Here is a 43,150-nt window from a genome sequence, read left to right on the forward strand (position 1 = left end):
TAGCGGTGTATCAGGCAGACCGCTATCGCGGGCAAGCCTCGCTCCTACAGATCACTCGGGTTTCTGGTAGGTGTCGATCACTTCCTGGGCGGCGCGGAACGCGTCGATCGCCGCCGGTACGCCGGCATACACCGCGCAATGCAGCAGCGCCTCGCGAATCTCTTCCACCGTGCAGCCGTTATTCAGGGCACCACGGACATGTCCCTTGAGTTCCTGCGGGCACTTGAGCGCGGTCAGGGCGGCGAGGGTGATCAGGCTGCGGGTTTTCAGCGGCAGGCCTTCGCGGTTCCAGACGCTGCCCCAGGCATGTTCGTTGACGAAGTCCTGCAGCGGCTGGCTGAACTCGGTGGCGTTGCCCAGGGCGCGATCGACGAAGGCATCGCCCATCACCTGGCGGCGCATCTCCACGCCCTGCTTTTTATTCTCGCTCATTGCGCTTCCCCTTTTTTATGTTGGCGGCGCCAGGCCCGCAGCGAACTGAACAGCAGGAACGCCACCAGCACTGGCAGGACGAAAAACAGCATCAAGTCTTCCAGCTTGCCGGCCAGCGGCATGCCGGTGGTGAAGGACACCACGTGCAGCCCATAGGCCAGGTACAGGCCGAGAAACAGCAGGCCTTCGGCGCGGGTGACCCGATAACCCGAATAGAACACCGGCAGGCACAACACGGCGACGCCGAGCATCACCGGCAGGTCGAAGTCCACGGCGTTGGGCGATACCGACAGGGGCGTGGGCGCCACCAGGGCGGTGAAACCCAGGACTCCCAGCAGGTTGAACAGGTTACTGCCGATGACGTTGCCCACGGCAATGTCGCGTTGGCCACGCAAGGCGGCGATCAGCGAGGTGGCCAGGGCCGGCAGGGAGGTGCCGACGGCAACTATGGTCAGGCCGATGATGCGCTCGGACAGCCCCAGGTCGGTGGCGACTTCCACCGCTGCTTCGACCAACAGGTGGCCGGCGAACACCAGCAGGAGCAGGCCGCCGATCATCCACGACAGGCTGCTCAGCCAGTGCGGGCGGGGCGCGTCGGGGGCTTGCTGGGACTGCGGGCGCGCCGAGTGCCGCGACTGGCGCAGCAACAACCCCAGGTAGAGGACCAGGGTGGCCAGCAGGATCAGGCCGTCGAGGGGTGTCAGTTCTTCGTTGTAGGCCAGGGCGAACACCAGCAGGCTGGCGAGGATCATCAACGGAATGTCCAGCCGCACCAGCTGGCGCGATACCCGCAGCGGGATGATCAGGGCGGACAGGCCGAGGGTTACCAGGATGTTGAAGATGCCGCTGCCGATCACGCTGCCGACGGCGATGTCGGTGTTTTCGGCCAGGGTGGCTTGCAGGCTGACGGCCATCTGCGGCGCGCTGCTGCCGAAGGCGACGATGCTCAGGCCGATGATCAGTGCCCGTACACGCAGGCGGGCGGCGAGGCGGACCGCGCCGCGTACCAGTAACTCGGCGCCGGCGACCAGCAGGACCAGGCCGCTGAACAATTGAAGGACGCTGAGCAGCGGTAAATCGGTTAATCCGAAAATGATCAGGGCTCCGTGGGTCAGTCGCTGATGGCTTGCACGCGCACCTTGGCGGTGCCGCTTCTGATCATACCCAACTGTTGCGCGGCGGCACGCGACAAATCGATCAGGCGGCCGCGGGTATGCGGGCCACGGTCGTTGATCCGGACCACGACGCTCTTGTCGTTATTGAGGTTGGTGACCTTGACGCGGGTGCCGAACGGCAGCTCGCGGTGCGCGGCGGTCATGCCGTGCTGGTTGAAGGGTTCGCCGCTGGCGGTGCGTTTGCCGTGGTGTTTGGCGCCGTAATAGGAGGCGACGCCGGTCTTGTCGTAACCCCGCGGGTCGATGACATGGCTGGCGCAGCCGGCCAGGAGAAAGAGCAGGGAGCAGGCAGCCAGTAGCGACTTCATAAAAGGGAGCCCTAAATGCAAATGCAGGAGCGGACTTGCTCGCGATAGCGTTGTGTTTGAGACAACGTATCGCCAGCAAGTTCGCTCCTGCACAGGGCGGCGCACTATCGAATGCCCGCCATCCACGCCGCTATCAGCCTTCGAGTTTGCTTTTCAGCAGTTCGTTGACCTGTTGCGGGTTGGCCTTGCCTTTGGAAGCCTTCATCGCCTGGCCGACGAAGAAGCCGAACATCTTGCCGCGCTTGGCTTCATCGGCGGCGCGATACTGTTCGACCTGCTCGGCGTTGGCCGCCAGCATTTCGTCCAGCACGGCGGAGATGGCGCCGGTGTCGGTAACCTGCTTGAGGCCGCGCTTGTCGATGATCTCGTCGGCCTGGCCTTCGCCATTGGCCATGGCTTCGAACACGGTCTTGGCGATCTTGCCGGAGATGGTGTTGTCCTTGATGCGCAGCAGCATGCCGCCCAGTTGTTCGGCCGAGACTGGCGCCTCGTCGATTTCCAGGCCCTGCTTGTTCAGCAGGCTGCCCAGCTCGACCATGACCCAGTTGGCCGCCAGCTTGGCGTCACCAGCGATCTTCACCACCTGCTCGAAGTAGTCCGCCTGCTCGCGGCTCGAAGCCAGCACGCTGGCGTCGTAGACCGACAGGCCGAACTGCTCCTGGAAGCGCTCGCGTTTCTGCGGTGGCAGTTCCGGCAGGGTGGCGCGTACCTGGTCGAGGAACGAGTCCTCGATGACCACTGGCAGCAGGTCCGGGTCGGGGAAGTAACGGTAGTCGTTGGCTTCTTCCTTGCTGCGCATCGGACGGGTCTCGTCCTTGTTCGGGTCGTACAGGCGAGTCTGCTGGATGACCTTGCCGCCGTCCTCGATCAGTTCGATCTGGCGCTGGACTTCCGAGTTGATGGCTTTCTCGATGAAGCGGAACGAGTTGACGTTCTTGATCTCGCAGCGAGTGCCGAACTCGGCCTGGCCTTTCGGGCGTACCGAGACGTTGCAGTCGCAACGCAGGGAGCCTTCGGCCATGTTGCCGTCGCAGATCCCCAGGTAACGCACCAGGGCGTGGATCGACTTGACGTAGGCCACGGCTTCCTTGGCGCTGCGCATGTCCGGCTCGGAAACGATTTCCAGCAGCGGGGTGCCGGCGCGGTTCAGGTCGATGCCGCTGGCGCCGCTGAACTCTTCGTGCAGGCTCTTGCCGGCGTCTTCTTCCAGGTGCGCGCGGGTGATGCCGACACGTTTGACCGTGCCGTCTTCCAGCGGGATGTCCAGGTGGCCCTTGCCAACGATCGGCAGTTCCATCTGGCTGATCTGGTAGCCCTTGGGCAGGTCGGGGTAGAAGTAGTTCTTGCGGGCGAACACGTTGTGCTGGCCGATCTCGGCGTCGATGGCCAGGCCGAACATGACTGCCATGCGCACTGCTTCCTGGTTCAGCACCGGCAGTACGCCGGGCATGCCCAGGTCTACCAGGCTGGCCTGGGTGTTGGGCTCGGCGCCGAAGGCGGTGGAGCTACCGGAGAAAATCTTCGATTTGGTGGTGAGCTGGGTGTGAATCTCCAGCCCGATCACGACTTCCCATTGCATGTGTTTCTCCTCAGAAGCCGGTTGGTGTGCGGGTGTGCCAGTCAGTGTGCAACTGATACTGGTGGGCAACGTTCAACAGACGGCCTTCCTGGAAATACGGGGCGAGCAGTTGCACGCCGACCGGCAAGCCGTCGACGAAGCCGGCGGGCATGGACAAGCCCGGCAGACCCGCGAGGTTGGCGGTGATGGTGTAAACGTCTTCCAGATACGCAGCGACCGGGTCGCTGCTCTTGTCGCCGATTTTCCAGGCCGGGTTCGGCGTGGTCGGGCCAAGGATGATGTCGACTTCATTAAAGGCAGCCATGAAGTCGTTCTTGATCAGGCGACGGATCTTCTGCGCCTTCAGGTAGTAGGCGTCGTAGTAACCGGCCGACAGGGCGTAGGCACCGACCATGATCCGGCGCTGCACCTCACTGCCGAAACCTTCGCCACGGGAACGCTTGTACAGGTCGGTGAGGTTCTTCGGATCTTCGCAGCGATAGCCGAACCGCACGCCGTCGAAGCGCGACAGGTTGGAGGAGGCTTCCGCCGGAGCGATCACGTAGTACGCCGGGATGGCGTGCTGCATGTTCGGCAGGCTGATTTCCTTGATCACCGCGCCGAGCTTTTCCAGCTCCTTGACGCTGTTGTGGATCAGCTCGGCGATGCGCGGGTCGAGGCCGGCGCTGAAGTATTCCTTGGGCACGCCGATGCGCAGGCCCTGCAGCGAGCCGTTGAGGCTGGCGCTGTAGTCCGGTACCGGTTCGTCGATGCTGGTGGAGTCCTGCGGGTCGAAGCCGGCCATGCCTTGCAGCAGGATCGCGCAGTCTTCGGCGGTGCGTGCCAGTGGGCCGCCCTGATCGAGACTGGAGGCGTAGGCGATCATGCCCCAGCGCGAAACGCGACCGTAGGTCGGCTTCAGGCCGGTGAGGTTGGTCAGCGCCGCCGGCTGGCGAATCGAGCCGCCGGTGTCGGTGCCGGTGGCGGCAGGCAGCAGGCGCGCGGCCACCGCGGCGGCCGAACCGCCGGACGAGCCGCCCGGAACGCGTTCCAGGTTCCACGGGTTTTTCGCCGCGCCGTAATAGCTGGTCTCGTTGCCCGAGCCCATGGCGAATTCGTCCATGTTGGTCTTGCCCAGGGTCACGGTCCCGGCAGCGGCCAGCTTGGCGACCACGGTGGCGTCGTAGGGCGCCTTGAAATTGTCGAGCATCTTCGAGCCGCAGCTGGTGCGGATGCCCTGGGTGCAGAACAGGTCCTTGTGGGCGATCGGCGCGCCGAGCAGGGCGCCGCTCTCACCGTTCGCGCGACGGGCGTCAGCGGCCTTGGCCTGCTGCAGCGCGAGATCTTCGGTGAGGCTGATGAAGCTGTTGAGCTGCGGGTCGAGCTGGGTGATACGCGCCAGCAGGGTCTTGGTCAGCTCTTCGGAGGAAAACTTCTTGTCGGCGAGTCCGCGGGCGATCTCAGCCAGAGTCATATGATGCATTGCAGGCTCTTTCCCTTTAGTCGATGACTTTCGGAACCAGGTACAGGCCGTTTTCGACCGCTGGTGCGATGGACTGATAGGCCTCGCGATGATTGGACTCGGTCACAACGTCTGCGCGCAGGCGCTGGCTGGCTTCCAGCGGGTGGGCCAGGGGCTCGATACCGTCGGTATCGACTGCCTGCATTGCATCCACCAGCCCGAGAATGCTGTTCAGGTCGGAGGTGATGTGTGGAAGATCGGCTTCATTGAGGCCAAGGCTGGCCAGATGAGCGATTTTTTCCACGTCGGAGCGTTCAAGCGCCATGGGATTCTCCAGTGGAAAACAGAACGGATCTCGTCCGTGTGTTAGATTGTCGGAACACTACCGCATTTCTACGGTCTTACGGCCGCGATTGTGGGGGTTGGTGCACAGAAAAGCAGTCAATTTAACATATTGGCGCCTTGCCCAAAATCCCTGTCGTTGTTAGAGTTTGCCGCACTTTTTTACCCACGCGTTGCCTAGGGTCCCTTTCCCATGTTCAAGAAACTGCGTGGCATGTTTTCCAGCGATCTTTCCATTGACCTGGGCACTGCCAACACCCTTATTTACGTGCGCGAGCGCGGTATTGTCCTGAATGAACCATCGGTTGTGGCCATTCGGACCCACGGTAATCAGAAAAGTGTTGTGGCTGTCGGTACCGAAGCCAAGCGCATGCTCGGTCGTACTCCGGGCAACATTGCTGCCATTCGTCCGATGAAGGACGGCGTGATCGCCGACTTCAGTGTCTGCGAAAAGATGCTGCAATACTTTATCAACAAGGTTCACGAAAACAGTTTTCTGCAGCCCAGCCCTCGTGTGCTGATCTGCGTTCCATGCAAGTCCACCCAGGTTGAACGTCGTGCCATCCGTGAATCGGCCCTCGGTGCCGGTGCCCGTGAAGTGTTCCTGATCGAGGAGCCGATGGCGGCCGCGATCGGTGCCGGCCTGCCGGTCGAAGAAGCCCGCGGTTCGATGGTCGTGGATATCGGTGGCGGTACCACCGAGATCGCCCTGATCTCCCTGAACGGTGTGGTGTACGCCGAATCCGTACGTGTCGGCGGCGACCGTTTCGACGAAGCGATCATCACCTACGTGCGTCGCAACTACGGCAGCCTGATCGGCGAGTCCACCGCCGAGCGCATCAAGCAGGAAATCGGTACTGCCTACCCGGGCGGCGAAGTCCGTGAAGTCGACGTTCGTGGCCGTAACCTGGCCGAAGGCGTGCCACGCGCATTCACCCTGAACTCCAATGAAGTGCTGGAAGCTCTGCAAGAGTCCCTGGCAACCATCGTTCAGGCCGTGAAAAGCGCGCTGGAGCAATCGCCTCCGGAACTGGCTTCGGACATCGCCGAGCGCGGTCTGGTGCTGACCGGTGGCGGCGCCCTGCTGCGTGACCTGGACAAGCTGCTGGCCCAGGAAACCGGTCTGCCGGTGATCGTCGCCGAAGACCCGCTGACCTGCGTAGCCCGCGGCGGTGGCCGTGCATTGGAAATGATGGACAAACACACCATGGACCTGCTCTCCAGCGAATAATCGCGCCGGGTGCATCCATGTGTTCCGCTCGCAGGCAGCACTTTGCAGTGCTGCCTGTTGGCGTTTATCTTCTGTCATTCTGCTCCAGGCCGGTTTGAAGCCGTATGAATAAAGAGAACATTTGCCTGGGAGGAGCGGCTTATTAAACCGCTTTTCGCCAAAGGCCCCTCATTGGGCGTACGCCTGTTGGTGCTGGTCGTGCTATCGGTCGCGCTGATGGTGGTCGATGCCCGCTTCACACTGCTCAAGCCAGTGCGTAGCCAAATGTCGCTGGTGCTGATGCAGTCCTACTGGATCACCGACCTGCCGCAACGGCTATGGCAGGGTGTGGCCAGTCAGTTTGGCAGCCGCACCGAGCTGGTCGCCGAAAACGAAAAACTCCAGACCGAAAACCTGTTGCTCCAGGGCCGCATGCAAAAGCTCGCCGCCTTGACCGAGCAGAACGTTCGCCTGCGTGAGTTGCTCAACTCTTCCGCGCTGGTCAACGAGAAGGTCGAAGTGGCCGAACTGATCGGCATGGACCCCAACCCCTTCACCCATCGCATCATCATCAACAAGGGTGAGCGCGACGGCGTGGTGCTCGGGCAACCGGTGCTCGACGCCCGTGGCCTGATGGGGCAGGTGGTCGAGCTGATGCCTTACACCTCTCGCGTGCTGCTGCTCACCGACACCACCCACAGCATTCCAGTCCAGGTAAACCGCAACGGTCTGCGGGCGATTGCCAGCGGTACCGGCAACCCGGAGCGCCTTGAACTGCGTCATGTGGCCGACACCGCGGACATCAAGGAAGGCGACCTGCTGGTCAGTTCCGGCCTGGGACAGCGTTTCCCGGCGGGTTACCCGGTAGCGACGGTCAAGGAGGTGATCCATGACTCCGGCCAGCCATTTGCCATAGTGCGCGCCGTGCCGACGGCCGCCTTGAACCGCAGCCGTTACCTGCTGCTGGTGTTCAGCGATAACCGCACCGCCGAAGAGCGTGCCAACGACGCCGCCCAGGCTCAGGAAGCGCAGGATCAGCAGGGCGGTGCGGTCACGCCAGTGATTCCGGCCACGGTGCCCAAGCCTGTCGTGCCCGCGACGCCAGCGGCCGCGACCGCTCCAGCTGCTCCGGCTGCTCCAGCCGTTGCCCCCGCGACACCCGCCGCCGCGACCCCGGTCAAGCCCGTGGCCCATCCGGCTCCGGTCAAGCCAGCCGTCACCAGATCCGCCGCGCCCAAGCCGCCTGCCGCGGCCCCGGCCTCCACGGGAGGAAGAGAATAATGTCCCGAAACGGCTGGATGGTCTGGCTGACCTTCGCCATCGGCATGCTGCTCAGCGTGTCCCCCTTGCCGCAATTCATGGAAATCCTGCGCCCGCTCTGGCTGGCCTTGCTGCTGGCGTTCTGGGCCCTGGCCCTGCCGCATAAGGTCGGCATGGTCACGGCCTGGTGCCTGGGGCTGGCCGAGGATGTGCTGTACGGCACATTGCTGGGGCAGAACGCGCTGATCCTGACCCTGATCACTTTTCTGGTGCTGTCGTTGCAACAACGCTTGCGCATGTTCCCGATGTGGCAGCAAAGCCTGGTGATCCTGGTGATCTTCGGCCTGGCGCAACTGGTCCAGCTGTGGCTCAGCGCCTTGACCGGCAACCGTCAACCGACCCTTGCGCTGGTTCTGCCGGCATTGGTCAGTGCCTTGCTCTGGCCTTGGGTCAGCTTCGGTTTGCGCGGGTTGCGCCGACGTTTCAAAATCAACTGATTCGGTCAGGCATTTGCCCGTACCTCGACAGGGAGATGTCTTGATGAAATCGCTTTACCTCGCCTCAGGCTCGCCCCGTCGACGCGAACTGCTCACGCAGATCGGCGTGCCTTTTACCGCCATCAGCGCGGATATCGACGAAACTCCTTTCCCCGATGAAAGCCCGGTGGCCTATGTCGAGCGCCTGGCGCGCGACAAGGCGGCGGCCGGGTATGCGCTGATCGCCGATGACCCGTCTGCGGCCTGTGTCCTGGGCGCAGACACCGCGGTGGTCCTGGATGGGCGAATTCTTGGCAAGCCCCTGGACCAGGCCGATGCGCAGTCGATGCTCATGGCCCTGTCGGATCGCGAACATGAAGTGCTGACCGCCATTGCCGTGCTCGATGGCCAGCGCTGCGAGTCGCGGGTGGTGCGCAGCCTGGTGCGCTTCCGGGCGATCGGCGATGACGAGGCAGCCCGCTACTGGGCCAGCGGCGAGCCCTGTGACAAGGCCGGCGGCTATGGCATCCAGGGGCTTGCGGCGATATTCGTGGCAGGGCTCAATGGCAGTTATTCCGCTGTCGTCGGCTTGCCGGTATGCGAAACCGCAGAACTACTTGGCCATTTCGGCATACCCTGTTGGCAAAACCTTGCAGTGCGCTAAGCGCCGTACCTGCTGATGCGGCCATCCATAGTGAATATGCCTGAACGAGACCCTGCCATGAGTGAAGAGATTCTGATCAACATCACGCCGATGGAGTCGCGCGTGGCGGTGGTCGAAAACGGTGTGCTGCAAGAAGTCCATGTCGAGCGTACCCAGCGTCGCGGAATTGTCGGCAATATCTATAAAGGCAAGGTGGTTCGGGTTCTGCCCGGCATGCAGGCGGCGTTCGTCGATATCGGCCTGGATCGCGCGGCGTTCATTCATGCATCGGAAATCTCCCTGCGCGAAGGGCCGGCGGTGGAAAGCATCGGCGCCCTGGTCCATGAAGGGCAGAGCCTGGTGGTGCAGGTGACCAAGGATCCGATCGGCTCCAAGGGCGCGCGCCTGACTACCCAGCTGTCGATCCCTTCGCGTTACCTGGTGTACATGCCGCGCACCGCCCATGTCGGCATCTCGCTGAAGATCGAGGACGAAGCGGAGCGTGAGCGCCTGAAACAGGTGGTCAGCGATTGCGTGGCCCAGGAAGGCATCAAGGAAGCCGGTGGTTTTATCCTGCGTACCGCCGCCGAGGGCGCGGGCGCCGACGAAATCATGATGGACATCCGTTACCTGCGCCGCCTGTGGGACCAGATCGGCGCGCAGATCAAGACCATCGGCGCCCCCAGCGTCATTTACGAAGACCTGGGCCTGGCCCTGCGGACGCTGCGCGACCTGGTCAGCCCGAAGATCGAGAAGATCCGCATCGACTCCCGGGAAACCTTCCAGAAAACCACGCAGTTCGTCGCCGAACTGATGCCGGAAATCGCCGATCGCCTGGAACACTATCCGGGCGAGCGGCCGATCTTCGACCTGTATGGCGTCGAAGACGAAATCCAGAAAGCCCTGGAGCGCAAGGTGCCGCTCAAGTCCGGTGGTTACCTGGTGGTCGACCCGGCGGAAGCCATGAGCACCATCGACGTCAACACCGGGGCTTTCGTCGGTCACCGCAACCTCGAAGAAACCATCTTCAAGACCAATCTCGAAGCGGCGACCGCCATTGCCCGCCAGCTGCGCCTGCGCAATCTGGGCGGGATCATCATCATCGACTTCATCGACATGGAGGATGAAGAACACCAGCGCCAGGTGCTGCGCACCCTGGAAAAACAGCTGGAGCGCGATCATGCCAAGACCAACATCATCGGCATCACCGAGCTGGGCCTGGTGCAGATGACCCGCAAGCGTACCCGGGAGAGCCTGGAGCAGGTGCTGTGCGAACCCTGCAGCAGCTGCCAGGGCCGCGGCAAGCTGAAAACCCCGGAGACCATCTGCTACGAAATCTTCCGGGAAATCCTGCGGGAGGCGCGGGCCTATCAGGCCGAAGGTTATCGGGTCCTGGCGAACCAGAAAGTGGTCGACCGGCTGCTTGACGAAGAGTCGGGCAACGTCGCGGAACTGGAGGCCTTTATCGGCCGGACCATCCGTTTTCAGGTCGAAACCATGTATTCCCAGGAACAATACGACGTGGTGCTGCTCTGAGTCCGCGTACCTTACATTTACCGGATACAGCTGGCCTCGTTGTGCATGACTCTTGCCACGGGGGCCAACTGACATGGAGCGTCTGATGCGCTTTCTCGCTGCTCTGACCCGCTGGGGGCTGGGGCTTTGTGCATTGCTGCTGGTGCTGACGGCCTTGTACGTCAGCCTGGGTCGGGAACTGACCCCGCTGGTGGCTGAATATCAGGCCGAGGTCCAGGCCAAGGCTCAGGAAGCCCTGGGCATGCCGGTGCAGGTCGGCCGGCTGGAAGGCAGCTGGAGCGGTTTTTCGCCGATCCTGCTGGCCCGCGACGTGATAGTCGGCGAGGGCGCCAATGCCTTGCGCCTGGATCAGGTGCGGGTGGCGCCCGATCTGCCCGGCAGCGCCCTGGCGCGCCAGCTGCGGATCAAGCATCTTGAGTTCAGTGGCCTCAACCTGAGCCTGAAGGAAGGTCCGGATGGGCGCTGGGCGCTCGAAGGCCTGCCGGTGCGGGATAACCAGCCTATCGACCCCGAGCAGTTGCTCAACCGCATGCAGATGGTCAGTGAGCTGTCGGTGCTCGACAGTCAGGTGACCCTGCAACCGCTCGACCATCCCGCGATCGCCTTGACCTACGTTGGCCTCAATCTGCGTGCCGGCCCCAGCCGTCAACGCCTGGATGCGCGCCTGACCCTGCCGGACGGCCAGCCTCTGGCGGTCAGCTTGCGCACGCGAATCCGCGCCAGCGCCTGGCGCGAAGGGCAGGTCGACGCTTACCTGAGCCTGCCACAAAGCAACTGGGCGAAATGGCTACCGCCGCACGTGACCCAGCAGTGGAAGTTCTCCGAGCTCAAGGCCGGTGGCGATTTCTGGCTCAGCTGGGGCGATGGTTTATTGCAGAGCCTGGTCGCGCGCCTGAATGCACCGCAGGTCAGCGGGGCCTATGACGAGCGCAAACCAATCACCGTGAAGAACCTGGCGCTCAATGCCTATTTCCAGCGCAACGACCAGGGCCTCAGCGTCGCCTTCGACTCGCTGGCCATGAACATCGGCGAGACGCGCTGGGAGTCCCGCCTGCAGTTGCAACAGACCGGTACCGTCAACAGTGCCGAAGAGCTCTGGCACTTGCAGGCCGACCGCCTCGACCTGACGCCGCTCACGCCGGTCCTGGATGCCTGGGCGCCGTTGCCGGAAAAGGTCGCGACCATCATCGACAACCTCAAGGTCACGGGCGCGCTGCGCAACATCCTGTTCGACTTCCGGCCGCAGGTCAGCGGCGATCAGCGCCTGAGTTTTGCTGCCAACCTGGAACAGGTCGGGTTTAACGCCTATCACGGCGCGCCGGCGGCCCGTAACGTCAGCGGCAGCATCAGCGGCGACCTGGGGCAGGGCGAGTTGCGCATGGACAGCAAGGACTTTGCCTTGCACCTGGACCCGATCTTCGCCAAGCCCTGGCAGTACCTCCAGGCCAATGCCCGGCTGACCTGGAAGCTCGACCAGCAGGGTTTCACCCTGATCGCGCCGTACCTCAAGGTCCTGGGCGAGGAGGGCAAGATCGCCGGCGACTTCCTGATCCGCCTGCATTTCGACCACACCCAGGAAGACTATATGGACCTGCGGGTCGGCCTGGTCGATGGCGACGGTCGTTATACTGCCAAGTACCTGCCCGAAGTGCTCAGCCCGGCCCTGGACGAATGGCTGCGCACGGCGATCCTCAAGGGCGCGGTGGATGAAGGTTTCTTCCAGTACCAGGGTTCGCTGAACCATGGCGCGGCCGACACCGCGCGCAGCATCAGCCTGTTCTTCAAGGTGCACGATGCCGAGCTGGCCTTCCAGCCGGGCTGGCCGCATATCGGCAAGGTCAGCGGCGATGTGTTCATCGAGGACAGCGGTGTGCGCATCCTGGCCAGCAAGGGCCAGTTGCTCGACACCCAGGTGAGCGACGTCTACGTCAATATTCCCCATGTACCCGCGGGGCAAAGCACCCATATGTTCATCGACGGCGAGTTCGCCGGCGGCCTGGGTGATGGTCTGAAAATTCTTCAGGAAGCGCCGATCGGCACGGGCCCGACCTTTGCCGGCTGGCAGGGCGAGGGCGACCTGCAGGGCAAGCTGAAGCTGGATATCCCGCTGGTCAAGGGCGAAGAGCCGAAGGTGCTGGTGGACTTCAAGACCAACAAGGCACGGCTCAAGTTGAGCGAACCGGAGTTGGAGTTGAGCCAGCTCAAGGGCGATTTCCGTTTCGACAGCAGCAAAGGCTTGAGCGGCCAGGGCATCAGCGCCCAGGCCTTCGAGCGCCCGGTGACCGCGCAGATCTTTGCCGATGGCCGTCCCGGCAAGCTCGATACCCGGGTCGTCGCCAAGGGCCAGGTGTCGGTCAATAAGCTCACGGAGTGGCTGAAATACAACCAGCCGTTGCCGGTTTCCGGCGATATTCCCTACCAGCTGCAGCTCAACCTCGACGGTGCGGACAGCCAACTGATGGTCAGTTCCAGCCTCAAGGGGGTTGCCGTCGACTTGCCCGCGCCTTTCGGCATAGCGGCCAGCCAGGGGCGTGACAGTGTATTGCGCATGACCTTGCAGGGCGCCGAGCGGCGTTACTGGTTCGATTACGGCGATCTGGCCAACTTTACTTTCGCTGCGCCGAGCGGCAATTTTGCCGATGGCCGTGGCGAGTTGTTCCTCGGCGAGGGCGACGCCGTGTTGCCGGGGGGCAAGGGCCTGCGGGTGCGCGGTGTGCTGTCGGAACTGGATGTGGAGCCGTGGAAGGCGCTGGTCGATCGCTATGCCGGGCAGGACGCGGGCGGTAGCGCCAAGCAACTGCTCAGTGGCGCCGACTTCCGGGTCGGCAAGCTCAGCGGTTTTGGCACAACCCTGGATGAGGCCCGTGTGCAGTTGACGCGCAAGCCATCCTCCTGGGCCCTGCAGCTCGACAGCCAGCAGGCCAAGGGCAACGTGGCGATTCCCGATGCCAAGGCCGCGCCGATGGCGGTCAATCTGCAGTACGTGCGCCTGCCAGCCGCCGATCCGACGGTGCAGGCCGACGAGAACGCACCGGACCCGCTGGCCTCGGTCGACCCGAAGAAAGTCCCGGCGCTGGATCTCTCGATCAATCAGCTGTACCAGGGCAACGACCTGATCGGCGCCTGGTCGCTGAAAGTGCGCCCGACCGCCAAGGGCATGGCCTTCAACAGCCTCGACCTGGGCCTCAAGGGCATGGTCCTGCAAGGCGCCGGCGGCTGGGAAGGCGAACCCGGCGCGGCCACCAGCTGGTACAAGGGCCGCCTGGGCGGCAAGAACCTGGCGGACGTGCTCAAGGGCTGGGGCTTTGCGCCGACCGTGACCAGCGAAGAATTCCATATGGATGTGGACGGGCGCTGGCCCGGGTCGCCGGCCTGGGTCGGGCTCAAGCGGTTCTCGGGCAGCCTGGATGCGACCCTGCGCAAAGGCCAGTTCGTGGAAGTCGAAGGCGGGGCACAGGCCCTGCGGGTCTTCGGCCTGCTGAACTTCAACTCCATCGGCCGGCGCCTGCGCCTGGACTTCTCCGACCTGTTCGGCAAGGGCCTGAGCTACGACCGGGTCAAGGGTTTGCTGGTGGCCAGCAACGGCGTCTACGTGACCCGCGAACCCATCACCCTGACCGGGCCGTCGAGCAACCTGGAACTCAATGGCACCCTGGACCTGGTGGCCGACCAGGTGGATTCGAAGCTGCTGGTGACGCTGCCGGTGACCAACAACCTGCCGATCGCCGCGCTGATCGTCGGTGCGCCGGCGGTCGGCGGGGCGCTGTTCCTGATCGACAAGCTGATCGGCGACCGGGTGTCGCGCTTCGCCAGCGTCCAGTACAGCGTCAAGGGGCCCTGGAAGGACCCGAAAATCACCTTCGACAAGCCTTTTTGAAAAACCGCGGCCCGGGTCTATGGAGTAGCATGGCCACATATCCAACCTGGAGTGCGCCATGTCTCTCGCGGTGATTCAAATGGTCAGCCAGAGCGACGTGCTGGCTAATTTGCAGCAGGCGCGCAGCCTGCTGGAACAGGCGGCTGCCGGCGGTGCGCGGCTGGCCGTACTGCCAGAGAACTTCGCCGCCATGGGACGCCGCGACGCGGCGGCCATCGGTCGTGCCGAGGCCCAGGGCGAAGGTCCGATCCTGCCCTGGTTGAAACAGACCGCCCGCGACCTCAAGTTATGGATAGTGGCCGGCACCTTGCCGCTGCCCCCGGTGGACCAGCCGGAGGCCAAGGCCCGTGCCTGTTCGCTGTTGATCGACGAGCACGGCGAGCAAGTGGCGCGCTACGACAAGCTGCATCTGTTCGACGTGGACGTGGCCGACAATCGCGGCCGTTACCGGGAGTCGGATGACTATGCTCATGGAGAGCAGGTGGTGGTGGCGGATACGCCGGTGGGCCGGGTTGGCCTGACCGTGTGCTACGACCTGCGTTTCCCCGAGCTGTACAGCGAATTGCGAGCCGCCGGGGCGGAACTGATCAGCGCTCCTTCGGCGTTCACCGCCGTGACCGGCGCGGCGCATTGGGATGTACTGATCCGTGCCCGGGCCATCGAAACCCAGTGTTACCTGCTGGCGGCGGCGCAGGGCGGCATTCATCCGGGACCCCGGGAGACCTTCGGCCATGCGGCCATCGTCGACCCCTGGGGCCGGGTGCTGGCGCAACAGGATCAAGACGAGGCCGTGCTGCTGGCCGAGCGCGACAGCAGCGAACAGGCGTCCATCCGGGCGCGCATGCCGGTGGCCAGTCACCGGCGCTTTTTCTCGCAAGGCGCGCAGCGACTTGCTTAAGAACGACGAATTTAAGGCGTAAAGCATATGAGCGGGTTGTTATCTTCAGTCAGTGAACACCTTCTGGCGCCCGGCGGCGTGACCCTGGAAAGCCTGCAGGGCGTGCTCGGCGATCTGGCCGGCCCGGGCATCGATGCCGCCGACCTGTATTTCCAGGGGCAGATTTCCGAGTCCTGGTCGCTGGAAGACGGCATCGTCAAGGAAGGCAGCTTCAATCTGGACCAGGGCGTTGGCGTGCGGGCGCAGTCGGGTGAGAAAACCGGCTTTGCCTACAGCAATGCCATCACCCTCGAAGCGCTTGGCCTGGCTGCCCGGGCCGCGCGCTCGATTTCCCGTGCCGGGCAGAACGGCACCGTGCAGGCCTTTACCACCCAGGACGTGGCCCAGCTGTATGCGCCGGACAACCCCCTGGAAGTCATCAGCCGCGCGGAAAAGGTCGAGCTGCTCAAGCGTGTCGACGCCGCGACCCGCGCTCTAGACCCACGCATCCAGCAGGTCAGCGTCAGCATGGCCGGGGTCTGGGAGCGCATTCTCGTAGCCTCCACCGACGGTGGCCTGGCGGCGGATGTGCGGCCTTTGGTGCGCTTCAACGTCAGCGTAATCGTCGAGCAGAACGGCCGCCGCGAGCGTGGCGGTCATGGCGGCGGCGGGCGCACCGATTACCGTTATTTCCTCAGTGAGGACCGCGCCATGGGTTACGCCCGTGAGGCTTTGCGTCAGGCACTGGTCAACCTGGAAGCCATCCCTGCGCCAGCTGGCACTCTGCCGGTGGTACTGGGTTCCGGCTGGTCCGGCGTGCTGTTGCACGAAGCGGTGGGTCACGGCCTGGAAGGCGATTTCAACCGCAAGGGCAGCTCGGCCTACAGTGGGCGCATGGGCGAGATGGTGGCCTCGAAACTCTGCACCATCGTTGACGATGGCACCCTGGCCGGGCGGCGTGGTTCGCTGAGCATCGACGACGAAGGCACCCCGACCGAGTGCACTACCCTGATCGAGAACGGTGTGCTCAAGGGCTATATGCAGGACAAGCTCAATGCCCGCCTGATGGGCGTGGCCCGCACCGGCAACGGTCGCCGCGAATCCTATGCGCACCTGCCGATGCCGCGCATGACCAACACCTACATGCTGGGTGGCGAAAGCGATCCGGCGGAAATCATCGCCTCGGTGAAAAAAGGTATCTACTGCGCCAACCTGGGTGGCGGTCAGGTGGACATCACCAGTGGCAAGTTCGTGTTCTCCACCAGTGAGGCGTATCTGATCGAAGACGGCAAGATCACCGCGCCGGTCAAAGGCGCGACCCTGATCGGCAACGGGCCGGAAGCCATGAGCCGGGTGTCGATGGTCGGTAACGACCTGGCGCTGGACAGTGGCGTGGGGACATGTGGCAAGGATGGGCAGTCGGTGCCGGTGGGTGTCGGCCAGCCGACCTTGAAGATCGATGCGATCACCGTGGGTGGCACGGGCGCTTGAGGCGTGAAGCGGCGGGTGAGTTGCAGGGCAACCCACCCGGATCGAGGCTCAGCGCAGGCCGCGTTGAGTCTCGTCCAGCTCGCGGATGTATTTGAAGATTTTACGGCTGGAGGCAGGCGGCTTGTTATGGGCCACCTCATGCTGGGCCTGACGAATCAGGGAGCGCAACTGCTGACGATCCGCTTCCGGATAGTCAGCGACGAACTTCTCCAGGACCGCGTCATCGCCGGCGATCAAGCGATCGCGCCAGCGCTCCAGGCCATGGAAACGTTCGTTGTACTGGCGAGTCGAGGCGTCGAGCTGGTCCAGCAGCACCAGGATCGCGCTGGTGTCCTGATCGCGCATCAGCTTGCCGATGAATTGCAGGTGGCGTTTACGCGCGATATGGGCGACATGCTTGGGCGCATCCGCCAAGGCCCGGCGCAGGGCGTCGGTCAACGGCAGTTTGTTCAGCAAGTCGGGCTTGAGTGTTGTAAGGCGCTCGCCGAGGTCAACCAGAGCATGCAGCTCGCGTTTGACCTGGGATTTGCTTTTCTCCCCATCGAGGGAGTCGTCGTAAGAATCAACCATGGTGGCAGTCCGCAAAGAAACGCCGCCATGATAACCAGTCGGGGGCCGCTTGTCCGGCCCGGTCGCTCGAAGGCCTTAACCGAAAGCAGAATTTGAGTGGAGAAAACCATGAGTGCAGCACAAAGCGTCGGCCCGCAGGCTTTGCCGGCACTGCAGGAACAAGTCGAGCAGATCATCGCCGAGGCCAAGCGCCAGGGCGCCAGTGCCTGCGAAGTGGCGGTTTCTCTGGAGCAGGGCCTGTCGACTTCGGTTCGCCAGCGGGAAGTGGAAACCGTCGAATTCAATCGCGACCAGGGTTTTGGCATCACGCTCTACGTCGGTCAGCGCAAGGGCTCGGCCAGCACTTCGGCCAGTGGTCCCGAGGCGATTCGCGAAACCGTTGCCGCGGCCCTGGCCATCGCCAAGCACACCTCGGAAGACGAAAGCTCGGGGCTGGCCGATGCCGCGCTGATGGCCCGGGACGTGCCGGACTTCGACCTGTTTCACGCTTGGGACATTACCCCGGAGCAAGCCATCGAACGGGCACTGGCCTGTGAAGCCGCGGCCTTTGCCGCCGACAGCCGGATCAAGAACGCCGACGGCACTACCCTGAGCACCCACCAGGGCTGCCGTGTGTACGGCAACAGCCACGGTTTTATCGGCGGTTACGCCTCGACCCGACACAGCTTGAGCTGCGTGATGATCGCCGAGGCCGACGGCCAGATGCAGCGTGACTACTGGTATGACGTCAATCGCCAGGGCCATCTGCTGACGGACCCGGTGACCATCGGCCAGCGCGCCGCGCAACGGGCCGCGAGTCGTCTGGGCGCGCGCCCGGTACCGACCTGCGAAGTGCCGGTGCTGTTTTCCGCGGAACTGGCTGGTGGATTGTTCGGCAGTTTCCTGGGGGCGATTTCCGGCGGCAACCTGTACCGCAAGTCGTCCTTCCTCGAGGGCGCGCTGGGACAGCGGCTGTTCCCCGAGTGGCTGACCATCGATGAGCGTCCGCACTTGATGCGCGCCCTGGGCAGCTCGGCCTTCGATGGCGATGGCCTGGCTACCTACGCCAAGCCTTTCGTCGAGAACGGCGAACTGGTGTCCTACGTTCTGGGGACTTATTCCGGGCGCAAGCTCGGCCTGCCCAGCACCGCCAACGCCGGTGGCGTGCACAACCTGTTCGTGACCCATGGCGAGGAAGACCAGGCGGCCTTGCTGCGCCGCATGGGCCGGGGCCTGCTGGTCACCGAGCTGATGGGCCACGGGCTGAACATGGTCACCGGCGATTACTCTCGGGGCGCGGCCGGTTTCTGGGTCGAAAATGGAGAAATCCAGTTCGCTGTCCAGGAAGTGACCATTGCCGGCAACATGCGCGACATGTTCAAGCAGATCATCGCCGTGGGTAACGATCTGGAGCTGCGCAGCAACATCCGCACCGGTTCGGTATTGATCGAACGCATGACGGTCGCCGGCAGCTAAATCGCAGCAGCGGCAACGAAAGCGCGCGTCCCGTCCGGGGGCGCGCGCTTTTTTATTGCCCGGCTTTTGAACACTGACCAACCCTAGCCACCTGTGCAGGGCTCGCTTGGTCTCGAGCTTGTTTTGATTCTCAATATCATATAATAATAAATCTCATTATCGAATGAGCCCAGGTCATGAGTTCTGCCTTGCACGAGCAGCCTTACCTCGAAAGCTGGCGCTGGATGAGCCGCCAGATCCGTTGTGCCCTCGATCCGGACGAGCCGCGCCTGATCGAGCATTACCTGGCTGAAGGGCGCTACCTGGCGTGTTGCACCGCCACCTCGCCCTGGCTGATCGCCGAAACCTCATTTCGCCTGTTGCTCGATACCGCTACCGATACCGCGCTGCCCTGGCATTGGCGCAGCCAGTGCCTGGACCAGGCCTGGCGTCCGTTGCGTGACCTGGAACGCCTGTCTTTCTGCAAATGCCGGCTCAAGCGCTGGCAAAGCCATGCCTGGCAACTGGCGACCTGCTCGTTGCTGCCATCCATTCCCCTTATCGAACTGGTGCAAGGATTTCCCGATGAGTAATACCCGTATCGAACGCGACAGCATGGGCGAGCTGCATGTTCCGGAGCAGGCGCTGTATGGCGCACAGACCCAGCGTGCAGTGGATAACTTTCCCATCAGCCACCAGCGCATGCCGGCGCAGTTCATCCGCGCGCTGATCCTGGCCAAGGCGGCCGCGGCCAAGGCCAACGTCGAACTCAAGCAACTGAGCGAATCCCAGGGCAAGGCCATAGTCGATGCCGCCCAGGGCCTGCTGGAAGGCGATTTCATGCAGCACTTCCCGGTGGATATCTTCCAGACCGGGTCCGGCACCAGTTCCAACATGAACGCCAACGAAGTCATCGCCACCCTGGCCAGCCGTCTGCTCGGCGAGCCGGTCAACCCCAACGACCATGTGAACTGCGGGCAGAGCAGCAACGACATCATCCCGACCACTATTCACGTCAGCGCCGCGCTGGGCTTGCATGAACAACTGCTGCCGGCGCTGGTGCATCTGGTACAGGTCATCGAACGCAAGGCGGTCGAGGTCCATCCGTTCATCAAGACCGGTCGCACTCACCTGATGGACGCGATGCCAGTGCGCATGAGCCAGGTGCTGGAAGGGTGGGCGCAGCAGCTCAAGGCCAATATCGGTCATCTGCAGGATCTGCTGCCGAGCCTGCAATCCCTGGCCCAGGGCGGTACCGCGGTGGGCACCGGGATCAACGCCCACCCGCAGTTCGCCGTGGGTTTCAGCCGGCAACTGAGCAGCCTGACCCAGGTGCAGTTCACGCCGGGCAAGAACCTGTTTGCCCTGATCGGTTCCCAGGACACCGCGGTGGCGGTCTCGGGCCAGCTCAAGGCCATCGCGGTCACCTTGATGAAGATCGCCAACGACCTGCGCTGGATGAACTCCGGGCCTCTGGCCGGCCTCGGCGAGATCGAGCTGGAAGGGTTGCAACCGGGTTCCTCGATCATGCCGGGCAAGGTCAACCCGGTGATTCCGGAAGCCACGGCGATGGTGGCGGCCCAGGTGATCGGCAACGACACCACGATCACGGTGGCGGGGCAGTCGGGCAACTTCGAGCTGAACGTCATGCTGCCGATCATCGCCCAGAACCTGTTGAGCAGCATCGAGCTGCTGGCCAACTCCAGCCGCCTGCTGGCGGACAAGGCGATTGCCAGCTTCAAGGTCAACGAGCCCAAGCTCAAGGAGGCGCTGTCGCGCAACCCGATCCTGGTCACGGCGCTCAACCCGATCATCGGTTACCAGAAGGCCGCTGAAATCGCCAAGACCGCCTACAAGCAGGGGCGCCCGGTAATCGACGTCGCCCTTGAACACACTGATCTGTCACGCAGCCAGCTGGAGATCCTGCTCGACCCGGAAAAACTCACCGCGGGCGGCGTGTAAATCCCGACATTGCTTTGGAGGTTCACCATGGAGCACTGGAAACGCACGATCGAAAGGGCAAACCGTTTCTTCATGCAGGGCGACCTGGTGGACGCCCGTGAGTATTACTTGCAGGCCCTGGCCCTGGCGCAGGTGTTGTTCGAGCGCTGGAGCGATGCCGATGAAGCGGTCGCGGCCTGTGTCATCTCCCATCACAACCTGGCGGACCTGCACCTGCGCCTGAACCAGCCGGAGGAGAGCGCGGAATACCTCTGCGCCATCCATCAGCGGCTGTTGCAGACCATGCAGGACAACCGCCTGGCGCCAGCGCTGCGGGAAGCTGCGTTGCGCCAGAGCAGCAAGACCTACGTCGAGTTGCTCAACTTCATCAGTGAGTACGGTGAATACCCCCGTACGCATCGCCTGCTGGAGCGCAATGTCGCGCAATCGACTTCCGGCGCCGCGACCCCGAATGCCCCTCATTACGGAGCACATTGATATGTCCTTTACCTTGCCTGCATTGCCCTACGCCTACGACGCCCTGGAACCGCACATCGACGCGCAGACCATGGAGATTCACTACACCAAGCATCACCAGACCTATATCAACAACCTCAACGCGGCCGTGGAAGGCACTGAATGGGCCGACTGGTCGGTGGAAAGACTGGTGGCCGGGGTCCAGCAGTTGCCGGAGAAGCTGCGGGCGGCGGTCATCAACCAGGGCGGTGGCCATGCCAACCATTCGTTGTTCTGGGCAGTGATGGCGCCAACTGGCGGAGGCAAGCCGGACGGTGCGCTGGCCAAGGCAATCGATGAGCAGTTGGGTGGTTTCGAGCGCTTCAAGGAAGCCTTCACCAAGGCCGCGCTCACCCGTTTCGGCAGCGGTTGGGCCTGGCTCAGCGTGACCCCGCAAAAGACCCTGGTGGTCGAGAGCAGCGGTAACCAGGACAGCCCGTTGATGAATGGCAATACCCCGATTCTCGGTCTGGACGTGTGGGAGCACGCGTATTACCTGCGTTACCAGAACCGGCGGCCGGAATACATCAATGCGTTCTACAACGTGATCAATTGGCCTGAAGTAGCCCAGCGCTATCAGGCCGCACTGGTTTGAGCCCCCACCGATAAAAAGACCTAAGGCTGACTATGGGCACTGAAACACTGACGATCAGCAGCGGGCGGATGTTTCGTTACGCGTTCGGTTCGCTGTTGCTGTTGGCGGGTACTGCATTGCTGGTTGCCCAGGGCTTGTCCTGGCTGGAGCTGGAACCGCGCTTGTTGCGTGCGTTGCAGGGCGGGGCGGTGTGTGCCCTGGGAACCGCGCTGGGGGCAGTGCCGGTGCTGGTCATTCGCAAGATGCCGCTGGCGCTGAGTGACACCCTGTTGGGATTCGGCGCCGGGGTGATGCTGGCGGCCACGGCCTTTTCGCTGATCGTGCCCGGGATCGCCGCGGCGGAAAAACTCGGGTTGTCGCCCTGGGCTTCGAGCGGCCTGATCAGCTTCGGCATCATGCTCGGTGCCTTGGGGTTGTTTCTAGTGGATCGCAAGGTGTCGGGGGGCAGCCCGGAGAAACTGATGGGCACCCTTGAGCACCCGGTCATCCCGCCGCGAATCTGGCTGTTTGTGTTTGCCATCATCGCCCACAACATTCCCGAGGGAATGGCCGTGGGCGTTTCCGCGGGTGGCGGTATGCCGGAGGCGGATAGCCTGGCCATGGGCATCGCCTTGCAGGATGTACCGGAAGGCCTGGTGATTGCTCTGGTGCTGGCTGGCGCCGGCATGTCCCGGGTCAAGGCATTCCTGATCGGTGCCGCTTCGGGCCTGGTGGAGCCGGTGTTCGCCTTGCTTTGTGCGTGGCTGGTGAGCCTGGCCGAGATGCTGTTGCCGCTCGGGTTGGCGTTGGCGGCGGGGGCCATGCTGCTGGTGGTGGCCCACGAAGTGATCCCCGAATCACGACGCAACGGTCATGAAAAGCTGGCGAGCCTGGGCTTGTGTGTCGGCTTTTGCCTGATGATGGTCATGGATACGGCACTCGCCTGAGTGCCTTTCGGCGGGCTTGCCCCGCCGACCTTACTCGCCTTCGTCGAAGAAGTTATTGATCAGTGCCACCAGCGCTTCCAGCGCCTCCTGCTCCTGTTCGCCTTCGGTCTTCAGATGAATCTTGGTGCCTTTGCCGGCGGCCAGCATCATCATCGCCATGATGCTCTTGCCGTCGACCATCGACTCCGGCGTTCTCCCTGCACGGATCTGGCAAGGAAACTGACCGGCCACGCCGACGAACTTTGCCGAGGCACGGGCATGCAGACCCAGTTTGTTGATGATTTCAATTTCCAGAGCAGGCATCGCGGGGTAGATCCTTTCAGCTAAGGTCGCGGTGGCGAACCTGGACGTTCTTCAGGGACTTTTGCAGGACTTGGCCCAAGCGTTCGGTCAGGTAGACCGAGCGATGGTGGCCGCCCGTACAGCCAATGGCAATAGTGACGTAGGCGCGGTTGCTGGCGGCAAAGCGTGGCAACCATTTCAGCAGGTAGCTGGAGATGTCCTGGAACATTTCCTCGACGTCCGGCTGGGCGGCCAGGTATTCGGCAACCGGCTGGTCGAGCCCGGACTGGGCGCGCAACTCGGGCTTCCAGTACGGGTTGGGCAGGCAGCGCACATCGAACACCAGGTCGGCGTCGACCGGCATGCCACGCTTGAATCCGAAAGACTCCACCAGGAAGGCGGTGCCCGGTTCCGGCTGGTTCAACAGGCGCAACTTGATGGTATCGCGCAGTTGGTACAGGTTCAGGTTGGTGGTGTTGACCTTGAGGTCGGCGAGGTCGGCAATCGGACCCAGCAGGTGGCTTTCGTCTTGAATCGCCTCGGCCAGCGAGCGATTGTTGCTGCTCAAGGGGTGGCGACGGCGGGTTTCGGAAAAGCGCTTGAGCAGGGTTTCTTCGTCAGCGTCCAGGTACAGCACATCGCACTGGATATGCCGGCTGCGTACTTCCTCGAGCAGTTCGGGAAAGCGCGACAAGTGGCTTGGCAGGTTGCGGGCGTCGATCGACACGGCGACCAGTGGCTGCGTCAGCTCGGTATGGATCAGCGCTCGCTCGGCCAATTCGGGCAACAGCCCGGCCGGCAGGTTGTCGATGCAGTAATAGCCATTGTCCTCGAGTACATCGAGGGCGGTGCTTTTACCCGAGCCGGACCGGCCGCTGACGATGATCAAACGCATGATTACTGACCGTTCTGTTCGTCCAGGACAACCTTGTACAAGGCTTCATTGCTGGTGGCGCTGCGCAGCTTGTCGCGCACCTCTTTGCGGTCCAGCATGCTGGCAATCTGCCGGAGCAGTTCCAGGTGCGCATCGGTGGCGGCTTCCGGGACCAGCAGTACGAACAGCAGGTCGACCGGTGCGCCGTCGATGGCGTCGAAATCGATGGGGGCGTCCAGGTGCATCAGGGCACTGATGGGCGACTCACAGCCTTTGAGGCGGCAGTGTGGAATGGCGATGCCGTTGCCAAAACCGGTAGAACCCAGCTTTTCACGGGCAATCAGGCTTTCGAAGACATCTTGCATCTCCAGATCAGGCACTTCGCGGCTGATCAGGTTGGCAATTTGTTCGAGGGCACGTTTTTTACTGCCGCCCGGCACGTTCACCAGGGAACGGCCGGGGGTCAGGATGCTTTCAAGTCGGATCATGGGAGGGGAGTGTTAGCGACCCGTGCCTTGGAGAAGGTGGAGTTGCTTTTCCTTATGCTTTTTCAGTTGGCGGTCAAGCTTGTCCGTGAGCAAGTCGATTGCGGCATACATATCGTCATGTTCTGCATTGGCGACGACTTCCCCACCATGGATGTGCAGCGTGGCCTCGATTTTCTGCTTCAGTTTCTCGACGGCCAGCGTTACCTGCACATTGGTAATCTTGTCAAAGTGCCGCTCCAGTCGGTCGAGTTTTTCGCCGATGTAAGCGCGCAGAGGTTCGGTCACTTCCAGTTGGTGTCCACTGATGTTGACTTGCATACAGCTTCTCCTTCGTTGCCAGTGCATAAAGCGGCAGGTCGATTGACCTGCCACTGGAACGCTGTGGCGAGCCCGGCGGCTACATCAACCGCTTCCGTTCGCTGGAAGGCGCGATCCCCAGGGATTCGCGGTACTTGGCGACGGTACGACGGGCTACCTGAATGCCTTGTGCCTCCAGTAAACCAGCGATCTTGCTGTCACTCAACGGCTTTTTCTGATTTTCCGCGGCGACCAGTTTTTTGATGATCGCGCGGATCGCCGTGGACGAGCATTCACCGCCTTCGGAGGTACTTACGTGGCTGGAGAAAAAGTATTTCAGTTCATAAATGCCCCGTGGGGTATGCATGAATTTTTGCGTGGTCACCCGGGAAATCGTCGACTCGTGCATGCCCACCGCTTCGGCGATGTCATGCAGGACCAACGGTTTCATCGCCTCATCGCCGTACTCGAGGAAGCCGCGCTGATGCTCGACGATCTGGGTGGCGACTTTCATCAGGGTTTCGTTACGGCTCTGCAGGCTCTTGATGAACCAACGGGCTTCCTGCAGCTGGTTGCGCATGAAGGTGTTGTCAGCGCTGGTGTCGGCGCGTCGCACGAAACCAGCGTATTGCGGGTTGACGCGCAGGCGCGGCACGGACTCCTGGTTCAGCTCCACCAGCCAGCGTTCGTTATCCTTGCGCACGATGACGTCGGGAACCACGTATTCGGCTTCGGTGGATTCGATTTGCGAGCCCGGTCGTGGGTTGAGGCTCTGCACCAGTTCGATGACCTGGCGCAGTTCGTCTTCCTTGAGCTTCATGCGCCGCATCAGCTGGCTGTAGTCGCGGCTGCCGAGCAGGTCGATGAAGTCGGTGACCAGGCGCTTGGCTTCAGTCAGCCAGGGAGTCTTGGCGGGCAGCTGGCGCAGTTGCAGCAGCAGGCATTCGCCCAGGTTACGGGCGCCGATGCCGGCGGGCTCGAACTGCTGGATGCGGTGCAGGACGGCCTCGATTTCATCGAGTTCGATGTCCAGCTCCGGATCGAAGGCTTCGAGGATTTCCTCGAGGGTTTCGTCCAGATAGCCCTGATTGTTGATGCAGTCGATCAGGGTCACGGCGATCAGGCGATCGGTGTCGGACATGGGCGCCAGGTTCAACTGCCAGAGCAGATGGCTCTGCAGGCTTTCGCCGGCCGAGGTGCGGGTGGTGAAGTCCCACTCGTCGTCATCGTTGCTGGGCAGGCTGCTGGCGCTGGTCTGGTAGACGTCTTCCCAGGCGGTATCGACTGGCAGATCGTTGGGAATGCGTTCGTTCCATTCGCCGTCCTCGAGGTTGTCCACCGTCGGGGCGGTTTCCTGGTAGGAGGGTTCCTGGATATCGGTATTGGGTTTCTGCTCGGCGTTGTCGGCCAGCGGATCGGTGTTATCGAAGTCGTCGCCTTCTTCCTGGCGCTCGAGCATCGGGTTGGACTCCAGGGCCTCCTGGATTTCCTGTTGCAGGTCCAGGGTCGACAATTGGAGCAGGCGGATGGCCTGTTGCAGCTGCGGTGTCATCGTCAGCTGCTGGCCCATTCTGAGGACTAGCGATGGTTTCATGGCAGGGGCTTAACACCTTATTCGCCGGCGCACATGCGCCATCCACTACAGGGCGCGTGAGCGCCAAACATAAGCAAATTATATGCCTGAAACTGAAGTGTTTGCCTAGAGCGCTGTAACAATAAAAACAGCAGGGTTTTATTGGGGCGGGCGCTCTGGCGACCAGCCAAACACCTCAGGGCTTACAGGCGGAACTCATGGCCCAGGTAAACTTCCTTGACCAGCTCGTTGGCGAGGATGGTTTCGGCGTCGCCTTCGGCGATCAGCTGACCGTCGTTGACGATGTAGGCGGTTTCGCAGATATCCAGGGTTTCACGGACGTTGTGGTCAGTGATGAGTACGCCGATGCCCTTGGCTTTCAGGTGATGAATGATCTGCTTGATGTCGCCTACCGAGATCGGGTCTACGCCGGCGAAGGGTTCGTCGAGCAGGATGAACTTGGGGGCGGTGGCCAGTGCGCGAGCGATTTCCACGCGGCGACGTTCACCGCCGGAAAGGCTCATGCCCAGGTTGTCGCGAATGTGGTTGATGTGGAATTCCTGCAGCAGGCTTTCCAGTTCCTGGCGACGGCCGGCCTTGTCGAGTTCCTTGCGGGTCTCGAGGATGGCCATGATGTTGTCGGCCACCGAGAGCTTGCGGAAGATCGAGGCTTCCTGCGGCAGGTAGCCGATCCCGGCGCGGGCACGGCCGTGCATTGGCTGGTGGCTGACATCCAGGTCGTCGATCAGGATGCGACCCTGATCGGCCTGGACCAGGCCGACGATCATGTAGAAGCAAGTGGTCTTGCCGGCGCCGTTGGGGCCGAGCAGGCCGACGATCTGGCCGCTGTCGATGGACAGGCTGACGTCACGCACGACCTGGCGGCTCTTGTAGCTCTTGGCCAGGTGCTGAGCTTTCAGAGTTGCCATTACTGGGCCTTTTCGTCAGTTTTCTTTTTCGGCTGGATGACCATGTCGATCCGTGGGCGCGACTCGGTGACCTTGCTGCCGGTAGCGCGACCGGCGCTGGCCAGCTTCTTGTTGGTGTCGTAGACGATTTTCTCGCCCTGGGTGATGTTGCCGTCCTTGTCGACGACCTTGGCACGGTCGATCAGCACGACGCGGTTCTGCGCAGCGTGGTACTGGATGGTCATGCCATAGCCCTGGACCGGCTTGGTATCGCCCTGGGTTTGGATCTGCTCGAAGTAGGCCAGGTTGCCCACCGAGGTCACCACGTCGATGTCACCGGTCTGGGTGCGGGTGATGGTCACGGTATTGCCGGTGACCTTCATCGAGCCCTGGGTGATGATCACGTCGCCCCTGTAGGTGGCTACGCCATTCTTGTCGTCCAGTTGAGCGTCGTCGGCCTGGATGCGGATTGGTTGCTGGCTATCGTTCGGCAGAGCCCAGGCGCTCACGCTTCCCAGTGCTGCGCCCAGACCGAGCAAAATAGGGAGGGTTTTAACGAGCCTCATACTGTCCTCTTACGTTCGATAGCAGGTTCATCCTGCCGTCTTTCAAATACGCTTTCATTCCCTTGCCAGTCGTCACGCCGCCGGCGCCGTCGATTCTAACGTCTTGATCGGTCTGCGCATATTGCTTCTGCGGGAATACTGTCATGCGGGTCGTGGTGATCAGCAGGTTGCGATTTTTCTCGTCGGTGCGCGAAACCCGTACCGAATCGATCAGCTCGACCTGGGTGCCATCCGGGTTGACTTCGCCGTGCTCGCTCTGGACGTGCCAGGGGAAGGCGGTGCCGCGATACATCTGCAGGTCCGGCTTGGTCAACAGTGTCACCTCGGTGGCCTTGAGGTGTTCGACCTTGTCGGACGTCATTTCGTACTGCAGCTTGCCGTCGGGCAGGTACTGCACGCTACGGGCGTTGATGGCGTAGTAGTCGATGGCGCTTTCGTCGACCTGCGCGACCGGCTTGTCGAGGAAGCGTTCCGGGCTGATGTTCCAGTACCCCACCGCCAGGAACAGCACGGTGATGATGCCGAAGATCAGGATGTTGCGAATCTTTTTGCTCAGCATGGGAGGCTCTATAAGTAGGCGGCGTGGGCCGCTTCAAGGCTGCCTTGGGCGCGCAGGATCAACTCGCAGAACTCGCGGGCGGCACCTTCGCCGCCACGGGCCTGGGTGACGCCATGGGCGTGTTCACGGACAAAGCTGGCGGCATTGGCGACGGCCATGCCCAGGCCGACCCGGCGGATCACTGGCAGGTCCGGCAGGTCGTCGCCCAGGTAGGCGACCTGCTCATAGCTTAGGCCCAGTTGGGCAAGAAGCCCGTCCAGCACCACCAGTTTGTCTTCGCGACCCTGAAACAGATGGGGAATCCCCAGGTTTTTCGCCCGGCGCTCGACCACCGGCGTCTTGCGACCGCTGATGATTGCCGTCTGCACGCCCGTGGCCATCAGCATCTTGATGCCCTGGCCATCGAGGGTGTTGAAGGTCTTGAACTCGCTGCCGTCTTCAAGGAAGTACAGGCGACCGTCGGTCAGTACACCATCCACGTCGAATACCGCCAGCTTGATGTTCTTGCCGCGTTGCAGCAGATCCGTGCTCATTACATGACTCCCGCGCGCAGCAGGTCGGACAGGTTGAAGGCGCCGATCGGGCGATCGTCCTTGTCCACTACGACCAGTGCGTTGATTCGATTGTCTTCCATGATTTTCAGGGCTTCGGCCGCGAGCATTTCGGCGCGGGCGGTCTTGCCGTGAACGGTCATGACTTCATCGATGGTGGTGTGGTGAATGTCGATGGTGCGGTCCAGGGTGCGGCGCAGGTCGCCGTCGGTGAAGACCCCTGCCAGGCGGCCGTCGGCCTCGACAATGACGGTCATGCCCAGGCCCTTGCGGGTCATTTCCATCAGGGCGTCCTTGAGCAGCGTGCCACGCTGGACCTGCGGCAGCTGCTCGCCGGCATGCATGACGTTCTCGACTTTCAGCAGCAGGCGCCGGCCCAGCGCGCCGCCCGGATGGGAGAAGGCGAAGTCTTCGGCGGTGAAGCCGCGGGCTTCCAGCAGCGCCACGGCCAGGGCGTCGCCCATGACCAGGGCGGCGGTGGTCGAAGAGGTCGGGGCCAGGTTCAGCGGGCAGGCCTCTTGCTTGACCTGGACGTTGAGGTTGACCTCGGCGGCCTTGGCCAGCGCCGAATCAGGGTTGCCGGTGATGCTGATCAGCTGGATGCCCAGGCGCTTGATCAGCGGCAACAAGGTCACGATTTCATTGGTCGAGCCGGAGTTGGACAGGGCCAGGATCACGTCGTCCCGGGTAATCATGCCCATGTCGCCATGGCTGGCTTCGGCCGGATGGACAAAAAACGCGGTGGTGCCGGTGCTGGCCAGGGTGGCGGCGATCTTGTTGCCGATATGCCCGGACTTGCCCATGCCGACCACTACTACGCGGCCTTTGCTGGCCAGAATCATCTCGCAAGCGCGTACGAAATCTGCGTCGATATGTGGCAGCAAGCCTTGTACGGCTTCTATCTCGAGGCGGATGGTGCGTTGTGCCGATTGAATCAGGTCGCTGGATTGGCTCATGTCAGAAATCGTATAGCCTGATGAAAAGGCGGCGATTATAGCGGTAATGATCGATTCCCTCACGCAAGTTCGTCAGCCTTTGTCCTTCTATAGGCTGGAATTGCTCTGTGAAGCCCGTTTTAGCCTGTCGTGATCCTGAACACGGATGGCTTCGGCCTTGGGGGCTCCGTATCAGCAGTGATATAGTTCGCCGCCAGTTCGGCCTGCCCTGGGTGCATGTACTCCCGGCAGGGAGCCAAGCGTCCGAGTGAGAGGCTGCATCGCAAGGAGTTTAGATGAGTGCCGATAACGCCTACGCGGTCGAGCTGAAGGGACTGTCCTTCAAGCGCGGTGCGCGCAGCATCTTCAATAATGTCGATATCCGTATTCCGCGGGGCAAGGTCACCGGCATCATGGGGCCTTCCGGTTGCGGCAAGACCACGCTCCTGCGGTTGATGGGCGCGCAATTGCGTCCCAGCAGCGGTGAAGTCTGGGTCAACGGCCAGAACCTGCCCAAATTGTCGCGCGGCGATCTGTTCGACGCCCGCAAGCAGATGGGCGTGCTGTTCCAGAGCGGCGCGCTGTTCACCGATCTCGATGTGTTCGAGAACGTCGCCTTTCCGCTGCGCGTTCATACCCAGCTGCCGGATGAAATGATCCGCGATATCGTCCTGCTCAAGTTGCAGGCGGTCGGGTTGCGCGGTGCCATCGACCTGATGCCCGACGAGCTGTCCGGCGGCATGAAGCGTCGTGTGGCCCTGGCCCGGGCCATCGCCCTGGACCCGCAGATCCTCATGTACGACGAGCCGTTCGTAGGCCAGGACCCCATCGCCATGGGCGTGCTGGTGCGCCTGATCCGTCTGCTCAACGATGCGCTGGGCATCACCAGCATCGTGGTTTCCCACGATCTGGCGGAAACCGCGAGCATCGCCGACTACATCTATGTGGTGGGCGATGGCCAGGTGCTGGGGCAGGGCACGCCCGACGAGTTGATGGATTCCGATAACCCGCGGATCCGCCAGTTCATGAAAGGCGACCCCGACGGTCCGGTACCCTTTCACTTTCCAGCGCCGGATTACCGCGCAGATCTTCTGGGGAAGCGCTGATGCGCAAAGTATCTTTATTGGAGCGAATTCGTCTGTTCGGTCACTCGGGCATCGACGTTCTCGCGGTGCTCGGGCGTTCGAGCCTGATGCTGTTTCATGTGTTGTTCGGTCGCGGCAGTATCGGCGGCAGCTTCGGCCTGTTGGTCAAGCAGTTGCATTCGGTGGGGGTGATGTCGCTGGTGATCATCGTGGTCTCCGGGATATTCATCGGCATGGTACTGGCGCTGCAGGGCTTCAATATCCTGTCCAGCTACGGTTCGGAGCAGGCGGTGGGGCAGATGGTCGCCCTGACCCTGCTGCGTGAACTGGGGCCGGTGGTCACGGCATTGCTCTTCGCGGGCCGGGCCGGCTCGGCGCTGACCGCGGAAATCGGCAACATGAAAGCCACCGAACAGCTCTCCAGCCTGGAGATGATCGGTGTCGACCCGCTCAAATACATTGTCGCGCCACGTCTGTGGGCCGGTTTCATTTCTCTGCCGTTGCTGGCGATTATCTTCAGCGTGGTGGGCATCTGGGGCGGTTCGTGGGTGGCCGTCGACTGGCTGGGGGTCTATGAAGGTTCCTACTGGTCGAACATGCAAAACAGCGTGACGTTCAATGAGGACGTGCTCAATGGCATCATCAAGAGCATCGTTTTCGCCTTTGTCGTGACCTGGATCGCCGTATTCCAAGGCTATGACTGCGAGCCCACTTCAGAGGGGATCAGTCGTGCCACTACCAAGACCGTTGTGTACGCCTCGTTGGCTGTACTCGGCCTGGACTTTATTCTGACCGCCTTGATGTTTGGAGATTTCTGATGCAAAACCGCACCCTGGAAATCGGTGTCGGCCTTTTCCTGCTGGCTGGCATCCTGGCTTTGCTGTTGCTTGCCTTGCGGGTCAGTGGCTTGTCCCCGACCTCGAGCACCGATACTTATAAACTTTACGCATATTTCGACAATATCGCCGGTTTGACGGTCAGAGCTAAGGTGACCATGGCCGGTGTGACCATCGGCAAGGTCACGGCTATCGATCTGGACCGCGACAGTTTCACCGGTCGGGTCACGCTGCAGTTGGAAAAGCGCGTAGATAACCTGCCGACCGACTCGACTGCATCTATCCTGACCGCTGGGCTGCTCGGCGAGAAATACATTGGTATCAGCGTCGGCGGCGAAGACACGTTGCTCAAGGATGGCGGGACCATCCACGACACCCAGTCTTCACTGGTGCTTGAGGACCTGATCGGTAAATTCCTGCTCAATACCGTTAGCAAAGACGCCAAATGAGGATTTTTTCATGATCTCTACCTTGCGACGTAGCCTGTTGGTATTACTGGCGGCATTGCCGTTGATGGCTCACGCCGTGGCGGCGCCTTCCGCGCATGATCTGGTACAGGACACCACCAACCGTCTGCTGGCCGACCTGGCCGCCAACAAAGAAAAGTACAAGCAGGACCCGCAAGACTTTTATGCGGCGCTGAACAGCATCGTGGGCCCGGTCGTGGATGCCGAAGGTATTTCCAAGAGCATCATGACGGTCAAGTACTCGCGCAAAGCCACGCCGGAACAGATGCGCACCTTTGAGGAAAACTTCAAGAAGGGCCTGTTCCAGTTCTATGGCAACGCCTTGCTGGAGTACAACAACCAGGGCATCGTCGTTGATCCTGCCAGGGACGAGTCGGGCGACCGTACCAGCGTCGGCATGACGGTCAAGGGCAGTAACGGCGCGATCTATCCTGTGTCGTACACGCTGGAGAAGATCAACGGCGAGTGGAAGCTGCGCAACGTGATCATCAATGGCATCAATATCGGCAAGCTGTTCCGCGATCAGTTCGCCGATGCCATGCAGCGCAACGGCAACGACCTGGACAAGACCATCAACAACTGGGCCGGCGAAGTGGCCAAGGCCAAGGAAGCGACCGAAAATTCGCCTGAGAAGGTCACGCAATGAGTGAGTCGGCCGTCCGTCTGGGTGAAGCCGGCGAATTGCTGATCAGCGGTGTGCTGGACTATCGCTCCGGCCCGGGCCTGCGCAAGCAGGGGCAGGCCCTGATCGCCTCGAGCACCGCGGCGGCGCTGGTGCTCGACTGTTCGGCGGTGGAGAAGTCCAGCAGCGTCGGCTTGTCGTTGCTGCTGGCCTTCATGCGTGATGCCGCGGCAGCCGGCAAGGCCGTCAGCATTCGTGCATTGCCTGAAGACATGCGCGAGATCGCCGAGGTTTCCGGTTTGACCGAGCTGCTGGCGCAGCCTTAGTAACCCATCGACAAGCAAGCCCCCCGTCAGAGTCCTGCTATGCGGGGTTCGCAGGCGCGGGGCTTTTTTGTATGATGTCCGACCCGCGCGCACAGGGCGCCGATTGAGGTTGAGCATGCAGGCCAACGAAGTGAAGAGCTTCCTTGAAGGAAAGCTGTCCGAGACTCTTTCATCCGTTCAGGTAGAAGTTGAGGGCGAAGGCTGCAACTTTCAGCTGAACGTGATCAGTGACGAACTGGTGGCCTTGAGTCCGGTCAAGCGTCAGCAGAGCATCTATGCCCATTTGAACCCGTGGATCGCCGATGGCAGCATCCATGCGGTCACTATGAAATTTTTCAGCAGCGCGGCCTGGGCCGAGCGCACCTGAGCCCAAGGGCGTCGAGATTCTTATGGATAAATTGATTATTACCGGCGGCGTTCGTCTTGATGGCGAGATCCGCATTTCCGGGGCAAAGAACTCTGCCCTGCCGATTCTGGCTGCAACCCTGCTGTGCGATGGCCCGGTCACGGTCGCCAACCTGCCGCACCTGCACGACATCACCACCATGATCGAGCTGTTCGGTCGCATGGGCATTGAGCCGGTGATCGACGAGAAGCTCAGCGTCGAAATCGACCCGCGCACCATCAAGACCCTGGTCGCGCCGTACGAGCTGGTCAAGACCATGCGTGCCTCGATCCTGGTGCTGGGCCCGATGGTTGCCCGTTTCGGCGAAGCCGAAGTCGCGCTGCCTGGCGGTTGCGCCATCGGTTCGCGGCCGGTCGACCTGCACATCCGTGGCCTCGAAGCCATGGGTGCGGTGATCGACGTCGAAGGCGGCTACATCAAGGCCAAGGCGCCTGAAGGCGGCCTGCGCGGTGCGCACTTCTTCTTCGATACCGTGAGTGTGACCGGTACCGAGAACATCATGATGGCCGCTGCCCTGGCCAAAGGCCGCAGCGTGCTGCAGAACGCCGCCCGTGAACCTGAAGTGGTCGACCTGGCGAACTTCCTCAACGCCATGGGCGCCAAGGTTTCCGGCGCCGGTACCGACACCATCACCATCGACGGTGTCGAGCGCCTGCACTCGGCGACCTACAAGGTCATGCCTGACCGTATCGAAACCGGCACCTACCTGGTCGCCGCCGCCGTGACCGGCGGTCGCGTGAAGGTCAAGGATACCGATCCGACCATCCTCGAAGCCGTCCTGGAAAAACTCAAGGAATCCGGCGCCGAAGTCACCACCGGCGAGGACTGGATCGAGCTGAACATGCACGGCAAGCGTCCGAAGGCGGTCAACGTGCGCACCGCGCCGTACCCGGCGTTCCCGACGGACATGCAGGCCCAGTTCATCTCGCTCAACGCCATTGCCGAAGGCACGGGTGCAGTGATCGAGACCATCTTCGAAAACCGCTTCATGCACGTCTACGAACTGCACCGCATGGGCGCGAAGATCCAGGTCGAAGGCAACACCGCCATCGTCACCGGCACCGAAATCCTCAAGGGTGCCCCTGTCATGGCCACCGACCTGCGGGCTTCGGCCAGCCTGGTGATCTCGGCCCTGATGGCCGAAGGCGACACCCTGATCGATCGCATCTACCACATCGACCGTGGTTACGAGTGCATCGAAGAGAAGCTGCAGATGCTCGGCGCCAAGATCCGCCGCGTACCGGGCTAGTTTGCGTGATGGGCACAGGGACGTGCCCCAAGGTTTCGTTCCAAGTCGAGCCTGTGTTCAGGCTCGATGCGTGTCTGGCGCCGTTTGCGACCGGGCATGAGTATCCTGATAAGGACTTACGTTTCCCATGTTGACCATCGCACTGTCCAAGGGCCGCATCCTTGATGACACCCTGCCGCTTCTGGCTGAAGCCGGCATCGTGCCCACCGAGAATCCGGACAAGAGCCGCAAGCTGATCATCCCCACGACCCAGGCCGACGTGCGCTTGCTGATCGTGCGCGCCACCGACGTGCCGACCTATGTCGAACATGGTGCCGCCGACCTCGGCGTCGCCGGTAAAGATGTGCTGATGGAATACGGCGGCCAGGGCCTGTACGAGCCGCTGGACCTGCAGATCGCCCAGTGCAAGCTGATGACCGCCGGTGCCATCGGCGCGGTCGAGCCCAAGGGCCGCCTGCGCGTCGCCACCAAGTTCGTCAACGTTGCCAAGCGTTACTACGCCGAGCAGGGTCGCCAGGTCGACATCATCAAGCTGTACGGCTCGATGGAGCTGGCGCCGCTGATCGGTCTGGCCGACAAGATCATCGACGTGGTCGACACCGGCAACACCCTGCGGGCCAACGGCCTGGAGCCCCAGGAGCTGATTTCCATGATCAGTTCCCGTCTGGTGGTCAACAAGGCCTCCATGAAAATGCAGCACGCCCGCATCCAGGCACTGATCGACACCCTGCGCAAAGCAGTGGAGTCGCGACACCGCGGTTGATTCACTCGCGCGGCGCGAGCCGCGCCCGTCTATCCGTGTCATAGCCAATTTTCTCAGGTGCCCGCGCGAATGGACTGGTAGCTTAGGGTGCCTGAGCATTAGCCATTCAATGAGGCCCTCGCTATGACCGCTCCCACTTCGATTCGCCGACTCAACGCTGCTGACCCGGATTTCGCGCATCATCTGGATCATCTGCTGAGCTGGGAAAGTGTGTCTGACGACTCGGTCAATCAGCGGGTGCTGGACATCATCAAGGCGGTGCGCGAGCGCGGCGACGCGGCGCTGGTGGAATTCACCCAGCGTTTCGACGGCCTGCAAGTGGCGTCCATGGCCGACCTGATCCTGCCGCGCGAGCGCCTGGAACTGGCCCTGACCCGGATCACCGTGGCCCAGCGCGAAGCCCTGGAAAAAGCCGCGGCGCGGGTGCGCAGCTACCACGAAAAACAGAAACAGGACTCCTGGAGCTACACCGAAGCCGACGGCACGGTGCTGGGCCAGAAGGTCACGCCGCTGGATCGCGCCGGCCTGTATGTGCCGGGCGGCAAAGCGTCTTATCCATCCTCGGTGTTGATGAATGCCATCCCGGCCAAAGTGGCGGGCGTCACCGAAGTGGTGATGGTGGTGCCGACCCCGCGCGGCGAGGTTAACGAACTGGTGCTGGCCGCGGCCTGTATCGCTGGCGTCGACCGGGTGTTCACCATCGGTGGCGCCCAGGCCGTAGCCGCCCTGGCCTATGGCACCGAGAGCGTGCCGCAGGTGGACAAGGTGGTCGGCCCGGGCAACATCTATGTGGCCACCGCCAAGCGTCACGTATTCGGCCAGGTCGGCATCGACATGATCGCTGGTCCTTCGGAGATCCTGGTGGTGTGCGACGGCCAGACCGATCCGGACTGGATCGCCATGGACCTGTTCTCCCAGGCCGAGCACGACGAAGACGCCCAGGCGATCCTGGTCAGCCCGGACGCGGCGTTCCTCGATCAGGTCGCCGCCAGCATCGCCAAGCTGCTGCCGACCATGGAGCGCGCGGAAATCATCAACACGTCGATCAACGGCCGTGGCGCCCTGATCCAGGTGCGCGACATGCAACAGGCCATCGAAGTGGCCAACCGCATCGCTCCGGAGCACCTCGAACTGTCTGTCGCCGATCCGCAGGCCTGGTTGCCGCAGATCCGTCACGCCGGTGCGATCTTCATGGGGCGTCACACCTCCGAGGCCCTGGGCGACTACTGCGCGGGTCCGAACCACGTGTTGCCGACTTCCGGCACGGCGCGCTTCTCTTCGCCGCTGGGGGTGTATGACTTCCAGAAACGTTCGTCGATCATTTTCTGCTCGGAGCAGGGCGCTTCCGAACTGGGCAAGACCGCCTCGGTGTTGGCCCGTGGCGAGTCGCTGAGCGCCCACGCCCGCAGTGCGGAATACCGGATCATCGCTGACCAGGAACAGGGGCAATAAGCATGAGTAAATTCTGGAGTCCGTTCGTCAAGGGCTTGGTGCCCTATGTGCCGGGCGAACAGCCGAAGCTGACCAAGCTGGTCAAGCTCAACACCAACGAAAACCCTTACGGCCCTTCGCCCAAGGCGCTGGCCGCGATGCAGGGTGAACTGAACGATAACCTGCGCCTGTACCCCGACCCCAACAGCGACCTGCTCAAGCAGGCGGTGGCCCGGTATTACGGGGTACAGAGCAACCAGGTGTTCCTCGGCAACGGTTCCGACGAAGTGCTGGCGCACATCTTCCACGGCTTGTTGCAGCACGACCAGCCGCTGCTGTTCCCGGACATCAGCTACAGCTTCTATCCAGTGTATTGCGGCCTGTATGGCATCGACTTCGACGCGGTGCCGCTGGACGAGCAGTTCCAGATCCGCCCAGCCGATTACGCCAGGCCGAACGGCGGGATCATCTTCCCCAACCCGAACGCGCCGACCGGCTGCCTGCTGGCCCTGGAGGCCGTCGAGCAGATCCTCAAGGCCAGCCCGGATTCGGTCGTGGTGGTGGACGAGGCGTACATCGACTTCGGCGGTGAAACCGCCATCAGCCTGGTGGACCGTTACCCGAACCTGTTGGTGACCCAGACCCTGTCCAAGTCCCGTTCGCTGGCGGGCCTGCGGGTCGGCCTGGCGGTGGGGCACCCGGACTTGATCGAGGCGCTGGAGCGGATCAAGAACAGCTTCAACTCCTACCCGCTGGATCGCCTGGCGATCGTCGGCGCTGCGGCGGCATTCGAGGATCGCGAGTACTTCGCCAAGACCTGCCAGCTGGTGATCGATAGCCGCGAGCAGGTGGTGGCGCAGCTGCGTGCCAAGGGCTTTGAAGTGCTGCCGTCGGCCGCCAACTTCATTTTCGCCCGTCATCCGCAACACGATGCGGCGGGCCTGGCGGCCAAGCTGCGGGAGCAGGGGGTGATTGTCCGGCACTTCAAGCAGGAGCGGATTGCCCAGTTCCTGCGGATCAGTATCGGCACGCCGGAGCAGAACCAGGCCCTGATCGACGGCCTGGGCGAGCTGTAAGCCCTATCGCCAGCCAGCTCTCTCCTGTTGGAGCGAACTGGCTGGCGATGCTTTTACTCTTTTTCCTTGACCGGCGCCGGTGGCGGGCGCAGGCCGATTTCGGCGGTGAGCTTGAGCTCCTTGCCGTTGCGCATCACCTGGATGCTGACCTTGTCGCTGGGTTTGATCCGCGCCACCTGGTTCATCGAGCGACGGCCATCGCCGGCCGGTTCGCCATCGATGCTGAGAATCACGTCACCCAACTGCATGCCGGCCTTTTGCGCCGGACCGTCGCGGAAAATCCCCGCCACCACGATGCCCGGACGCCCGGACAAGCCGAACGATTCGGCCAGTTCCTGGGTCAGCGGCTGCACCTCGATGCCCAGCCAGCCACGAATCACCTGGCCGTGCTCGATGATCGACTTCATCACCTCCATGGCCAGCTTGATCGGGATGGCGAAGCCAATGCCCTGGGAGCCGCCGGACTTGGAGAAGATCGCCGTGTTGATCCCGGTCAGGTTGCCGTTGGCATCCACCAGCGCGCCGCCGGAGTTGCCCGGGTTGATCGCCGCGTCGGTCTGGATGAAGTCTTCGTAGTTGTTCAGGCCCAGCTGATTGCGTCCGGTGGCGCTGATGATGCCCATGGTCACGGTCTGGCCGACCCCGAACGGGTTGCCGATGGCCAGGGTCACGTCACCGATGCGGATGCTGTCGGAGCGTCCGACGGTGATCGAAGGCAGGTTCTTCAGGTCGATCTTGAGGACCGCCAGGTCGGTTTCCGGGTCGCTGCCGATTACGTGGGCCAGGGTTTCACGACCGTCCTTGAGCGCCACCACAATCTGCTCGGCGCCGGCGGTCACGTGGTTGTTGGTCAGCAGATAACCTTCGGGGCTCATGATCACCCCGGAACCCAGGCTCGACTCCATGCGTTGCTGCTTGGGCAGGTTGTCGCCGAAGAAGCGGCGGAACTGTGGGTCCTCGAACAACGGGTGCGCCGGTTTGTTGATGACCTTGGTGGTGTACAGGTTGACCACCGCCGGCGCGGCGATTGCCACGGCATCGGCATAGGACACCGGGCCTTGTCGAAGCGCCTTGGTTTGCGGGGCTTGCTGCAGGTTGACGTCCAGGCTGGGCAGGCCGACCCATTGCGGGTAACGCTGAATTATCAGCAACGCGATAAGCACGCCGGCCAACAGCGGCCAGCCAAAAAAACGCAGAGCCTTGAGCATTGAGCAAGTCCTGAGAGGTTGCAGGCCGCCCGGGACGGCCCATAATGTCGCGCATTATACGAGGCCGCGCGCGCCTCTGAACGGGATATTTAGGAGTCTTTTATGGCCGTTGCCCTGAGCACTCTGGTAGAGGAGGCGGACCGCTACCTGGGCAGTTCGCGAATTGCCGATTACTGCCCCAATGGCCTGCAGGTCGAAGGTCGTCCACAGGTGCTGCGCATCGTCAGCGGCGTCACGGCCAGCCAGGCATTGCTCGATGCCGCGGTGGAGGCCAATGCCGATCTGGTGCTGGTGCATCACGGCTATTTCTGGAAAGGCGAGAACCCCTGCATCACCGGCATGAAGCAGCGTCGGCTGAAAACCCTGCTCAAGCACGATATCAGCCTGCTGGCTTATCACCTGCCGCTGGACCTGCACCCGGACGTCGGCAACAACGTGCAACTGGCGCGGCAACTGGATATTACTGTGGAAGGTCCGCTGGACCCGGACAACCTGAAGATCGTCGGACTGGTCGGTTCCCTTGCCGAGCCCATGACCGCGCGGGACTTCGCGCGCAAGGTCCAGGAGGTGATGGGGCGCGAGCCGCTGGTGGTCGAAGGCAGCAAGATGATCCGGCGTGTCGGCTGGTGCACCGGCGGCGGCCAGGGCTACATCGACCAGGCGGTGCTGGCCGGCGTCGATCTGTACCTGAGCGGCGAGGCCTCGGAGCAGACCTTCCACAGCGCCCGGGAAAACGACATCAGTTTTATCGCCGCCGGTCACCACGCCACCGAGCGTTACGGCGTGCAGGCGCTGGGGGATTACCTGGCCCGCCGCTTCGCCCTCGAGCACTTGTTCATCGACTGCCCGAACCCTATATAAAGCCTTGTCCTGTAGCCGCTGCCGCAGGCTGCAACAAAGCCCCCAGGGCCTTCAGAGCACGCCTGCGGCAGCGGCTACAGAGAGGCGTAAACACAGCAAACAGGCGGGTATATTCATATACCGTTTCGATCTAGCTGGCGTCCTGATTAGAAGAGGTCGCTGTGCTAGCATGCCCCGCTCGAACACGGCCCGCAGGCCGTCCATAAGAAAGCTTTCGTGAGTAGCCATGGTCGACAAACTGACGCATCTGAAACAGCTGGAGGCGGAAAGCATCCACATCATCCGCGAGGTGGCCGCCGAGTTCGACAACCCGGTGATGCTGTACTCCATCGGTAAAGACTCCGCCGTGATGCTGCACCTGGCGCGCAAGGCGTTCTTCCCGGGCAAGCTGCCGTTTCCGGTGATGCACGTCGACACCCAGTGGAAATTCCAGGAGATGTACAAGTTCCGCGATCGCATGGTCGAGGAGCTGGGCCTGGAACTGATCACCCACGTCAACCCGGAAGGCGTTGCGCAGGGCATCAACCCCTTCACCCACGGCAGTGCCAAGCACACCGACATCATGAAAACCGAGGGCCTCAAGCAGGCGCTGGACAAGTACGGTTTCGATGCGGCGTTCGGCGGTGCCCGGCGTGACGAAGAGAAGTCCCGCGCCAAGGAGCGCGTGTACTCGTTCCGCGACAGCAAGCATCGCTGGGACCCGAAGAACCAGCGCCCCGAGCTGTGGAACGTCTACAACGGCAAGGTCAACAAGGGCGAGTCGATCCGCGTCTTCCCGCTGTCGAACTGGACCGAGCTGGACATCTGGCAATACATCTACCTCGAAGGCATCCCGATCGTGCCGCTGTACTTCGCCGCCGAGCGCGAAGTGATTGAGAAGAACGGCACCCTGATCATGATCGACGACGAGCGCATCCTCGAGCACCTCTCCGACGAGGAGAAGGCCCGCATCGTCAAGAAGAAGGTGCGTTTCCGTACCCTTGGCTGCTACCCGTTGACGGGCGCGGTGGAGTCCGAGGCCGAAAGCCTGACGGACATCATTCAGGAAATGCTCCTGACGCGAACTTCCGAGCGCCAGGGCCGGGTCATCGATCACGATGGCGCCGGTTCCATGGAAGACAAGAAACGTCAGGGCTATTTCTAAGTAGGGTCTAACATGTCGCATCAATCCGAATTGATCAGCGAGGACATCCTCGCCTACCTGGCCCAGCACGAACGCAAAGAACTGCTGCGCTTCCTGACTTGCGGTAACGTCGACGACGGCAAGAGCACCCTGATCGGGCGCCTGCTGCACGACTCGAAGATGATCTACGAAGACCATCTGGAAGCCATTACCCGCGACTCGAAAAAAGTCGGCACCACCGGTGACGACATCGACCTGGCGTTGCTGGTCGACGGCCTGCAGGCCGAGCGTGAGCAGGGCATCACCATCGATGTCGCCTACCGCTATTTCTCCACCGCCAAGCGCAAATTCATCATCGCCGACACCCCCGGCCATGAGCAGTACACCCGCAACATGGCCACCGGTGCTTCCACCTGTGACCTGGCGATCATCCTGGTGGATGCCCGCTACGGCGTGCAGACCCAGACCCGTCGCCACAGCTTCATCGCCTCCCTGCTGGGCATCAAGCACATAGTCGTGGCCATCAACAAGATGGACCTCAAGGACTTCGACCAGGGCGTGTTCGAGTCGATCAAGGCCGACTACCTGAAGTTCGCCGAAGGCTTGAAGATGAAGCCCACCAGCCTGCACTTCGTGCCGATGTCGGCCCTCAAGGGCGACAACGTGGTGAACAAGTCCGAGCGCTCGCCGTGGTACACCGGCCAGTCGCTGATGGAAATCCTCGAGACCGTGGAAGTGGCGGGCGATCGCAACTTCACCGACCTGCGTTTCCCGGTGCAGTACGTCAACCGTCCGAACCTGAACTTCCGTGGTTTCGCCGGGACCCTGGCCAGCGGCATCGTGCACAAGGGCGACGAAGTCGTGGTGCTGCCGTCGGGCAAGAGCAGCCGGGTGAAATCCATCGTCACCTTCGAAGGCGAGCTGGAGCATGCCGGCCCGGGCCAGGCCGTGACCCTGACCATGGAAGACGAGATCGACATCTCCCGTGGCGACCTGCTGGTGCATGCCGACAACGTACCGCCGGTGACCGACAGCTTCGAAGCCATGCTGGTATGGATGGCCGAAGAGCCGATGCTGCCGGGCAAGAAATACGACATCAAGCGCGCCACCAGTTATGTGCCGGGCTCCATCGCCAGCATCGTCAACAGGGTCGACGTGAACACCCTTGAAGAAGGTCCGGCCAGCGCTCTGCAGCTGAACGAGATCGGCAAGGTCAAGATCGCCCTCGATGCGCCGATCGCTCTCGACGGTTACGACAGCAACCGCACCACCGGTGCCTTCATCGTCATCGACCGCTTGACCAATGGCACCGTCGGCGCCGGCATGATCGTCGCCCAGCCTGTGGTGCATGGCAGCGCCACGCACCATGGCAAGCTGGCCCATGTCGCCACCGAGGAGCGCGCCCAGCGCTTCGGCCAGCAACCGGCCACCGTGCTGTTCAGCGGCCTGTCCGGCGCCGGCAAGAGCACCCTGGCCTATGCGGTCGAGCGCAAGCTGTTCGACATGGGCCGTGCGGTGTTCGTCCTCGACGGCCAGAACCTGCGTCACGACCTGAACAAGGGCCTGCCACAGGATCGCGCCGGGCGCACCGAGAACTGGCGGCGTGCCGCGCACGTGGCGCGTCAGTTCAACGAAGCCGGCCTGCTGACCCTGGCGGCATTCGTCGCACCGAGTGCGGAAGGTCGTGAACAGGCCAGGGACCTGATCGGCAAGGAGCGTCTGCTGACGGTCTACGTCCAGGCTTCGCCGGCGGTCTGCGCCGAGCGTGATCCGCAGGGCCTGTACGCCGCGGGTGGGGATAACATCCCGGGCGAGTCCTTCCCGTACGACGTGCCGCTGGATGCCGATCTGGTGATCGACACCCAGTCCGTGTCGCTGGAAGAAGGCGTCAAGCAAGTGCTGGAACTGCTGCGCAAGCGCGGCGCGATCTAAGCCTTAGCGTCCAATAAAAAGCCCGCCGTCGAGTGATCGACGGCGGGCTTTTTTGTGGCCTTGAGAAGGTTATCGCGGGCAAGCCTCGCTCCTACACAGGAGC

45 protein-coding genes are annotated in these 43,150 nt (G+C 62.4%); 27 read left to right on the forward strand and 18 right to left on the reverse strand.

Going from position 1 to position 43,150, the window contains the following annotated elements:
* Nucleotides 1-51: 51 nt before the first annotated feature.
* From PVZ78_RS02245 to gatC, 6 genes are all read right to left on the reverse strand, one after another.
* A complete protein-coding gene (locus tag PVZ78_RS02245) occupies nucleotides 52-432 on the reverse strand; it encodes a carboxymuconolactone decarboxylase family protein (RefSeq protein WP_025806411.1) in 381 nt (126 codons plus the stop codon).
* The gene (locus PVZ78_RS02250) at nucleotides 429-1,502 is read right to left on the reverse strand and encodes a calcium/sodium antiporter (protein WP_273828175.1); all 1,074 of its coding nucleotides are present in this window, start codon (nucleotides 1,500-1,502) and stop codon (nucleotides 429-431) included. Before PVZ78_RS02250 ends, PVZ78_RS02245 begins: the two co-directional genes overlap by 4 nt.
* Nucleotides 1,503-1,543: 41 nt before the next feature.
* Entirely contained in the window at nucleotides 1,544-1,915 is a 372-nt protein-coding gene (locus tag PVZ78_RS02255; protein WP_009046986.1) for a septal ring lytic transglycosylase RlpA family protein, read from the reverse strand.
* Nucleotides 1,916-2,048: 133 nt separating this feature from the next.
* A complete protein-coding gene (gene gatB, locus PVZ78_RS02260) occupies nucleotides 2,049-3,494 on the reverse strand; it encodes an Asp-tRNA(Asn)/Glu-tRNA(Gln) amidotransferase subunit GatB (protein WP_025806413.1) in 1,446 nt (481 codons plus the stop codon).
* 10 nt (nucleotides 3,495-3,504) lie between these two features.
* Nucleotides 3,505-4,956, reverse strand: a complete 1,452-nt coding sequence (gatA, locus tag PVZ78_RS02265) for an Asp-tRNA(Asn)/Glu-tRNA(Gln) amidotransferase subunit GatA (protein ID WP_053277460.1) — start codon at nucleotides 4,954-4,956, stop codon at nucleotides 3,505-3,507.
* A gap of 16 nt (nucleotides 4,957-4,972) precedes the next feature.
* On the reverse strand, nucleotides 4,973-5,260 hold the full coding sequence (gene gatC / locus PVZ78_RS02270; RefSeq protein WP_009042181.1) for an Asp-tRNA(Asn)/Glu-tRNA(Gln) amidotransferase subunit GatC: 288 nt from the start codon (nucleotides 5,258-5,260) through the stop codon (nucleotides 4,973-4,975).
* Nucleotides 5,261-5,470: 210 nt separating this feature from the next.
* On the opposite strand from gatC, the gene mreB reads away from it, so the two are divergent.
* The 8 genes from mreB (at nucleotide 5,471) to tldD (ending at nucleotide 16,647) form a co-directional block, all read left to right on the forward strand.
* A complete protein-coding gene (gene mreB / locus PVZ78_RS02275; RefSeq protein ID WP_002555108.1) occupies nucleotides 5,471-6,508 on the forward strand; it encodes a rod shape-determining protein MreB in 1,038 nt (345 codons plus the stop codon).
* A gap of 141 nt (nucleotides 6,509-6,649) precedes the next feature.
* Nucleotides 6,650-7,768, forward strand: coding sequence for a rod shape-determining protein MreC (gene mreC, locus PVZ78_RS02280; protein ID WP_080684153.1), 1,119 nt, complete (start codon nucleotides 6,650-6,652; stop codon nucleotides 7,766-7,768).
* The gene (mreD, locus tag PVZ78_RS02285) at nucleotides 7,768-8,244 is read left to right on the forward strand and encodes a rod shape-determining protein MreD (protein WP_009042183.1); all 477 of its coding nucleotides are present in this window, start codon (nucleotides 7,768-7,770) and stop codon (nucleotides 8,242-8,244) included. The genes mreC and mreD overlap by 1 nt, the downstream gene beginning before the upstream one ends.
* Nucleotides 8,245-8,287: 43 nt before the next feature.
* On the forward strand, nucleotides 8,288-8,887 hold the full coding sequence (locus PVZ78_RS02290; RefSeq protein WP_053268213.1) for a Maf family protein: 600 nt from the start codon (nucleotides 8,288-8,290) through the stop codon (nucleotides 8,885-8,887).
* Nucleotides 8,888-8,944: 57 nt separating this feature from the next.
* A complete protein-coding gene (gene rng / locus PVZ78_RS02295; protein ID WP_007929907.1) occupies nucleotides 8,945-10,402 on the forward strand; it encodes a ribonuclease G in 1,458 nt (485 codons plus the stop codon).
* Nucleotides 10,403-10,475: 73 nt separating this feature from the next.
* Nucleotides 10,476-14,279, forward strand: coding sequence for a YhdP family protein (locus PVZ78_RS02300; protein WP_273828173.1), 3,804 nt, complete (start codon nucleotides 10,476-10,478; stop codon nucleotides 14,277-14,279).
* Nucleotides 14,280-14,337: 58 nt separating this feature from the next.
* Nucleotides 14,338-15,177: a carbon-nitrogen hydrolase family protein gene (locus tag PVZ78_RS02305; protein WP_257374911.1), complete on the forward strand. Its 840-nt coding sequence runs from the start codon at nucleotides 14,338-14,340 to the stop codon at nucleotides 15,175-15,177.
* Between the two features lie 27 nt (nucleotides 15,178-15,204).
* Nucleotides 15,205-16,647 (forward strand): metalloprotease TldD, encoded by a 1,443-nt coding sequence (gene tldD / locus PVZ78_RS02310; RefSeq protein ID WP_007929903.1) that lies wholly within the window; start codon nucleotides 15,205-15,207, stop codon nucleotides 16,645-16,647.
* A gap of 48 nt (nucleotides 16,648-16,695) precedes the next feature.
* Here the strand turns inward: tldD and yjgA are convergent, their stop codons facing one another.
* Nucleotides 16,696-17,217, reverse strand: a complete 522-nt coding sequence (yjgA, locus tag PVZ78_RS02315) for a ribosome biogenesis factor YjgA (protein WP_009046993.1) — start codon at nucleotides 17,215-17,217, stop codon at nucleotides 16,696-16,698.
* 108 nt (nucleotides 17,218-17,325) lie between these two features.
* On the opposite strand from yjgA, the gene pmbA reads away from it, so the two are divergent.
* From pmbA to PVZ78_RS02345, 6 genes are all read left to right on the forward strand, one after another.
* The gene (gene pmbA / locus PVZ78_RS02320; RefSeq protein WP_009046994.1) at nucleotides 17,326-18,672 is read left to right on the forward strand and encodes a metalloprotease PmbA; all 1,347 of its coding nucleotides are present in this window, start codon (nucleotides 17,326-17,328) and stop codon (nucleotides 18,670-18,672) included.
* Nucleotides 18,673-18,848: 176 nt separating this feature from the next.
* Complete coding sequence (locus tag PVZ78_RS02325) at nucleotides 18,849-19,244, forward strand: hypothetical protein (protein ID WP_007929895.1); 396 nt, start codon at nucleotides 18,849-18,851, stop codon at nucleotides 19,242-19,244.
* On the forward strand, nucleotides 19,237-20,613 hold the full coding sequence (locus PVZ78_RS02330) for a class II fumarate hydratase (RefSeq protein ID WP_038630613.1): 1,377 nt from the start codon (nucleotides 19,237-19,239) through the stop codon (nucleotides 20,611-20,613). Before PVZ78_RS02325 ends, PVZ78_RS02330 begins: the two co-directional genes overlap by 8 nt.
* Nucleotides 20,614-20,640: 27 nt before the next feature.
* Complete coding sequence (locus PVZ78_RS02335) at nucleotides 20,641-21,090, forward strand: hypothetical protein (protein ID WP_009046996.1); 450 nt, start codon at nucleotides 20,641-20,643, stop codon at nucleotides 21,088-21,090.
* A gap of 1 nt (nucleotide 21,091) precedes the next feature.
* Nucleotides 21,092-21,703: a superoxide dismutase gene (locus PVZ78_RS02340; protein ID WP_009046997.1), complete on the forward strand. Its 612-nt coding sequence runs from the start codon at nucleotides 21,092-21,094 to the stop codon at nucleotides 21,701-21,703.
* 32 nt (nucleotides 21,704-21,735) lie between these two features.
* Nucleotides 21,736-22,629 carry a ZIP family metal transporter gene (locus PVZ78_RS02345; RefSeq protein ID WP_198919759.1) on the forward strand — a complete coding sequence of 298 codons (894 nt, stop codon included), beginning with the start codon at nucleotides 21,736-21,738 and terminating at the stop codon, nucleotides 22,627-22,629.
* Nucleotides 22,630-22,659: 30 nt separating this feature from the next.
* Here the strand turns inward: PVZ78_RS02345 and PVZ78_RS02350 are convergent, their stop codons facing one another.
* The 10 genes from PVZ78_RS02350 to PVZ78_RS02395 all read right to left on the reverse strand — a co-directional run bounded on the left by PVZ78_RS02350 (nucleotide 22,660) and on the right by PVZ78_RS02395 (nucleotide 29,683).
* Nucleotides 22,660-22,932: an HPr family phosphocarrier protein gene (locus PVZ78_RS02350; RefSeq protein WP_009046999.1), complete on the reverse strand. Its 273-nt coding sequence runs from the start codon at nucleotides 22,930-22,932 to the stop codon at nucleotides 22,660-22,662.
* A 16-nt stretch (nucleotides 22,933-22,948) separates the two neighbouring features.
* Nucleotides 22,949-23,806 carry an RNase adapter RapZ gene (rapZ, locus tag PVZ78_RS02355; RefSeq protein WP_007929875.1) on the reverse strand — a complete coding sequence of 286 codons (858 nt, stop codon included), beginning with the start codon at nucleotides 23,804-23,806 and terminating at the stop codon, nucleotides 22,949-22,951.
* A 2-nt stretch (nucleotides 23,807-23,808) separates the two neighbouring features.
* Nucleotides 23,809-24,273 carry a PTS IIA-like nitrogen regulatory protein PtsN gene (gene ptsN, locus PVZ78_RS02360; protein ID WP_007929873.1) on the reverse strand — a complete coding sequence of 155 codons (465 nt, stop codon included), beginning with the start codon at nucleotides 24,271-24,273 and terminating at the stop codon, nucleotides 23,809-23,811.
* 12 nt (nucleotides 24,274-24,285) lie between these two features.
* Nucleotides 24,286-24,591, reverse strand: coding sequence for a ribosome hibernation-promoting factor, HPF/YfiA family (hpf, locus tag PVZ78_RS02365; RefSeq protein ID WP_007929872.1), 306 nt, complete (start codon nucleotides 24,589-24,591; stop codon nucleotides 24,286-24,288).
* A gap of 79 nt (nucleotides 24,592-24,670) precedes the next feature.
* The gene (locus tag PVZ78_RS02370) at nucleotides 24,671-26,164 is read right to left on the reverse strand and encodes an RNA polymerase factor sigma-54 (RefSeq protein ID WP_009047001.1); all 1,494 of its coding nucleotides are present in this window, start codon (nucleotides 26,162-26,164) and stop codon (nucleotides 24,671-24,673) included.
* 182 nt (nucleotides 26,165-26,346) lie between these two features.
* Nucleotides 26,347-27,072, reverse strand: a complete 726-nt coding sequence (gene lptB, locus PVZ78_RS02375; protein ID WP_007929870.1) for an LPS export ABC transporter ATP-binding protein — start codon at nucleotides 27,070-27,072, stop codon at nucleotides 26,347-26,349.
* Complete coding sequence (lptA, locus tag PVZ78_RS02380) at nucleotides 27,072-27,617, reverse strand: lipopolysaccharide transport periplasmic protein LptA (RefSeq protein ID WP_273828174.1); 546 nt, start codon at nucleotides 27,615-27,617, stop codon at nucleotides 27,072-27,074. Before lptA ends, lptB begins: the two co-directional genes overlap by 1 nt.
* Nucleotides 27,604-28,176: an LPS export ABC transporter periplasmic protein LptC gene (gene lptC / locus PVZ78_RS02385; RefSeq protein WP_009047003.1), complete on the reverse strand. Its 573-nt coding sequence runs from the start codon at nucleotides 28,174-28,176 to the stop codon at nucleotides 27,604-27,606. Before lptC ends, lptA begins: the two co-directional genes overlap by 14 nt.
* Nucleotides 28,177-28,184: 8 nt before the next feature.
* Nucleotides 28,185-28,709, reverse strand: coding sequence for a KdsC family phosphatase (locus tag PVZ78_RS02390; RefSeq protein ID WP_007929867.1), 525 nt, complete (start codon nucleotides 28,707-28,709; stop codon nucleotides 28,185-28,187).
* Entirely contained in the window at nucleotides 28,709-29,683 is a 975-nt protein-coding gene (locus PVZ78_RS02395; protein ID WP_009047004.1) for a KpsF/GutQ family sugar-phosphate isomerase, read from the reverse strand. The genes PVZ78_RS02390 and PVZ78_RS02395 overlap by 1 nt, the downstream gene beginning before the upstream one ends.
* A 275-nt stretch (nucleotides 29,684-29,958) precedes the next feature.
* Here PVZ78_RS02395 and PVZ78_RS02400 point away from each other — a divergent pair, with 275 nt between their 5' ends.
* From PVZ78_RS02400 to hisC, 10 genes are all read left to right on the forward strand, one after another.
* Complete coding sequence (locus PVZ78_RS02400; RefSeq protein ID WP_009042197.1) at nucleotides 29,959-30,768, forward strand: ATP-binding cassette domain-containing protein; 810 nt, start codon at nucleotides 29,959-29,961, stop codon at nucleotides 30,766-30,768.
* A complete protein-coding gene (mlaE, locus tag PVZ78_RS02405) occupies nucleotides 30,768-31,565 on the forward strand; it encodes a lipid asymmetry maintenance ABC transporter permease subunit MlaE (protein WP_009047005.1) in 798 nt (265 codons plus the stop codon). The genes PVZ78_RS02400 and mlaE overlap by 1 nt, the downstream gene beginning before the upstream one ends.
* Nucleotides 31,565-32,032, forward strand: coding sequence for an outer membrane lipid asymmetry maintenance protein MlaD (gene mlaD, locus PVZ78_RS02410; protein WP_007929863.1), 468 nt, complete (start codon nucleotides 31,565-31,567; stop codon nucleotides 32,030-32,032). The genes mlaE and mlaD overlap by 1 nt, the downstream gene beginning before the upstream one ends.
* Before the next feature lie 10 nt (nucleotides 32,033-32,042).
* A complete protein-coding gene (locus PVZ78_RS02415) occupies nucleotides 32,043-32,696 on the forward strand; it encodes an MlaC/ttg2D family ABC transporter substrate-binding protein (protein ID WP_009047006.1) in 654 nt (217 codons plus the stop codon).
* The gene (locus tag PVZ78_RS02420; RefSeq protein ID WP_007929861.1) at nucleotides 32,693-32,998 is read left to right on the forward strand and encodes an STAS domain-containing protein; all 306 of its coding nucleotides are present in this window, start codon (nucleotides 32,693-32,695) and stop codon (nucleotides 32,996-32,998) included. Before PVZ78_RS02415 ends, PVZ78_RS02420 begins: the two co-directional genes overlap by 4 nt.
* Before the next feature lie 115 nt (nucleotides 32,999-33,113).
* Nucleotides 33,114-33,365 carry a BolA family protein gene (locus PVZ78_RS02425; RefSeq protein WP_007929860.1) on the forward strand — a complete coding sequence of 84 codons (252 nt, stop codon included), beginning with the start codon at nucleotides 33,114-33,116 and terminating at the stop codon, nucleotides 33,363-33,365.
* 22 nt (nucleotides 33,366-33,387) lie between these two features.
* Nucleotides 33,388-34,653, forward strand: coding sequence for a UDP-N-acetylglucosamine 1-carboxyvinyltransferase (gene murA, locus PVZ78_RS02430; protein WP_007929859.1), 1,266 nt, complete (start codon nucleotides 33,388-33,390; stop codon nucleotides 34,651-34,653).
* 127 nt (nucleotides 34,654-34,780) lie between these two features.
* Complete coding sequence (hisG, locus tag PVZ78_RS02435; RefSeq protein WP_007929858.1) at nucleotides 34,781-35,416, forward strand: ATP phosphoribosyltransferase; 636 nt, start codon at nucleotides 34,781-34,783, stop codon at nucleotides 35,414-35,416.
* A gap of 123 nt (nucleotides 35,417-35,539) precedes the next feature.
* Nucleotides 35,540-36,868, forward strand: a complete 1,329-nt coding sequence (hisD, locus tag PVZ78_RS02440; RefSeq protein WP_009047008.1) for a histidinol dehydrogenase — start codon at nucleotides 35,540-35,542, stop codon at nucleotides 36,866-36,868.
* A 2-nt stretch (nucleotides 36,869-36,870) separates the two neighbouring features.
* Nucleotides 36,871-37,923: a histidinol-phosphate transaminase gene (hisC, locus tag PVZ78_RS02445; protein ID WP_009047009.1), complete on the forward strand. Its 1,053-nt coding sequence runs from the start codon at nucleotides 36,871-36,873 to the stop codon at nucleotides 37,921-37,923.
* 53 nt (nucleotides 37,924-37,976) lie between these two features.
* On the opposite strand, the gene algW is transcribed toward hisC, so the two are convergent.
* Nucleotides 37,977-39,131 (reverse strand): Do family serine endopeptidase AlgW, encoded by a 1,155-nt coding sequence (algW, locus tag PVZ78_RS02450; RefSeq protein WP_007929855.1) that lies wholly within the window; start codon nucleotides 39,129-39,131, stop codon nucleotides 37,977-37,979.
* 102 nt (nucleotides 39,132-39,233) lie between these two features.
* Here algW and PVZ78_RS02455 point away from each other — a divergent pair, with 102 nt between their 5' ends.
* The 3 genes from PVZ78_RS02455 (at nucleotide 39,234) to cysN (ending at nucleotide 43,047) form a co-directional block, all read left to right on the forward strand.
* On the forward strand, nucleotides 39,234-39,992 hold the full coding sequence (locus PVZ78_RS02455) for a Nif3-like dinuclear metal center hexameric protein (RefSeq protein WP_009047010.1): 759 nt from the start codon (nucleotides 39,234-39,236) through the stop codon (nucleotides 39,990-39,992).
* 226 nt (nucleotides 39,993-40,218) lie between these two features.
* Nucleotides 40,219-41,136, forward strand: coding sequence for a sulfate adenylyltransferase subunit CysD (gene cysD / locus PVZ78_RS02460; protein WP_007929849.1), 918 nt, complete (start codon nucleotides 40,219-40,221; stop codon nucleotides 41,134-41,136).
* A 12-nt stretch (nucleotides 41,137-41,148) separates the two neighbouring features.
* Nucleotides 41,149-43,047 (forward strand): sulfate adenylyltransferase subunit CysN, encoded by a 1,899-nt coding sequence (gene cysN, locus PVZ78_RS02465; protein WP_038630617.1) that lies wholly within the window; start codon nucleotides 41,149-41,151, stop codon nucleotides 43,045-43,047.
* Nucleotides 43,048-43,150: the final 103 nt, after the last annotated feature.

It is taken from the genome of Pseudomonas sp. SBT1-2 (assembly GCF_028640875.1).
In the GTDB taxonomy this organism is placed as follows: domain Bacteria; phylum Pseudomonadota; class Gammaproteobacteria; order Pseudomonadales; family Pseudomonadaceae; genus Aquipseudomonas; species Aquipseudomonas chlororaphis_I.

Bases quoted from the DNA above. Each gene is read 5' to 3' on its own strand.
- hisG (WP_007929858.1), top strand. From the start codon at position 34,781: ATGTTGACCATCGCACTGTCCAAGGGCCGCATCCTTGATGACACCCTG.
- cysN (WP_038630617.1), top strand. From the start codon at position 41,149: ATGTCGCATCAATCCGAATTGATCAGCGAGGACATCCTCGCCTACCTG.
- PVZ78_RS02325 (WP_007929895.1), top strand. From the start codon at position 18,849: ATGAGTTCTGCCTTGCACGAGCAGCCTTACCTCGAAAGCTGGCGCTGG.
- PVZ78_RS02330 (WP_038630613.1), top strand. From the start codon at position 19,237: ATGAGTAATACCCGTATCGAACGCGACAGCATGGGCGAGCTGCATGTT.
- PVZ78_RS02395 (WP_009047004.1), bottom strand. From the start codon at position 29,683: ATGAGCCAATCCAGCGACCTGATTCAATCGGCACAACGCACCATCCGC.
- PVZ78_RS02350 (WP_009046999.1), bottom strand. From the start codon at position 22,932: ATGCCTGCTCTGGAAATTGAAATCATCAACAAACTGGGTCTGCATGCC.
- PVZ78_RS02305 (WP_257374911.1), top strand. From the start codon at position 14,338: ATGTCTCTCGCGGTGATTCAAATGGTCAGCCAGAGCGACGTGCTGGCT.
- PVZ78_RS02455 (WP_009047010.1), top strand. From the start codon at position 39,234: ATGGCCGTTGCCCTGAGCACTCTGGTAGAGGAGGCGGACCGCTACCTG.
- algW (WP_007929855.1), bottom strand. From the start codon at position 39,131: ATGCTCAAGGCTCTGCGTTTTTTTGGCTGGCCGCTGTTGGCCGGCGTG.
- mlaD (WP_007929863.1), top strand. From the start codon at position 31,565: ATGCAAAACCGCACCCTGGAAATCGGTGTCGGCCTTTTCCTGCTGGCT.
- PVZ78_RS02340 (WP_009046997.1), top strand. From the start codon at position 21,092: ATGTCCTTTACCTTGCCTGCATTGCCCTACGCCTACGACGCCCTGGAA.
- PVZ78_RS02345 (WP_198919759.1), top strand. From the start codon at position 21,736: ATGGGCACTGAAACACTGACGATCAGCAGCGGGCGGATGTTTCGTTAC.
- mlaE (WP_009047005.1), top strand. From the start codon at position 30,768: ATGCGCAAAGTATCTTTATTGGAGCGAATTCGTCTGTTCGGTCACTCG.
- PVZ78_RS02255 (WP_009046986.1), bottom strand. From the start codon at position 1,915: ATGAAGTCGCTACTGGCTGCCTGCTCCCTGCTCTTTCTCCTGGCCGGC.
- rapZ (WP_007929875.1), bottom strand. From the start codon at position 23,806: ATGCGTTTGATCATCGTCAGCGGCCGGTCCGGCTCGGGTAAAAGCACC.
- yjgA (WP_009046993.1), bottom strand. From the start codon at position 17,217: ATGGTTGATTCTTACGACGACTCCCTCGATGGGGAGAAAAGCAAATCC.
- PVZ78_RS02300 (WP_273828173.1), top strand. From the start codon at position 10,476: ATGGAGCGTCTGATGCGCTTTCTCGCTGCTCTGACCCGCTGGGGGCTG.
- rng (WP_007929907.1), top strand. From the start codon at position 8,945: ATGAGTGAAGAGATTCTGATCAACATCACGCCGATGGAGTCGCGCGTG.
- cysD (WP_007929849.1), top strand. From the start codon at position 40,219: ATGGTCGACAAACTGACGCATCTGAAACAGCTGGAGGCGGAAAGCATC.
- lptC (WP_009047003.1), bottom strand. From the start codon at position 28,176: ATGCTGAGCAAAAAGATTCGCAACATCCTGATCTTCGGCATCATCACC.
- PVZ78_RS02400 (WP_009042197.1), top strand. From the start codon at position 29,959: ATGAGTGCCGATAACGCCTACGCGGTCGAGCTGAAGGGACTGTCCTTC.
- PVZ78_RS02370 (WP_009047001.1), bottom strand. From the start codon at position 26,164: ATGAAACCATCGCTAGTCCTCAGAATGGGCCAGCAGCTGACGATGACA.
- gatB (WP_025806413.1), bottom strand. From the start codon at position 3,494: ATGCAATGGGAAGTCGTGATCGGGCTGGAGATTCACACCCAGCTCACC.
- PVZ78_RS02245 (WP_025806411.1), bottom strand. From the start codon at position 432: ATGAGCGAGAATAAAAAGCAGGGCGTGGAGATGCGCCGCCAGGTGATG.
- murA (WP_007929859.1), top strand. From the start codon at position 33,388: ATGGATAAATTGATTATTACCGGCGGCGTTCGTCTTGATGGCGAGATC.
- pmbA (WP_009046994.1), top strand. From the start codon at position 17,326: ATGAGTGCAGCACAAAGCGTCGGCCCGCAGGCTTTGCCGGCACTGCAG.
- PVZ78_RS02425 (WP_007929860.1), top strand. From the start codon at position 33,114: ATGCAGGCCAACGAAGTGAAGAGCTTCCTTGAAGGAAAGCTGTCCGAG.
- PVZ78_RS02420 (WP_007929861.1), top strand. From the start codon at position 32,693: ATGAGTGAGTCGGCCGTCCGTCTGGGTGAAGCCGGCGAATTGCTGATC.
- hpf (WP_007929872.1), bottom strand. From the start codon at position 24,591: ATGCAAGTCAACATCAGTGGACACCAACTGGAAGTGACCGAACCTCTG.
- PVZ78_RS02290 (WP_053268213.1), top strand. From the start codon at position 8,288: ATGAAATCGCTTTACCTCGCCTCAGGCTCGCCCCGTCGACGCGAACTG.
- lptB (WP_007929870.1), bottom strand. From the start codon at position 27,072: ATGGCAACTCTGAAAGCTCAGCACCTGGCCAAGAGCTACAAGAGCCGC.
- ptsN (WP_007929873.1), bottom strand. From the start codon at position 24,273: ATGATCCGACTTGAAAGCATCCTGACCCCCGGCCGTTCCCTGGTGAAC.
- hisD (WP_009047008.1), top strand. From the start codon at position 35,540: ATGACCGCTCCCACTTCGATTCGCCGACTCAACGCTGCTGACCCGGAT.
- tldD (WP_007929903.1), top strand. From the start codon at position 15,205: ATGAGCGGGTTGTTATCTTCAGTCAGTGAACACCTTCTGGCGCCCGGC.
- mreD (WP_009042183.1), top strand. From the start codon at position 7,768: ATGTCCCGAAACGGCTGGATGGTCTGGCTGACCTTCGCCATCGGCATG.
- mreB (WP_002555108.1), top strand. From the start codon at position 5,471: ATGTTCAAGAAACTGCGTGGCATGTTTTCCAGCGATCTTTCCATTGAC.
- gatA (WP_053277460.1), bottom strand. From the start codon at position 4,956: ATGCATCATATGACTCTGGCTGAGATCGCCCGCGGACTCGCCGACAAG.
- PVZ78_RS02390 (WP_007929867.1), bottom strand. From the start codon at position 28,709: ATGAGCACGGATCTGCTGCAACGCGGCAAGAACATCAAGCTGGCGGTA.
- hisC (WP_009047009.1), top strand. From the start codon at position 36,871: ATGAGTAAATTCTGGAGTCCGTTCGTCAAGGGCTTGGTGCCCTATGTG.
- PVZ78_RS02335 (WP_009046996.1), top strand. From the start codon at position 20,641: ATGGAGCACTGGAAACGCACGATCGAAAGGGCAAACCGTTTCTTCATG.
- gatC (WP_009042181.1), bottom strand. From the start codon at position 5,260: ATGGCGCTTGAACGCTCCGACGTGGAAAAAATCGCTCATCTGGCCAGC.
- PVZ78_RS02415 (WP_009047006.1), top strand. From the start codon at position 32,043: ATGATCTCTACCTTGCGACGTAGCCTGTTGGTATTACTGGCGGCATTG.
- lptA (WP_273828174.1), bottom strand. From the start codon at position 27,617: ATGAGGCTCGTTAAAACCCTCCCTATTTTGCTCGGTCTGGGCGCAGCA.